This is a genomic window from Paenibacillus sp. JJ-100 (assembly GCF_948329825.1).
GTDB lineage: Bacteria > Bacillota > Bacilli > Paenibacillales > Paenibacillaceae > Paenibacillus.
Map to the genome: position 1 here is coordinate 54,737 of NZ_CAOJCM010000001.1, position 57,671 is coordinate 112,407.

Consider the following 57,671-nt stretch of genomic DNA (forward strand, 5'->3'; position numbering starts at 1 on the left):
GACGAAGGGGAGAATTTTTGGCATTCTGAGCGCAGAGAATAGCATTCTCTATTTTGGCTCCATGGCGATCGGTGTGTTGGTAGGGTTCCTTGCATCCAAGCTGGTCATGATGATATTGTACAAAATTCTCGGTGTTGATGCGATTACGAAACTTTACTTCTCTCCGATGGCACTGATGCAAACGGTGATTGTCTTTACGGCCATATACTTGCTCATCATGCTGATGAACTACACTTTTATCAAAGGTCAGAGCATTCTCTCGCTCTTTCGGGTGTCGGCCACTTCGGAGCAACGGGTACAGAAGATGTCTGTTGGACTGATGATTGTTGGCATCTTGGGCATTGCCCTGATTGTGTACGGATATGTCTTGTCTGCACGATTGTTCAGCGGTAATGCAATGGATATGCAGCAGTTGATGTATACGATGATGCTGATTCTGTTCTCGGTCATACTGGGGACCTACTTGTTTTATAAGGGCTCGGTTAGTTTTATCTTTAATCTGATTCGCAAAAGCAAAAACGGTTACCTATCCATTCATGAGGTACTGTCATTATCTTCAATCATGTTCCGCATGAAGTCCAATGCTCTGCTGCTCACGATTATAACAACGGTGTCGGCGCTAGCTATTGGCATGCTGTCACTGAGTTACATTTCGTATTATTCGGCAGAGACTCAGGCTAAGGAAAGCTTGCCGGAGGACTTCTCTTTTGCTCAGGCGAATGTGAAAAATCGCTTTGTAGCGGAGCTGCAAAACCAACAAATTCAATATGAGGAGAAGCACAGACAGCCTATTTATATTGAGATTGATGCTAAAGAAGTGATGAACGATTTTCCAACAGAACAATTGCTGTTCAGTAGTGTTGTGAGTGAAACTATGGTGGATAACATTGATCTACAACCGGGTGAAGTGATCTTTATGGGATACGGTAATGTAGTTCAACAGTTAATTTCCATTCAGGAGAAAGGTCCGATCGTTTTGCACGGTTTGAAGCAAACACAGGACCAACAACTGATCGGCACCACCAAACAAGGAGTTCTTCCTGCGTACTACACTAGGGGCACACCTGTTGCGGTAGTAGATGAAGAGGTATACCAGCAACTGCGACAGGATCTCGATCCCAAGTTGCAGAAAGCCGAGTGGGCTGACTACTATGGTGTACGTATTTTGAACAAGGGGCAGGCGGAAGAAGCATATGCCGTGTTTAAAGAGCAGCAGTTGGAAGCTCCAAGTTTCTCCCAGATTGAATTCAGAAATAATCAGCGTGAGAATATGGGCTTGATTATGTTTATCATCGGTTTCCTGGGATTGACATTCTTAATCACATCCGGATGTATTCTGTACTTTAAACAAATGAATGAGAGTGAAGAGGAGAAGGGGAATTATACCATTTTGCGGAAAATCGGATTTACTCAAGGTGATCTGTTACGTGGAATTCAGATCAAGCAGTTGTTTAACTTCGGTATTCCGCTTGTGGTGGGTTTGAGTCATAGTTACTTTGCCGTGAAATCAGGTTGGTTCTTCTTCGGTACGGAGCTTGCGACACCTACAGTCATTGTCATGATAGTCTACACCTTGTTATATTCAATCTTTGGTCTGTTGTCTGTATGGTACTATAAGCGGGTGATTAAGGAAGCTTTGTAAGTTTAGGACAGGTGAATGGCGCAGGAGATAGCGATGTACAATCATTCAAGGTAGCTTTAGAAGTGAACTGCACCCCATGGGTTAGACAAGACCTAACAATGGAGGTGCAGTTTTTTTGATTGGACTTCTTATTGCGTGAGGTAATTGATTTCACCCATTTCGAGCAGTTGTTTCAGTCCTTGCGTGAATATCATCTCGGAGTTCTCTTCTTGAGAAGTGATTTCAACGGTAATCGTATCTGGACCTCAATTAAGGTAGAATAAATAGACAGAATTCTAACAAGAAAGAACGTCAGGGGGCATATTATGGTTACCATTCGAGGGATCGAACTTGAAGATTTACCGGCACTAAGCAAGCTTTACAGTGAGTTGATGGGCGCACCTGCTAATGTGCAGCAGATGCAGAAGATGTTTCATTACATACAACAGAATGGACATTATTATGTGCTAGGGGCATTTTATAATGGCGAGCTGGTCGGTTCCGTTATGGGGGTTGAATGTATGGATCTGGTGGGGGAATGTAAACCATTCATGGTTGTGGAGAATGTAATTGTGTCGGATCAGGTACGCAGACAGGGGATTGGTCAGAAGCTTATGCTTCAGATCGAGCATATTGCGAGAGATCTGGGGTGTGAATACATGATCCTGGTATCAGGTGATCAGCGCAAGGAAGCCCATATTTTCTATGAAAAGCTGGGTTTTAAGGATGAGAAGGTTCAGGGTTACCGGAAGCATTTTAATTAACCTATTTCTGTTTTCGTGACGGAGAACAGCGGTAGTTTTTGGGTGAATACACATGTGAATTGGAAAATAAAAAGAGAGCTGGTAGCTCTCTTTTTGTATCTAATCCTTGCTTTGTTCTTTGGAACCGGATGAAGATGAACGGATATATTGCGGTGGATGAACATCATCAATCATTAAAATGCCATCATACTGATCGCGTGGGACGAGACTCTCAGGAATCATGCCCCAACTGTATGCAAATCGTGGTTCAAACATCCAAGAGTTACCTGTTTCTCTGCTTTGATACCGCAAGTCCAAGAAGCTATACTTTGTATTTGTTGCTGACATGATTCCTTCGATGGAGCCGGGTTCCGCTGGCTCAACGGCATGAAGTTCACCGGCATTATCAGCCGTTTGACCGCTGGATGCATACAATCCAAGAACATAACTGTATTGCTTCATTTCCTTCGAAAGTTTTTCTCCCATCAAAGTTATGGGATATGGTGAGCCCATCACTTCGCTTTGTGCTTTGCGGATGTGATCATTATGCGCCCATACGATGAACTTCTCGTTAGGATATACTTCAGTGGCGAGCCACATGAGATTGTCATGCATTGCCTGATCGCGCCACTCCATGGCTTCTAAAAAGGAATCATATTTGCCTTCATTCATTTCAGTCATTGAACGGATCGAAAGATCGACATATTCCTTCGCTACACGAACCCGATCATTGAGGCTTCGCTCCAGCAACATGGAAAGTTTCGGTTGATTCGGGTACTCTTTTTGCAGATAGGTCTGGTTCTCTTCGGATTTCAGGGATTGAAGAACATCTTTGTATACCTGGATGATTTTAGTTTTTTCAGCTCGGTAGGCTTTCAGATCCGTTCCAACGGAGAATTCCGACAGCTTTTGTTCTGTTTGTGCCAGACGCTTGGCGAGCTTTTTATCCTTCAGCCAGTTACCATCTAACAACGGGAATTGCAGCTGCATGTCGAAACCAGTCAGAATCAGAGGTTGTTCGCTTTGTGCACTTGTTTTGAGATAATCGAATAAAGGCATGATTTCCTTGGACCACCAGACGCCGAAGATGGAGTTTTTCATCGTGTGCTCTGGATTTTGCTGTCTTATCGTGGCATTGGCAAGCGATGTGTTGGAGAGACCGCTCTCAAAAGCAAGAACGTTATATCCCATTTCCTGATGCAAGAACTGGATCAGCCGGGTCTTCGCCAGATTAAATTCAGCAACCCCATGGGAGCTTTCGCCCAGAAATACAATTCGCTTGTCATGCAATATAGGTTTCAGCATATTCAGATCTGAGAAGGAATCAGATTCTTGGCCTGTCTTCACAGGCTGGATGCTGTTCAGTCGATACGCATGATCTCTGGCCCACTCATTCCATTCCGCAATTTTCTCATCCGACGTTCTCGCGGAATACACTTGGGTTACCTGACCTTGTATGGTCTCCATCGTAGATGATGTTGAAGCTAATGCATGCCCTGTTGGATAGAGCGAACTTGCCAGTAGGGCTGTAGTTAATGCAAGTACAGCCCCTGTTTTTCTTTTCCTGAAATAAGTCAAAATAATGCCTCCTCTACATGTAAGTGATCATAAATAATTTAGTATTGAAACCGTCCGGCTTAAGTCTGCTCATCGTCCCAGAACAGGTCATTCAGTGTTCTTGAGAGTGCCTTGCATATGGCAATACATAAGCTGAGGGAAGGGTTATACTTTCCGAGTTCGATGAGACCGATAGTTTGCCTCGAAACACCAACGATCCGCGCTAAATCATCTTGCGATAGATCTTTTTCTACCCGGGCAACTTTTAATCGTATATTTTTCATGCCCAATCACCTTTGTATCCTTTCTATGAATCCCACTGATCTTTACGAGCTGCTTTTTGACTCGCCTTGTTGGCGAAGTGGTGAACGATGATATTGAACACCGCAAAGAACGGAATATATAGCAGCAGTGAAAAAGTGAAAACGAGGAAGAAATACCACCACTTCTCCTGTGTCGTTTCGGCAAACATAACGGAACTTCTTATGCCCAGGAACAAGGCCATAGAGAGACCGATAATTACACCTGTGATGATATTGCGCAGGCTATATGAAATTTTGCTCGTCTGGTCATGGACCTCAACTTCATCCGAATAGATGCCTAGCATAACGGAACGAATCCCGAAGTAGATACTTCCTGCGAGAAGGACGATCACTTCCGTCAGCATGGAATAAGTCTCCCAACTGAGAAAGCTTTTGATCATGATGGAGATACCGCAAATTGACATGATTAAAGTGTAAGCTTCCTTATACACCTTGTTTTTCAGATGCACGATACGCTCATCTTGATTGCCGTTTATTTTGAACCACTTCATGTGTGATCCCCCTTATATAGAGCTTATGTAGATATGGAAAACCCTTCCTATGTTCTTTATAATAATATTATTTTAGTCTTTTTGCAATATATATATGTCATTATGTTTGATATAAAATGCAATTTGATGGAATTAAACCATCTAAGACACGATCATGCGCAGAGGGACTGCACTTAAAATGACCGTGCGTATCATACATCAGGAAGGGATTTACTGCCCATATGACATGATTTTTGTTAAAATATACAAAGTGTTTTATTAGACAGGAGGTTAAAACATCATGCGGATCGTGGATAACATTAAAGTCTGGGGGGAGCCGCTGGAGAACGCCGTAAGTCAGGCGGTAACTTGCTCGCAATATGGAAATGTACTGGGTGTGGCATTAATGGCTGACCATCACAAAGGATATTCTCAGCCGATAGGCGGGGTGGTCGCTTACCGCAACATGATCAGCCCGTCGGGGGTTGGTTATGATATTGCTTGCGGTAACAAAGCTGTACGCACCAATCTGATGTGGGACGATATTCGTGACCAGATTGCAGTTATTATGGATGAACTCTATGCAACCATCTCATTCGGCGTAGGTCGTAACAATCCAACCCCGGTAGAACATGATCTGTTCGATGACCCGAACTGGAAGCTTTTTGATTCGATTGAGAGTGGACTGCAGCAGAAGTTGAAGACACTGGCGCGTAACCAGCTCGGAACCGTGGGTAGTGGCAATCATTTTGTGGATGTGTTTGTAGAAGAGGCTACAGGAAAGGTATGGATCGCAAATCATTTTGGGAGCCGCGGGTTTGGTCACAAGGTCGCCAGCGGATTCTTGAATTTGGCTGCAGGACGACAATTCAGTGGTAAAGCTCCGGGCGAATCGATGGATCAACCGCCGATTCTGTTTGACCTGAACAGTGAAATGGGTGATATGTATTGGGCCGGGATGACACTGGCAGGGCGTTATGCTTACGCTGGGCGGGACTACGTGATCGAGCAGGTGCTTGGTATTCTGGGAGCAAGTGCTGAATATACCGTGCATAATCATCATAACTTTGCCTGGAAAGAACAGCATATGGGTGAAGAGGTGGTGGTTGTCCGCAAAGGGGCAACACCGCTGTCACCAGGGCAACTCGGTTTTGTCGGAGGCAGTATGGGTGACATTTCGGTAATTGTAGAGGGGATCCACAGTGAGGAGAATACAGAGTCCTTCCGCAGCACCGTTCACGGGGCAGGGCGGATTATGAGCCGCACTCAGGCCGCAGGCAAAATGAACTATAAGCTTCGCCAGCGGATGGGCGGGGAGATTAGTGAAGAACAGATGCATGCAGCTATCCGCGCATACGGTGTAGAGCTTCGCGGAGCAGGCACGGACGAGAGCCCTTTTGTATATAAAAAATTGCAAGACGTCCTGAATGCACATGCCAACACGCTGAAAATTAATCATGTGCTGCGCCCGGTAGGCGTGGCGATGGCTGGCAGCAATGAGTTTGATCCATACAAGGACTAGTAAAGGATTCATTCAAGGCTTACAAGGATTCGTACGTGTTAACTCAAATTCAGCTTACGAAAGAGGATGATACAGCATGAGGAATTGCGCGATATACAGCTCCCAGTTTGATCTGGAACAATTATATGAACTTATTCAATCTATCTATCCCCAGGCTGTCATCCAGCGTAGAGAAGACCAGACACACATTCAAGTTATACAGAAGAAATGGTTCAGCAAAAAAACAAAAGGTTTCAACATCATGACCAGCCAGACTCATCCCGAAGAATTCAGCACGATGATTCGAGGTATGCTTGGTTTTTTGAGTCAGATCGAGGGTCGCAATGCTGCACTCCAGGAAAAGGTACTGATTAAATGCTCCACCCTGAACATGGTGATTGGCATTGAGACTGAGGAAGATATCTCGGAAGAGTTCTTTAACGAGTTATTACAATTGGCTGAAGCGCTGGATGCCGTTATTTTCTGGGGAGGCGGTTCTCTTTTAAATGCTCAGGGCCAGCTGCTTCTGGATGTGAACGGGGAATCGGAAGTCGAGGATTACACCGTCACAGCGCACACCAGCTTGCTGGACGACAGCCGTCCGCCTTCAGTTGACGGTGCAGAGCGCAAGGCTCGTTCAGAGAGACGGTTAGAGGAGCAGGGCATTCCGTTTAATCCGAACTTGCCAGCACGAGCGGGAGAGGCAGATGTCACGATTCGTACAGAGGAAGAGGTTGCGAAGCGTGCGGTGGCACTCTGTATAGCTGCTCTGAAAGGCGAATGTCTGGGATCAGGTGAAAGTGATGATGACACGGCTGAGTTGGTGCAGGAAGTCATCGATAAATATGATGCGTCCTCTTTTTTTACTCCAGACGAAACGTCATTTTTGAATCAACCTGGAGCGGAACAACAAGAGATAATCCGATTTTCATGGGGATATGAGGCGTACCATGTGATGTTATGGGCACTGGGGTATGTGGAGGAATTGGATGCACCTACTGCGTTATGTAACGTGAGTAAGGATGTCGGCTATTTACAGCAAAAAGACAACTTCGCAGCATTTTTGTCGGAGGCCAACTTGCGCAGCAAAGATGAAATTTTGGAAGAGGCTGATCTAATCTATCGCTACAACTGGGTGTGTGTAAACAGCCGGATTAAAGGGGAAGAACCACCTGCTGGGCTGAATCCTGGCGTAGCCTATGAACGGCACCGTGCGCTCAATTGGCTCATCTGTTATCTGGATCAGGCGTGGGACGAGGTGCGAACCGATACGTAATTGTATCTTTGAATCGATGGGCTCTACTAGATTTGAAATACCCCCAGCCGTTGGACAACGGTTCGGGGGTATTTGTAGTGTTCTCAGCTCTCTTCGGAATGCATCCATTCAACATTGTTGCAAACACACTATCGTTATCCGATATGTCTACCAAACTGTTCTCGGATAATTACATTGGCGAGAATTAATTTTTTCTCGACGCTGCTCTCCGGATGGGCAATACGCCATAACATCTGATCCACGGCACGCGATCCGAGTAATTCTTTATTTACATTTACAGTAGCCAATAACGGAAGATGATCGTAGACATTGTCAAACCCTGTCACAACACATTGATCTGGCACACGAATGCCCATACTTTCAAGAGCTTCGATCGTGTAGAGCGCATAGAAATCGTTAGCACAAACAAACGCATCAGGCAGTTGATCTTCTTGAATTACTGTCGTGAATGTTTTGCGAAAATCATCCAAAGCCTGACTGGTAAGTTCAGGAATCTGGCACATAGCCATCTCACTTCCAGCCAGAGCAGCATTGTACGCAATCCACCGCTCATAGAAACTCTGTGCATCACTAATATTTCCAACAAACTGAAATGATTGATAACCTTTGCGGAGCAAATAGAGCATGATCTCTCGCATGGATGCAAAGTTATCAGTGAATATGCTGTCACTATGAAAAACCGGATCGAGATGATCCACTAATACGACTGGAATACCCAGACGTTTGATTTCTAGCAAAATAGGAGTGGAGATCGATCCCACTGTAATAATCCCTCGAATCGCATCCGGGTTAAGCAGTGTGAACAATTGATCGGCAGATGGTTCGGTCAGTGTCAGAATATTAATGCCCATCTGGTTCAGTTTGGAAGAGATACCGTTGAATACTGGCCCCCAGTAAACGGAATCCTGATTCTGATAGCGAACATTAGGAAACAAAATCAAAATTGTACCACTATTTCTTGTGTTCTTCGCTTCCATCGCTTCGCCTTGCGTGTGAAGTTCTCCGGATAACATACTGTGATCTTTAAAATAACCAAGTTTGCCTGCAGCTTTGAGAATAATATCTCGCGTTTGGTCACTAACCCCAGATTTTCCGGCCAGAGCACGGGATACTGCGAATTTCGACAAACCCGTATAATGTGCAATCTCCTGAATTGTTACCTTCGTTTTCATCATACCATCCTTACACTCATAATTCTGCGGCATCCCCTAAGATTGTTAGCGCCTCCAATAGATTCTAGTATAGCACGCAGTCTTTCTCTTAATCTAATATCGATTCGTGCATTATAACTTGCGAGAGGGTGAACGAGTGTCATATTTGGCAGGAAGAAGAAAGAAGTTAGTACCGGATAATAGCGTATTTTGTCTATAAAATTATGTATTTGTTATTTTATAAAAATAACAAAATTATATCAAATGTTGTTTCTCTCAAAATAAAAATATGATGTTAAGGATTTGTTATTTATGAATATCATTGTGATTTAAAATTTAGAAGTGAATTGAGGAGTGGTTTAATCAATTTTTTACAGGGAATGTTTACAATAAATTGTTGACGCTTACATTTTGCTGTGGTAAATTTTGTTTGTCAAAAACAAACAACTAAATAACAAATGGTGGTGGTGTTATTATTTTGATTTGTTTATCTATTGCTTGTGGTATGAAGGTGGGTCTTGATAATAAACACATTCGGGGAGGTTGTTAAGGTCATGATAAAAAGGTGGAATGTGCTGTCCTTGATGTTACTTGCAGTCCTGCTATTTGTATCCGCTTGCAGTGGAGGAGCTGCGCAAACTGGAGTTGACTCTGGCGAAGCAGTCCAATCGGAGAATAACACTGAAGCTGACAAGACCGTTCAGGAAGATGAAGCTGCTAAGACAGCAGTGGACGTGCCGGATTTAGGTGGAAGGGTTATCAAGATTGCCGCCTGGTGGGATTTGAAGCCAGCGGGGGAGACAGCTTCTGACAAAGCGAGATTAGATAAAATTGCAGAAGTTGAAAAGAAGTATAACGTGAAGATTGAGTTTGTTAACGTACCTTTTGAAGAATATATGAATAAATTCACCACCTCTGTTCTGGCTGGAGAACCTTTTGCTGATATTGTGCAGATGGAATACAAATCGGCACTCCCGGCCATCCTCAAAGGGCAATTGTTGCCCCTCTCCGATTTCACCACAGCTGAGAATAATATTAACCAAGAAGGTAATCTGATTGCCAAATATCCTGCCATCGCAGGAAACTACTACGCGTTCGAATCTCCAACCAGTATCGGGCTGGGTCTCCACTATAACCGTGATCTGTTCAAAAAACTTTCTTTGCCTGACCCTCAGGAATTGTATGAGAAAGGTGAATGGAGCTGGGATAAGTTCATGGAAGTTACCAAACAAGCAACAAAGGATACGGATAATGATGGGAAAATTGACGTATACGGTTTCTCGGGCTGGGCTATCGATGTCATTCGTCATTTTACTGCTGCTAATGGCGGTACCATTGCGGATGATGAGAACGGGAAGGAAGGGTTATCTGATCCCAAAACGATTGAAGCTGCCGAGTTCGTTAAACGTCTGTATAACGTGGAGAATGTAGTAAAAGTCAAAACAGGTGACAAAACGAATTGGGAAGAATCCAATACATTCAAGGACGGAGATGTGGCTATGTTCACTGCTGCGGAGTGGCAGCTTGGTGACCTGACCTTTTCTGTTGGTGTCGTGCCGATTCCGAATGGGCCGCAAGGAAAAAAAGAAGTGACTTATGCCAACAATACCGCCGCAGCCAAGTTCATCGCCAAAGGCGTGGAAGATCCAAAGATTGTCTATCAGATCTACGAAGAAACCTTCGACATCCCGCAGATTGAGGAATACCCGGGGCAGGACTATCTGGAGAGTCTGTATACGGACGAGAAAGACATCCAGATGATTCGTGAACATATTGCAGGAACTGGACGCATTTTGCTGGATGATGCCTATGCTGGTTATCCCATCGGAGATTATGTGAACGATATTATCAAGAATAACGCTTCGGTAACTGCAACAGCGGAGAAATACAAGGCGCAGGCTCAAGCGGCCATGGACAAATTGGGCAGCCAATAGCTGCAATATCAATTGTAGATCATCAGCGGGGTTCCCGTGCCCGCCAACTGCACGGAGCCCCTTTTTTCGTAGCATAAGCAGAGGGATGGCCGACATCAGCCTTGATGAGGAGGACTCGTAGAATGGCTGGAATTCTTCAACGCAGGATATGGATGTTATTCGCAGCGATCATCACGGCCGCAGGCTGTATCATGGGGTACCTGATTTCCAACCTGGATGTGCAGGAAACGCTTCTTCCGCCTGGGAGTCTGCGAGTTATAGAGGTGGATGAAGTTTTGCAGCAGACCCGGCAGAAAAAGGGGTATGAACAATATATATCGGGCAAAGAGCAGGCGGAGAAGCCTCAACGGGAGATCATCATCGAAGCGGGAACGTACATAAGAGCCGAAGGTGAGGATATTCGCATACTGAAAGATTACGAAGGTATGCAGGGAAAGTCATTACACACGGGAGAGACCGGGGAAGTGGAATGGAGCGTAGACGTGCCGGAGAGCGGGTTGTACAACTTGTCTGCAGTCTATTATCCCGTGGAAGGCAAAAGCTCGGCTATAGAGCGCGCATTGTACATTGACGGTGAACTTCCGTTTGCAGAAGCTGCCTATATGCAGTTTGACCGGGTGTGGGTCAATGAGAAAGATGTCGTTGAGCAGGATAACCAGGGTAATGATCTTCGTCCAAGACAAGTGGAGAAGCCTGAGTGGATGGAGGAAACCTTTCAGGACTCGAACGGATATCAATTGACTCCATTCCAGTTTTTTTTAGAAAAAGGCAAGCATTCGCTAGTATTGAAATCATCGCGTGAACCGATGGTCATCCGCTCTCTTCGATTGTTTAATGAGCAGCCAGTGCTGCCTTATGCTGAAACCGTTGCAGCGCAGCTATCTGATGTGGATGACCAGCCCAAAGATATTCTCATTCGGATCGAGGGAGAACATGCTGTTCGGAAGTCTTCTCCGACGTTATATCCAACAAGCGAAAGATCAAGTTCAGCCGTATCGCCTTACAGCGCTTCTCAGGTTCGCATCAACACGATAGGTGGCTACAACTGGCGTCTGCCGGGTCAATGGATTGAATGGGAAGTGGATGTACCGGAGAGCGGACTGTATCATATCGGTTTTACCGCGCAGCAAAATTTTGTTAAGGGCATCTACTCCAATCGGCGATTAACGATCGATGGTGAAGTTCCGTTTGTCGAGATGAATCAGGCTCCGTTTCGGTATCAGAGTGATTATCGCATCGATCTCCTGGGTGGTCGGAAGGAGCCGTATCGCTTTCAACTGGAAAAAGGAAAACATGTACTCCGGCTGGAGAATAGTCTGGGTGATTTCGCACCGTTGATTCGTAACGTAGAAGATAGTCTCTATAACTTGAACTCCATGTATCGCCGTATTCTGATGATTACGGGAACCAAGCCGGACGAATTCAGGGATTACCGGGTGGAGATGCAGATTCCCGATCTGCTGGATGTGTTCGCGGGGGAGAGTAAACGATTGAAGGAGGTAGCTTCCCAGCTTCGGCTCTTATCCGGTCAATCCAGCGATCAAGAGGCACTGATCAAGACGATGGTACAGCAACTGGAAGAAATGATCGAGAAGCCGGACACGATTCCAAGGCGACTGGCTGCATACAAAACCAATACCGGAGGGCTCGGAACCTGGGTGCAGCAGGCGCGAGAGCAACCGCTTGAGATTGATGCACTCTATATCACTTCGATAGATCAAGAGATTCCTGATTCGGGGCTGGGGCCGTTTGCAAAGCTAGGTCATGAAATCAGAACGTTCTACCATTCGTTTTTTATTGATTATAACCAGATTGGTAATGTAGCAGATTCGAAGGATCAACGTACCGTTACTGTCTGGATCGGCAGCGGGCGTGATCAAGCGAATACGATGAAGACGATGATTGACAAAACGTTTACTCCAAACAGCGGCATTAACGTCAATCTGAAACTGGTGAATATGGGTACATTACTGCCGGCAACTTTAGCAGGTGAAGGGCCGGATATAGCGATGCAGATTGGCAATGATCTGCCGGTGAATTTTGCCATGCGGAATTCGGCTGTCGATCTGACACAGTTCAGCGACTACCAGAAGGTGGAACAGGAGTTCAGGGGAAGTGCGATTGTTCCATATGTCTATGCTTCGGGAGTATACGCTCTGCCAGAAACACAAACCTTCAATATGCTTTTTTATCGGAAAGACGTGCTTGAGGAGCTTGGACTTGAGGTGCCGAAGACTTGGGATGAGGTAGAAGCCCTGCTCGCCATCTTGAGCAAAAATCATATGGAATTCGGCATGCCGATTGTAACTCAGGCCAATATGCAAGGGGTGAATATCCCGCCCAACTCTCAGTATGCAACGATGTTGCTTCAAAATGGTGGTGCTTTCTATCGCAACGATGGCAAAGAGTCAGATCTGGACTCCAAAATTGGAATCGAGACGTTCAAGCGGTGGACGGAGTTCTACACCGATTACAAGCTGGAACGGGAATATGATTTTGCGAATCGGTTCCGTACAGGACAGATGCCGATTGGTCTGACGGATTATACGATGTATAACCAGTTGTCCGTGTTCGCACCAGAAATTCGCGGACTATGGGGGTTTGTACCTGTTCCGGGAACCGTACAGCCGGATGGCACTTTAAACCGTGACGTTCCGGGTGGAGGCAGTGCAGTCATGATGCTGAAGAGTGCCAAGGATCAGGAAGCGGCGTGGGAATTTATGAAATGGTGGACCAGTAGCCCGGTTCAGGCTGAATTTGGACGTGAGATGGAGGGTCTGATGGGAGCAGCAGCCCGGTATCCAACGGCGAACATCAAAGCGCTGGATTCCTTGCCTTGGCCAGCAGAAGACTATGCCAATCTGAAGGCCCAATTCGAAACGGTGAAGGGTATACCTGAGGTGCCGGGTGGTTATTTTACCGGACGCCATCTGTTCAATGCATTTTATAAAACAGTGGTTGGTCAAATGGAAGCCAGGGAATCCATTATGGATTACACCCAGTATATTCAGGACGAAATTCGGGTCAAACGTCATGAGTTCGGTCTTCCGTAAGCAGAGGGAGGGTTTACCATGCCACACATATCACTTCGAGACGGGCAACAACGTTCACAACGTCCTCCTGAAAAATCAACACAGGCGGGCCTGAAATCATGGTGGATCTGGAAGCTGCAGGAGATGAAGGCTAGTAAACATTCCTACGTCTTGCTTGCACCGTACATGATCTTGTTCTCCATGTTTACCGTGATTCCCGTTGTCATCTCCATCATACTCAGCTTCACCTATTTTAATATGCTGGAATTTCCACGGTTTATCGGTTGGCAGAACTACACCCGCCTGTTTCTGGAGGATGACGTATTCCTGATTGCCATCAAGAATACGCTGCTGTTTGCAATCATTACCGGACCAGTAAGTTACATTGCCTGCTTTGTGTTTGCATGGATAATCAATGAACTGACACCGAAATGGAGAGCGTTCATGACGCTGATTTTCTATGCACCATCTATTTCAGGTAATGTGTATTTTATTTGGTTGATGATCTTTTCAGGAGATCGGTACGGGATTGCGAATGGTTTGCTGATCCAATGGGGGGTTCTGCTCGAACCGATTCAATGGCTGAAGACGGAAGCCTATATCATGCCTATTCTTATTCTCGTACAGTTGTGGCTCAGTCTGGGAACTGGGTTCCTTGCCTTTATTGCGGGTCTGCAGACGGTTGATCGAACCTTGTATGAAGCAGGGGCTGTAGACGGGATCAAAAACCGGTGGCAGGAGCTGTGGTATATCACGCTGCCTTCCATGCGTCCACAGCTCATGTTCGGAGCGGTCATTCAGCTCACCACTTCATTTGCCGTGGCAGATGTGTCGATTGCGCTGGCAGGTTTCCCGAGTGTGAACTATGCAGCAGAGACGGTAGTGACCCATTTGATCGATTTTGGTACAACGAGATTTGAGATGGGATATGCGTCGGCTATTGCGGCTGTACTATTCATGATTATGGTTGGCACCAACCTGCTCGTACAGAAACTGCTTCGAAGGGTGGGAGAATAAGTTATGGCCGCCATTACGACTGGAAAAAAGCGTGTAAACCGCTCGCTTTCAGGAAGTCTCTCTCTGTTTGCTCTGCTGCTTGTCTTTGGTGCCTTTATGGTATTGCCGTTGATCTATGCCATCAATAATGCCTTCAAACCGCTGGATGAGATTTTTATGTTTCCGCCAACGTTGTTCGTCCGTAATCCGACTTTTAACAACTTCACAGATCTGCTCAACTTGTTAAGCGACTCTTGGGTGCCGTTCTCGCGATATATATTCAACACCGTATTCATCACTGGGATTGGTATTGTCGGACATGTGTTACTGGCATCGGCAGCAGCTTACCCGCTTGCCAAGCATAAATTTCCGGGCAAAGTCTTTATGTTCCAGGTCGTTGTCCTGTCGCTGATGTTCACTCCAGCTGTAACCGCTATTCCTAACTATATGATCATGTCATGGCTGGGCTGGATTGATACGTACTGGGCAGTAATTATCCCGGCTTTTGCCTATTCCCTGGGACTATATCTGATGAAACAATTCATGGAACAGATCCCGGATGCGTTGCTAGAGGCTGCCAAGATAGACGGTGCGAGCGAGTATCGAATCTTCTGGTCTATTGTAATGCCTAATGTGAAGCCTGCATGGCTGACCCTGATCATCCTGTTATTCCAGATGTTATGGGGCAGTGACGGTAATGGCTATATCTACAGTGAACAGCTCAAGACGTTGCATTATGCAGCCGGACAGATTATACAGGGTGGCATATCGCGAGCGGGTGCGGGGGCTGCGGTTGCGCTTATATTAATGAGCGTGCCAATCACGCTATTCATATTTTCTCAGAGCCGCATCATAGAGACGATGGCAAGTTCAGGTATGAAGGATTAAGGGGGAACGACATGGCACGCACTGTGAAAAGTTGGCTTGTCCTCCTGGCGGTAGCCTCGCTACTGCTGGTGAATGCCCCACATGCGGCGGCCTCCCCGGCGCCGTATGAGAGCTATAACTACAATTATTGGAGAGAGGCAGTTCCTTCACCGGATGCTTATTTGCCCAGCCATATCGTTACAGGCAAAGAGCTTGGCATTGGTCATTTCAAAGAACCGGGTGACGTTAACGTTTCTCCAGCCGGGTGGATTTATATTTTGGACAGCGGGAATAACCGTATTGTTGTGCTTGATTCGGATTATCAGCTGGTCCGGGTGCTTGATGGTTTTGAGAAGGATGGCAGTCAGGAGAACTTCAACATGCCAGGCGGACTGTTTGTTGATGCAGAGGAACGAATTTACGTTGCAGACACGGGTAATAGCCGGGTAGTTATTCTTGATTCCACGGGGAAATGGATTCAATCCATCGCCAAACCGACATCGGATATTATTCCTGAATCGTTTCAGTTCCAGCCTTTGAAACTGACGGTAGATGCCGTTGGCCGGGTGTACGTTGTGGCGCAGGGAGTGTATGAGGGAATCATGCAGTTTGATGAGCAGGGAGATTTCATCGGTTATGTGGGCACTAACAAGGTGGAACGTGATTATGGGGAATATATCTGGAGAATGTTTTCCACCAAAGCGCAGCGTGCTCAGATGATTCTGTTTGTGCCGACAGAGTTCTCTAACGCAGATATGGATCACAAGGGTTTCGTCTATGCAACCAATATTGATCCGGGCTCGAATGAACCGATCAAACGTCTGAATCCTTCCGGGGAAGATGTGTTAAAGCGGTTCGGATACTTTGACGTCAAGGGGGATATCCGGTACCGCAATAGCACAGGGCCTTCCAGGCTAATTGATGTTAAGGTGCTCGGTGACGGCATGTACAGCGTCCTTGATGCTACTCAGAATCGGGTGTTCACGTACGACGATGAAGGTCATCTGCTCTACATATATGGGGGAAAAGGAAATCAAGTCGGTACGCTCAAAACACCTGTCGCTATCGAACAGTCCGGTCATTATCAAATGGTACTCGATCGAGGGAAGAACAGCCTAGTTGTCTATGAATCAACCCGTTTTGGAAGGCTTGTGAATGAGGCAGCGGCATTCCACTATCAAGGCGAAGATGCGAAAGCGGTAGACTTATGGAAAGAAGTGCTGAAACTGAATGCTAACTACGATATCGCCTATATCGGCATTGGTAAATCTTTGCTCATGGAGAAGAAAAACAAAGAAGCGCTTGCTTACTTCGAAATAGGGATGGATCGCAAAAGTTATTCGGTAGCATTCAAACGATATCGGCGAGAGATGATGAAGGAACATCTTGGAACTTTCCTGACAGTGGCAATAGCACTGATTGTGGTACTGCTCTTGACCCGTATGGCGGTAAAGTGGAGACAGAGGGGGCGGGTTGATCGTGAAACGGGATTACATTAAATTTCCGTTGCATCTTATTTTTCATCCTGTGGATACATTCTGGGATCTCAAATCTGACAACCGTGGCAAGATGGCGGTCGCATATACTGCGCTAGCGCTAGTCATTGTCATGATGATTTTGCAGAAGGAATACGCAGGTTTTCTGGTTAACGATGTCGATCCCCGAACGATTAATAGCCTTGTGGAGATGGCTACGGTAGCCATTCCTTTCTTTCTTTGGTGCATCGCCAACTGGGCAGTCACTACGTTAATGGAGGGGGAGGGGAAGTTGAGGGAGATTTTCCTGGCGACAGGATATTCTCTGATTCCGGTAGTTCTAATCTATGTTCCAATGATCGTCATTAGCCGATTCATGGTACAGGAGGAAACGTCTTTCTATTATCTGTTCAACAGCATTGCGTTCCTCTGGTTCATGTTTCTACTCTTTATCGGAATGATGACCGTGCATCAGTATACCGTATTTAAGACGTTGTTGACCATGCTACTTACCGTTATTGTCATGGGTATTATTATTTTCCTTGGTGCGCTGGTGTTCAGTATGCTTCAGCAACTATATGAATTTGGATATAACATATACCGCGAGTTGATTTTTCGGACCTAAAGGGGGCGGCATCCGTGAACAAGAGGCAACGATTATATGCGGTGCTGGCTGGTGGTATAGCTCTAGTCATGATTACAGTCGGTCTGCTGTATATGACCAATAAGGGCATGCCTGCCGTTCAAGCCTCGGATTATCTGGAGGTGGAGACTGAAGCTATACCTGTTACAGAGGAGTCCGTGTCATTCTTAATCGATTCTTCGCAGGGTGTGCCGGGAATGAAACGGGTTGCTCAGGACCAGAGAATGGCTCTTTATTACAATGAGGAAACGTCAGAAATAGCAGTGCGTGACGGAGAAAGTGGTCAGATCTGGTATAGCAATCCTCCTGAACGGACGCAGGACAGTTTGGCTTCTGCTTATGAAAAGGATGTGTTGTCCTCGCAGGTGAATGTGTTTTTTCGGGATGCAACCGGCACACTGGAGAACTTTCCGAATTTCGGTGCAAGTATCAGTAACAAACAATTCACTGTAAGTCCAATCGAGCAAGGGATTCGGGTGACCTACACAATAGGTGATACTTCTCTAGGGATTAATGCTCTCCCGAAGTTGATCAGCAAGCAGCGGCTGGAAGAAAAGGTTCTGTCTAAACTGGATACTTCCGTAGCAAGATACACGGCTGCCCGTTACTATCCCAGCAAGGACAATCCGGAAGTGTTAGAGCGGTTGGATGGACAAATCTCAAGACAACTGGTATTAAACAAGATGCTACGAGCCTTTGAAGAGGCTGGATATACGGCAGATGATCTGGCTTTTGACAATGAGGAAAATGGAGTACAGGGCGGGTCAGTATCTGACAAACCGAGCTTTGTGATTCCGATTGAATATCGGCTGGATCAGGGAGCGTTGGTTGTCAAGGTGCCACTGAATCAGGTGAAAGAGAGCGGACAATATCGCATTCGCCATTTGGATCTCCTTGCCTATTTCGGTGCTGCGGGAACTGCAGCTGAGGGCTATATGCTAATACCTGATGGGTCGGGAAGCCTTATCCATCTCAACAACGGGAAGATCCAGGAAGAGCAGTATGTTCAACGTGTATATGGCCCGGATCCGAATGATAATTCGTTGATTCGTCCTCAGATAAGTCAATCGGCTCGCATGCCCGTATTTGGAATGAAGAATGGAGAGAACGCCTGGTTTGCTGTGATTGAAAAAGGAGACGGGATGGCCAGCATCACCGCAGATATTGGTGGGAGGCAGAACAGTTATAACCACGTGCATGCCTCGTTTGCCCTGAGGGGCGAGGATGAACTGGAGATGTACACCTCGCAGAACATGCAGGAGATTCAGCTTCTTAGCGAAGAACCGTTTCGTGGTGATGTTCAGGTTCGTTATCAATTTCTGCAGGGGAAGGATGCCAGTTATTCCGGGATGGCACGTCTGTACCAACAATATTTAGTTGAGGCTGGCGTACTGGAACCGCTGACTGAACAGACAGAGCTACCTTTTTATATGGATATCTTAGGTGCAGTGGATATAAGAACCTCTTTCCTGAGTGTGCCCTATCGGACGACTCTGCCAATGACCACGTACGAACAGGCAGCAGAGATAGCTTCCAGGCTTCAGAAGGGAGGAGTGAACCGGATACAAATGCGGTTTCAGGGTTGGTTTGGCGGTGGATTCCGTCACCATACCCCCACCCGTGTGAAGCTGGATCACGAAGTGGGTACTCTTGACCAGCTTTGGGCATTGTCTGAACAATTGAAGCAATCGGGAGGCACTTTGTTCCCGGATGCTGCATTTCAGCAGATCTACCACGATGACCTGAACTTTGCACCATCTGCGGATGCTGCACGCTTTGTTACCAGGGAGACAGCAGAATTGTATCCATACAATCCCGCACTGAACCGCATGGATCAGAGTAAAGACAGCTATTATTTGCTTTCTGCAGCCAAGCTCCCGTATGTGGTCAATGAATTTGCCGCAAAGTACAGTGAAATGGGACTCGGCAGTCTGTCATTACGTGACCTTGGTCAGATGCTGGTCGCTGACTATCGCGACAGCCGTGTCATCCACCGGGAGACTGCCAAACACATTGTTCAGGAACAGCTTGATCAATTGAAGCAGTCTTATCCGACACTAATGTTATCCGCTGCGAATAGTTATGCTTGGCGAAGTGCACAACATATCGTTAATATTCCGGCCGGCTCAAGCCGTTTCAGCATTACGGATGAAGAAGTGCCGTTCTATGCGATGGTTATACATGGTTATATGAACTATGCTGCATCTCCGATGAATACGTCAGGAGATCAGAATCTCCGAAAACAACTGCTCCGAAGCCTGGAACTTGGAGCTGCTCCTTATTTTCAATGGACATATGAACCGTCGTCTAAGCTAAAGCTGACAAATGATGATGCGGCCTACGCCACTGAATTCGAGTATTGGGCGGATGAAGCTATCGACTTATATAAAGAAGCTAATACGGTACTGGGCAAACTGGAAAATGAGCAGATACTTCAACATGAACGTGTTCAGGACGGTGTTGTCCGAGTCACTTACAGCGGTGGTACAACTATTCTGCTCAACTATAATGAAGCCACAGTTCATGTAGATGGTTCTAGCGTGAATGGAATGGATTACGTGGTGGAAGGAGCAGACCGATGAGAACCATGCGAATGTCGTTGAGATCACGGAGGGCACTGTTAGGGCTGGCCTTTATTTCTCCGTGGCTAATCGGTTTCATTTTCCTATTTGCTACGCCACTTCTGCAATCTATTCGGTTCAGTCTTAGCAAATTATCCATTGCTTCGAACGGGTACATGCTTGAATTCGTCGGTTTGACCAATTTTCAAGACGCGCTTCTCATTGATGCTTCTTTCAATCGAATTCTGGTAGACTCCATCGGGACGATGCTGCTTAACGTGCCTATGATTTTATTTTTCAGTTTGTTTACTGCGACACTGCTTAATCAGAAGTTCAAGGGCAGAACAGCGGCACGTGCAATCTTTTTCCTGCCTGTAATTCTGGCTTCCAGTGCTGTAGCGGCAGCCGAGTCAGCGGGATTGATTAATTTAATGGGGGATTCCAGTGCTGTTGAGGCTGCAGCGGATGGAGGAGCTTCATTTAACGTGGTCTCTATTGTGCGAATGCTGGCAGAGGTCGGACTGCCCATGATCTATATTGATTACATTGTGGAAGCCATCATGCGAATCTATGACATTATCAGCAGCTCGGGTGTACAGATTCTCATCTTTCTTGCTGCGCTGCAATCCGTTCCGGGTTCGATGTATGAGGTTGCCAAGATGGAGGGAGCAACAGCCTATGAAACCTTCTGGAAAATTACGTTTCCCATGGTGAGTCCGCTCATTCTGACTAATGTCATCTATACAATCATTGACTCATTTGCCGGAAGTCCGGTGACCCAGGCTATCTATCAGACGGCGTTCAAAACGCAAAACTTCGGTCTCAGCTCGGCGATGTCTTGGCTATACACACTTGTTATTGGTCTGGTTCTGCTCGTGGTGGGTTGGGTGTTATCCCGGCGGGTTCATTACAATTGACGGTTCAACGTCAAGGGAGGTATAGATGATGGCTGCGTCAGAAACAGAGCGGATCGTGGTCGTTCCGAAAGCTGATGATCCGATGAAGCGTGTACGAAACAAGACAGCTGACCTGCTCTATTCCATTTTCAGGTACGCATTGGTCATTGGAATATCATTTATTATTCTGTATCCGCTTTTTCTTAAAATATCTGTTGCGTTCAAAGATAAGCAGGATATCTATAATCCAACAATCTATATGATTCCCCAGCATTTTACGTTGGAGAATATTCGAATTGCGGCACAAGTGATGGACTACTTACCTCTGATCGCAAACACGTTATTGTTCGTCGCCATAACCACGCTTCTAACCACTGTGTCCTGTGCACTTGCAGGATATGGATTTGCGCGGTTTACGTTTCCGGGAAGCAATGTACTTTTTATATTGGTAATTTTAACAATTTTGGTGCCGACCAGTACACTGATGGTACCGATGTACCTTCATTTCAGGAGCTTCGATTTTCTCGGGATCATTCAGTTATTTACGGGAAAAGAAGGAATCAATCTGCTCAACACGTATTGGCCCTCTATGATCACTGCAGCAACGGCCGGTGGACTTAAGGCAGGATTATTTATCTATATCTTCCGACAGTTCTTCAAAGGGATGCCGAAGGAGATTGAAGAGGCTGCGCTTATTGATGGGGCAGGGGGCTTCAGAACGTTTGCGCGCATAATGCTGCCTAATGCAGTCTCACCGCTAATTACAGTCATTCTGTTCTGTTTTGTATGGCAATACAATGATACGTTCTATTCCGCATTGTTTATGAGTGAGAGCCCGCTCATTTCGCTGAAGGTGGCCTCACTGCCTGCTCAAACCAACCAGCTGATTCCCCAGCTGATGGGGTTCGGTTCGAATTCAGGCATGAAGGTAGACCCTAACTATGTAGCTATGATTGTAGATACGGGCATATTACTCGCGATTGCACCGCTGATTATTTTGTATTTGTTTGTGCAGCGTTATTTTGTAGAAAGTGTTGAACGTTCCGGAATTGTTGGTTGATACTTCAAATACTATCCATGATTAAACAAGAAGGAGCCGTGGATCAGATGTTCATACACTGATCCAGGCTCCTTCTATATTGATGATGTCATTTCTATTGTTGTTGTTGTTGTTGTGGGTACGGGAACGTAGAAGACAACATAAGCTGTAGGAACGAATCGTTCACCTGAAAGCTGTTTGCAAGAAAGCTGCTTTGCGAGTATACGTTGCACTTAGACCTTTATCTTTAAAAAGCGGATCAAGAATCGGGGCGTAATAGCGAATGGAAGGAAGGTTGTTCTGTCAACTGTCACCTAAGGGGGCAGAGCAATAAATTCGTTGGTGTTGTCAGAAGTAAGGGAGTGAAACTGGACTTTGGTTGGGGAAAGAACTGGACTATCGATTGTTTCAATTAGGCTATTTTTTTGGATAGGATAGGAGCATACATACACAGGTAAACAAACCTTTTAGGTAAGGGGTGGAGAAGATGAAGAAGGGGTTACAGAGATTATTAAAAGTACTGGGATGTCTGATGCTGGCTGCAGGACTTGTATTACTGACAGGTACAGCGTATGAGGCTTATCAATCCAAGCAGGATATGAAGTCCTATTCCCCGCCAGGCAAGTTGTATGAAGTGAGTGGTCGCAACATGCATCTCTACACCGCTGGCAAAGGAGATGTAACGGTCGTGTTTGCCTCAGGTTGGGGAACACCTAATCCTTATGTGGATTTCAGCCTGCTGTATGACAAGTTGAAATCAAAGATGAAAATTGCGGTATATGATCGATTCGGGTATGGCTACAGCGACTATACAGATCAACCTCGTGATATCGATACCATCTCAGCAGAGATTCACCAGTTGCTGCGAATATCCGGTCAGCGTCCACCTTACATCTTGGTAGCTCATTCGTTAGGTGCTCTGGAGACACTCCGTTTTGCACAAATGTATCCGGATGAAGTAGCAGGCATGGTCATCATCGATGGAGGTAGTCCTGAATATTACAGTACAGTGGGTATGGATGCGCCCGAATGGTATTTTAATTCTGTTCGATTTCTGGTGAAAACAGGCATTGCACGTACAGTGTTGCACTCGGATCGCATGATGGAAAAGCTGGTTATAGACCCCGAGCTGGTGTCAGAATCGATGAAAAAGGCTGCCACCATATCTGCACTGAAGCATGCTTACAATGACAATGTGATGGATGAGATGCGCCTATCCAAGGATAATGCAAGACGAGTGCTGGAGAACAAAAAGGAGTTTTCTTTCCCTTTGACGATTCTGACGGGAGGGCCTGATAATTCAAGTGAGGGAAGCCTAGCATGGCAGGCAGATCAAGCCAAATTTTCTTCGTGGTCCCAGCAAGGAACCCAGCTGATTATCCCTCATGCCGATCATTACATCCATAACAGTCATCCGGATCTTGTTGCCACCGAAATCATAAAATTAGTGCCACCGTCCAATGACCTGTGAGTAAGATGATTTCGCAAACACATGATGGACAGCGTGAGGAGGAGGGGGGAAGAAACATGTTAGAGTAATTACCCGATTCCTGTCTATACTCATGGCAAGTTGTCTGTTGTCTTTGACTATGCTAACTGTCTCATAAACAGGGGGTAGTCCGGAGTATGGCTTGTTCGTTTCAAATGCCCGCTAATAGACAGGGGATTATAGAGGGAATAGTAAACGCCGTAGAATATCCTCTACGGCGTTTAAATATATGAGATGCTCAGCAGCAGACGATTAACTTGCTGATTGAGCCAACATGGTTTGAATTGAGAGTCGTTATTGTTTAAGAATGACCTCCATTTCCAACTCTTTGATATAGGTTTTGTCTCCCATACTTTCCATTTTGCCCTGTTCATTAGTCTTTTCCCCAACAACATTCCAATTGTCCGTATTCACTGTGAAGGTGTACGGTTTAATCTTCACTGATTTTGCATTCGGACTAATAGCGTCGTACAGCTCATCTACCTGATACTCCAGATCCGGAGCTCTGTGAAAAAAGCCAGTTTTCCGTTGACTCAATACCTTGCCTTGATCGTCTACGATCTCATAATACATCATGGTCGGAGCATATTTCCCTGTTTGCTCCGAGGAAGCAGGCACTTCCCCAGTGCTTTCCAGAACGAGTCGTGTATTTGTTACGGTAGATTCTATTTTTTGCAAGGTATAACTGAAATTTTCGTAGCTTTTCGTTTCATTCGGTTGAATGACTAACTTGTTGTTGCTGCTGATCTTCACGGGTACTTTGAATTCGAAGGGCTCCTCGATCTGCGTTACTTTTGCCTGAACGGTGAGCTCGAATTCATTAGGCAGTGAGCCAAGATTCGTATATTCAGTAAAGACGGCGTTCGGGTTCCCGATATCATCTCCAAAACCCTTAGATGCTTTCAACTCTTCATTATTGATAAAGGTTGTAGGCGAGATAATATAACCCTTCTGCTGCTGATCTTCTGGTATTTGAACACGACTCTTCCATTCTTTATCCTCTGTGAACAGCTCACTTTCCATAGGAACATACGGGCTTGGGACTCTCTCTGGGAGATTCTCTCCGGTACGTTCAATGCTATAACTCAGACGGGTTCCATCATATAGTACGTTTGTAAGGGTTAACGTTACTCCGTTTTTCGTGATCTGTTCCAGTGGCTGTGTCAGGATACCTTGATCTACTGCGCGCTGAATCTCATCAGAATTCATTCCGTAGAACATCGATCCAATCCCTGGGATTTGTTTCAATGCACTAGCCATGGTTGGGGATACAAATCCTGCGCCTACAGCTCCTGCACCCATAACTACAGCAATGGAGGCTGCGGTTAAAGTCCGTTTCAGTATTGTAGATCCATTCCGTTGTTTGGTCATGTTTCTTCCTCCGATTTCATTCATAATTTGACTGCTCATACTATTTCGAGGCATGGGTGTGTTGCGAATCCGCCGCTCCAATTCTTCAAGCCGCTGGTCAGGAATAGGGTTGAGCTGCTTGTCCATGCAATTGTCCTCCTTTGGTTGTCTGCTCGATCAGTTTACGGCGAAGACGTTCATACTTCTTGCGTAAGGTAGCAGACTTGGTATTCATAATGATGGCAATCTCCTCAAAGGTATATTGTTCCACAGCCTTTAGCAGCAGGATATGACGTTCTTCCGGTGTCAAATATTCCATTAGCTGTTCAATGACTGTTGTATACGAATGAGATTCCTGTGTGACCGTTTTGTTGCGTCTATACTCATCTACAAGCTTTAACCAGCGGTTGTTCTTTTTCTTCATATTCATCAAATGATTGTAGGCTACTCTGTACAGCCACGAGGAGAAACTGACCTTTCTCTTATAACTATTCAGATTTTCGTAGGCTCGAATGAAGATTTCCTGTACAGCATCCTCTGTCTCTTGATGATTTTTGAGAATGTAATAACAATAGGTATAAATCTGACGTTCAAATTCTTGAATGATCAGCTCATAGGCCTCTTTTTCGCCAGTGATCACTCGCTGCACAGCTTGTTCGATTCGTTCGTTTTTTTCTCTCTTAACCTGCATATCCCCGGGGATGGTGGCTTGCACAGGCTCACCTCCTTGTCTTTGTTTATATAACAATCTGGAAAGTTCATTATGTGACATGATTGATGTTATTTTGTGATGTTAACTTTCATTTCTAATTCTTTGATGTATGTTTTGGTTCCGAAGCTGACGGTTCTCCCTTTTTTGTCCACTTTTTCCCCCACAATACTCCAATCCGAAGGCTTTACCGTGAAGGTGTACGGTTTGATTGTGATGAACTTGGTTTTAGGATTGACGGCATTATATAGTTCGTTAATGTGATACGTGGAGCTAGGCTTTTTGGAATAGAAACTTAATCGTTTCTGCTTCAGCATCTCACCCTGATCATCCACAATGTCGTAATACATCATAGTTGGTGCATATTCACCCGTTTGCTTGGAGGATGCAGGTACTTCTCCTGTACTATCTAGCACGAGTTGTGTTTGGGTAGGAGAAATATTTATTTTTTTTACGGTATAACTAAAGCCTTTACTTTCCTTCGTCTGATTCGGTTTGATTTCAATAGTTTTACCTTTGTTCTTAACAGGAATCTTAAACTCGAAGTTCTTCGCAATTTTGCTTACAGACACTTGAAGAGTCAGCTCAAATTGATCTGGAAGATGGTCGGATCTATATTCCAAAACGGCAGCATTGGGTTCTTCGAAATGATCACGGAATGAAATCATGGCTTTACTGTCTTTTTGACCATTGATTAGAATGCCAGATATCTTCAAATTTCCTTTCACAATTTTTTGATTGTAGCGAGCCAGCATTCCCTCAGGCATACCTTTGCCTTCACGTTGTATCGTGATTTTTAGTAATACACCATCATACTCTACATCAGACAACGTAAGTTTAACCCCATCGTGAGTTACACTTTTGAAGTTTCCGGTACTTGCCTGAGCTGCTTCTGCTATGGATGAAAAATTACACAATACTCCTGTTCCTGTCGTTGTTATAGCCGCAGCTATACACCAAGCTCCAGCCACTTTTCTGAATGAAAGTCTCTTGTTATTCCGATTTTGCATGCTTTTCCTCCTAGGTAATAAAATTATCCGGATATCTATGTAACAATCTTTCGTATTCAATTTGTGACATGAATAGAAGTAGAAGGGGTATAAACGGAGCGTGAGTTATGTATTTCCAATATCAGTTTGTTTCAGATGCGGTTAATGGACAGGAAGTTATTGAGGAAATAGAAAACGCCGTAGAACGTTCTCTACGGCGTTTAAATATAAGAAGCTCGGCAACAGACGATTAACTTGCGTATTGAGTCAGCATGGTCTGAATGGTGGGAAATAAATTCTCGCTGTTCGTAAATATAATATATGATTGATGAGCAGTCCGAATCAGAATCCGCTCGGTTGTACGCGCATATCCGATCCGTATTGCTGACGGTTCACTGCCTCCATAAGCATCATCTAGCGTGACAGATATGATCTGTGCAAGAGGAATTTCAAATTTCGAAAACTGCCAACGGATGACCAGTTGATCCTGTACTTGCTTTACGCTTACATCAAACATAAGATGGCCTCCTTATTCTTCTGCAATGATGAACTGGTTGTAATTACAGTATAGTTCTAGTTTATCATTTTTGGCTAAAAGTTCCTATTAAATATTAAAAATTAAAGTGAAATTCTACCATGAATTCAATGATAGGTGACTTTAAAGTAAACGGGTGGGCTATAACTTCATCCGAAATATAGGGAGGTAGATTAATATGAAAGAGCTGGTTGAAATTTCTGATTATGATCCAAAGTGGGTGGATGATTACCTGGCTGAGCGTGCAAAGATTATGAGCGTGTTGGGCGATATCTGCTTGGAGATGGAACATATCGGTAGTACCTCTGTACCCGGGCTTGGAGCCAAATCAGTGATCGACATGATGGCGGGTGTGTCTGATCTGTGTGAAGTGCAGCAGAATCATATCAATTCGTTAGCAACGCTTGGTTATGAATATGTGCACAAGCCGGAGTTCCCGGAGCGGCTTTTTTTTCGCAAAGGACAATGGAGAGCGGGCACTCACCATCTACATGTATATCAATATCAGGGTGAAGCGTGGAAGAATCAGTTAAGGTTTCGGGATGCACTCCGGCATGATTCTTGTTTATTGCAGGCTTATGATACATTAAAAAGGGAACTGGCACAGCAGTTCACCAATGATCGGGTCGGATATACAAATGCCAAATCATCTTTTATACAATCTGTCATCAAGAACTATAATTTGAGGAAGGAAGTGCTCATAATGAATCTTTTTGAACATAGTTCGGGTAAACGATTATCTAAGGATCTGGAATGGTTAAATGAGCCGGAGGATTGGTGTATTAAAAATGGAGAAGTGTGTATTACCGTGCCGCCGGCAAGTGATTTTTTCATTGATCCGGCGGGCGCGGCGGTGAAGGAATCAGCACCATTTTTACATACAACAATTACAGGTGATTTCAGCATCACTACTCAGGTGCAGGTTGAGATGAAAGAGCAATATGATTCAGGGTGTCTTATGGTTAGAGCGAGTAATACAATCTGGTCAAAAGTATGTTTTGAATATTTTGAAGAACAGCCTTCCATTCTCAGCGTCGTTACCCGCGGACACTCGGACGACTGTGTATCCGCTCCTGTGAATGTCACGAAGCCGTATCTACGAATAGCTCGCACAGGCCACAGTTTTGCTTTTCATTATTCTCAGGATGGAGAGAAGTGGAAGCTGGTTCGTTATTTTCGCATGGAGTGTCCCGAAGAGGTACAGGTTGGTGTTGTAGCCCAGTCTCCGATTGGGGAAGGAACCCGGGTTACGTTTAGTAATGTACGACTTCAGCAAGGCTTAGAGGGAAGTATTCTTCAAGTAGAATAGAACTTGTCTGTTAGTTCACAAACCTCTAATTCTGTTCAACGGGGTTCACTCGTAGGAATAGCCCCAACAAACCAAGAGCTGCAAACGCCATGAAGGCTGTTCTGCTGGAAAATACTTCGATGGTATATCCAGCCATGAAGGACCCCAGGAATTGTCCAACGCCCAGTGCGAGAAATGCCAGACTGATTCCAATAGAAACATTGGGTTCGAACAATCTCGTTGCCCAAACAATAAATATGCTGGTAAGAAAGATGTACGTACTTCCGAATAAGACGGCGGAGATTAGGCTTGCTGTCATCGATGGTAGTACAATAACGCCGAGCGAGATAGATAATAATAGAACGCCTAAGCGATAAGACCAGCCGAGCTTAATCCGTTCAATGATTAACCCTGCACTTCCGCCCAGAATACCCGTAACACCCATCACAATCCAGAACAGGACGGCTTCCGAATCGGAGGCCCCTTTGTCGTCTGTTAGGAAATTTCGGGCGAAGGTCCAATAAATCGCAGAGCTCGCACCTGTCAACAGACATGCCATAAGTAAAGCTGAGCCTGGTCTGGTCGGTTTCATACAGGACCAAATGGATTTCGTGCAAGGAATCGTTTGGGTGGCTGGAATCGCCTGTCTGTTCCAGACCAGCACAATTACCCCGATGACGGCGAATAAGATATAGCTTATACGCCAGTAATCTGTGAACAGCAGGTAGAGCGGGCCAGACACGATAATGCCAAAGCCGGTTCCAGTATTAATCCAGCTGTTGCCCTTGGCATGCAGTTCGGGGGGGAGTTCCGCACTGATTGCATTGCCAAGAGCAGGCGAAGCCCAGCCTGTGCTTAAGCCCGCTAAGAAAACACCGACAGCAAGCAGCCAAGTGTCATGGGAGAAAGCAATACCGATTAAGCCAACAATGGCACTAATTCCTGCAAGCTGGATGACATAATGGTGCCCTTTGAAATTAATAATCAGCGGAGCTGTTAGAAGAGCAAGACAATACGCAATATAAGTTGCCGAGTTGATGGCCCCGGATGCTGATTCAGATAGCTGAAGTGCTTCAGAGATTTCTGGCATAAACAGTCCATAACTGAAACGCCCAAAGGCATAACAAACAGCGATAAGGGCTACACCAGGAAGGACTATTTTCTTCATTACTTTTCACCGCCTTTTTTAGATAGAACGATCATTATATTTTCTGTGAAATAAAAAAGTGAGTTGAACTATGAACTCACCCTTTGTGTAATGATTTGAAACTATTTCGAGTCATATGAATCAGTTCCTGACATACCTCTTTTACATTCTCTGTTTCAGCAAGCGCTGTAGAACCCTCCAGTAGCAGCATAAACTGCATTACGCTTCGATGATCTGCCTCGGGATCAATTTTTTTTATCAGGGTCATGACGTGTTTTTTGTGCGCATTCACCGTTTGTACGATAACATGATCGGGATCAGCTCCGAACTCTTCTTTCGCTCGTAAAAAGAGACATCCCCTGGACTCGTGTTCCATCAGCCACTTGGCATGCCCCTCGGCCAGATTAAGGAAGATAGATTGTGCCTTGTTATCGGCATATAAGCGTAGCTGTTCGAGATATCTCTGTTCGCGTCGCAGAAGCACTTCGACGATCAGATCATCTTTGGAATTAAAGTGATTGTATAACGTCATAATTGCAACGCTGGAATCGGTTATGATACGTTTTAACCCGATCGCATGAAAACCATGCCTATAGAACAGATCCTCCGATACCTTCAGGAGCATTTCTTTTTTGCTGCTCATAATTACAGGTACACTCCTTTCATAAATCGTGACACCTAACACGTAACAAGTAAGATAGAACGATCATTATCATCAAGATATAGAAGGTGCATTGGGTTGTCAAACCTCAATCACCATGTTTACGAGTATATTGAAGATTCTCTATCCATATGATCCATCCATTCGGTTGTGTCAGCCAGAGTCGCTGATAGACGGAAAGGGCTTATTCATTTTATCCCCGAGTGAGAAACGTGTTATATTGAAAGGTAGCCGAATGAACATTAGTGAAGATATCTGAAGTCTCGTGGGCCATGGGGGGATACTAAGATGCAATACGAAGAACGGCTCTGTAGAGCACTTCGACAGCAAGAGCAGATCATGCAGGATTTGCGCCTTGTGCGTGAGTTAGAGTTGCCAGATTGCTATATTGGTGCAGGATATATTCGTAATTACATATGGGACAAACTTCATGGATATCCCAGCCGGGAACTGCATAGTGATATTGATGTTGTCTATTTTGATGCTGCGAATCTTCTAGAGGAACGGGATCGTGAACTTGAGAAAGTGTTATATGCTGCAACAGGCAACAGGAAGTGGTCGGTTAAAAATCAGGCGAGAATGCATCTGCAAAATGGGGATGCGCCATATCACTCTACGGAGGATGCTCTGCGCTTCTGGCCTGAACAGGTAACAGCAATCGCAGTACAGCTAACGAAAGACGATCAAATCAGAGTCTGCGCACCATATGGGCTGGAAGATCTGTATACGCTAGTTGTGCGCAAAAGCCCTGCATTTACGAAAGCAACCTACTATAACGAGCGAGTTAGGCGGAAAAATTGGCAAGAGCACTGGCCCAAGCTAACGATTGTGCATGCATAAATATCGAAAGGAGTGTTGCTGTATTGATGCAAAAATGGATGCATAACAAATGGCGTATTCTGGATTTAATCCTGTTAGTTTGTTTGGTTTTCTTCCTCATATTCTGGGGTTGGAATTTTGCGGTCCAGTTATTTGCCCTCCTCACAGCGGCTTTTATCATATTAAGACGTATTAATTATGAGAGGCACATCTGGTTGAAACGTGTGTTGCTAATCGGGTTCGGCATCGGCGCGGTTTCCTTCATCGTCATCGAAGCCTTGGTAATTACTCAGCTTGGTTCGAAGGATACGGAGGAGCGAGCAGACTATGTCATCATCTTAGGATCAGGGATCAATGGAACCGAAGTATCATTGACCTTGAAACAACGGCTTGATGCCAGTCTCGATTATATTCGCAGTCATCCGGAGACACCTGTAATTGTATCTGGGGGACAAGGTCCGGGTGAATCGATTCCAGAGGCTCTTGCTATGAAAAATTATTTAGTAGATCAGGGCATTGCTCCCGCTCAGGTTATAATGGAGGACCGCTCGACAAGTACACAGGAGAATCTGGCTTTTTCTAAAAAAATCATTATGGCTTCCGGCAAGGAACATCCCGAAATTATGATTGTTACGAGCGACTACCATATGTTCAGATCGAAATATATTGCCGCCAAGAATGGCTACGCTGCAGAGTATGGTATATCTGCTCCTTCACCGGGGTATTTGAAGCCGATCAACATGATTCGTGAATACTTCGGCACAGTCAAAGCGTTTCTAAGAATTCCATAAAAATTATGAAGAAGCCCGCTGAGCTGTCTCAGGCGGGCTCTTTGGGTATCTTCTTCTCTTGATTCAAGAGCGATAGGATAAAGCATGGTATACTAGAAGTCAAAAAAATGGATTGAGGCAGGAGTGAAAGATCATTACAGCATATCAATTACCCGCGCTTGAGGAGCAACAAGTTATTTCTATGCGCGACCTGGAAGACATTATACGGATGCTAGCCCATGCACCCTTATTATACGATGACGGACAGCACATTCAGGTTCAGGATTACTTGGAAGGACTTGAGGTAGAGCTGACGAAAGACAATCGCCGTGCGGCGATAGAGCTGTATGAATGGGGTGTCAAGGCTTGTCGTCGCTTCGCAGATCCACTTGCATATGAGCAATTGCAGGACGTGCTTGGTTTGCAGGCGGAATTATGGCAGCAGGGGGTACTCAAACTGCATGACTGGATGTCTTGGCTGAGGCAGATCAGTGAGAGTCAACGGGCGCTACCGGTGTATGACTTTGCTGCCATACTGGGTGAATTACCGGAAGGTTATATGATTCATGATTTCCATGATGAACTTCAATATCGGCTGCAACGTGATGCTGGGGATGTTTGGGCCAACCAAGAGCGAGATCGGCTATACACATCACTGGGTGTGAACATTAACGTCTGAGTGAAACCGAAGTCCGCTGTTCCGCAGAAGTGGAGTGCTGCGAGCGTTAATCGGGATGCCTCAATGGAACCATGTGAGCATAGTGTTTGGGCAAAAAACAGAGCAACATCAAACAAACCGCCTTGCTGCGTTGTTTAATCTGATAGGAATGCAAAAATGCAATACTCATCTGGAGAAATGAGGAGATACCGTGAAAAAGGTTGTACTTGCTGGTGGAACGGGTTTTGTTGGTCAGGATTTTGAAACCAGATTCGAACAGCTCGGATACAATGTGCTCATTATCTCGCGCCAGTCTGGACATATTGCCTGGCAAGATCGTGCAGCGATCATTGAAGCTCTTGAAGGTGCGGAGATGCTGATTAATCTGGCTGGCAAATCCGTGAATTGCCGCTACACGGAAGAGAATCGCAGGATTATTATGGACTCCAGAGTAGAAACCACACAGATTTTAGGAGAAGCGGTGCTGGCTTGTACACAGCCGCCTGAATTGTGGATTAATTCCAGTACGGCAACAATATACAGACATGCGGAAGATCGTCCAATGACGGAAAGGGACGGAGAGATCGGTTCAGGCTTTTCCGTAAATGTAGCCAAAGCATGGGAGCAGGCCTTCTTTGCATTTAAGCTACCCTCTACACGTCAGATTGCACTGCGCATTGCCATTGTACTTGGCGATGGCGGGGTGATGAAACCACTAACGAATCTGGTTCGCTTTGGCCTTGGCGGAGCACAGGGAGCAGGAAGCCAGCAATTTAGCTGGATTCACATAGAGGATCTGTTTCGTATGGTGATATATGTGCAGGAGCATCCAGAGCTTGAGGGAGTCTTTAACGCTTCGTCTCCGCATCCAGTGACTAATCGAGAATTGATGTCAAGTCTCAGGAAACAACTGGGTGTCCGTATCGGACTTCCATCTCCGCGATGGATGCTTGAGTTCGGAGCCGTATTCATCCGTACAGAAACGGAACTGGTACTGAAGAGTCGCTGGGTTATTCCTGATCGAATGGAGAAGGCAGGTTTCACATTTCATTATGCTTCTCTGGATGAAGCACTCTCCGATATTGTCAAACCGTCGAGAGAATGAAGAGTAGGTAGGAATTCTGCTAAAACAGATGCAGCAACTGTAGACATAATGTACAGACGAGTATTGAGGTTATGAATTCGTACTGCAAAGGGCAGAGCAATCTGTCCTTCTGCAGGTTATGGTTCTTTTCTTACTCTTGGAACAGAAGATATATCTTCTCCAAGAGTATTCAGATGGAGGTAGATTGGTTTAACGGGTAGTAGTATTAAATTTACATAAGACGAACGAAAGAGATGAGGATGGCATATGCAGCTTAGAAAAGTAAGAATCGTAGGTAGTGGAAAATACTTGCCTCAGATGAAGGTAACGGATGAAGAATTAGATGAACGTTTGAAAGTACCGGCAGGGTGGGTCAGTAAAGCGACGGGTGTAGGTTATCGTTATTACTCGTCACAGGAGGAGACTTCTTCATATATGGGAGCAAGGGCGGCAGAAGCGGCTCTTGCCGATGCGAAACTGTCCTTTGAAGATATAGATTGTTTGGTATGTACGAGCGGCACAAAAGAACAGCCGCTGCCAAGTACGGCTGTCTTCATTCAGCAGGCGATGGGACAAGAGAATTCAGGAGTACCCGCGTTTGATATAGATGCGACCTGTCTGAGTTTTCTGAATGGCCTTGATGTAATCTCCTATATGGTGGATGCTGGACGCTACCAGCGTGTATTGCTTGTAGCTACGGAGATTGCCTCAGCTGGATTGAACTGGAAGGAGCCGGAAAGTGCAGCTTTGTTTGGAGATGGTGCAGCTGCCGTCATTATTGAACGTGCATCGGAAGAATCGGGCTCGCAGATCGTACATGCGTCACTACGCACATACAGCCGGGGAGCCCGATTTTCGGAGATTGCAGGAGGAGGTACACGACAGCATGCAGTCCAATATAATGCGGAGCAGCCAGACCCTTTCCTCTTTCATATGGATGGACAAGCCATTTTCCGTATGGCATCGAGGCTGTTACCTGGGTTCGTGGACGAGATGCTACAAGCTACCGGGAACCAGATGCAAGATTTCAAGCTGGTTATTCCCCATCAGGGAAGTGCTATGGCTATGCGCTTGATTCGCAAGAAGCTGGGAATTCCTGAGGAAAGATTCATGGATATTACCTATGGTCATGGTAATACCATTGCAGCTTCCATTCCGATGGGATTGCATGAAGCGATTCGTCAGCAGCGCATACAGCGTGGAGATCGTGTACTGATAATTGGAACGGCGGCAGGTTTATCTCTGGGAGGACTCATCTTTGACTACTAGACCCAACCAAAATGAGCTTCCAAAAGGACGTTCATGCAGAGTGCTTCTAACAGGGGGAAGAGCTCCTGTAACGCTGGATTTGGCTCGCATGTTACATCGGTCAGGTCATCTTGTATTTGTTGTGGAAAGTACTGCGCGACATCTGTGCAGGACGTCTAGCGCTGTGACACAATGTGCGGTTGTTCCATCACCACGCCATCGAACAGAGGCGTACTTGTCAGCACTGGAGAAATGGGTCAAGACTTGGCAGATTGATCTGATCATCCCGATGTGTGAAGAAGTATTTTACGTGGCCCAGGGAGCAGATCGATTACGACAACACTGCGATGTTCTAGTGTCTAGCTTGGAGCAACTGCATGCACTTCATCACAAGTATGATTTTATTCAGCTTGCCAAGTCGATGGGACTTCTCGTCCCAGATACTCATCTGATTCAAAGTCCAAAGCAATGGCTTGAGACTCAGCAGGTGCTGCACGGTTCAGGAGAGTGGGTGTGGAAGCCAGTATATTCTCGTTTTGCTGCTAAAGTACGTATGCCGATCACTGGACAACGTCATAATCCGCCAGGTGAAGATATGTTATCCATGACCTCCCCTTGGGTAGCACAGAGATACATCCAGGGACGAGGGCTGTGCACATACAGTGTAGTGCATGAAGGACGTTTGGTTGCCCATGCGACTTACGACAGTTGTTACCGCACGGGTAGCATCGGTGCAAGTGTTTTTTTTGAACAAGTGGAACACAAAGGGACGTACGAGTGGGTAAAACAGTTTGTTCAGGCTACAGGTTTTAGCGGGCAGATTGGTTTTGACTTTATCGAGGACATGGATGGTCAGGTGTACGCAATAGAGTGTAACCCGAGAGCCACCAGCGGAATTCATTTGTTTCATCCCGGTGATGGTTTGGTGTGTGCATTGCTTGAACCAAAGGTTCTGCTTAGCAGAGGAACAGAAGTTACGCCATCACCAGGAGAAAAGGCTATGCTTGCACTGCCCATGTTGGGAAGTGGTATCCGTCAATTTTATAGTAGGAAAGGCAGCCTGCGTAACTGGAGAACGGCTTGGCGAGGTGCGAGAGACGTCGTGTATATTTCACAGGATCGCAGGCCCTTTTTCGAACAATTCGCGGTAGTGCTGGCAGCTTGGCGTCTTGCACATTCACATAGAATTTCACTGACGGAAGCTTTGACTCAAGACATAGAATGGAACGGTGAACCACAATGAAGAGAGCATTGGTGACAGGCGCTACAGGTGGTCTGGGCAGACCACTGGCTATGCGACTTGCATCCGAGGGATGGGAAGTTACCGCTATGGGACGACAGGAAGAGATCGGTGCCTACCTTGAAGCAGGGGGAGTACGTTTTATTAAGGGAGATATTCGGGACGAGCGGTCTGTGGAAGTAGCATGTGCAGGTCAAGATGTGGTGTTCCATTGCGCGGCGTTATCGTCCCCATGGGGACGATACAGAGATTTTTACAGCAGTAACGTACAGGGGACTCAGAATCTGGTTGATCGTGCTGCACGCAGTAAGGTGGGACGGTTCATTCATGTATCTACACCAAGTATTTATTTTAATTACATACCGCGTTATGCAGTTCATGAAAATGATCCACTGCCTGTCAAACCTGCCAATCATTATGCCGCTACCAAACTTCATGCGGAGCAGGTTGTAATGGATGCGCACAGTAATGGATTGCCGTCGATCATGATTCGTCCGCGAGCTATTTTTGGTCCCCATGATCAGACGCTTTTTCCACGTATTGTTGCGGCGAATGCCAAACGGGGCGTACCGATGATTAATAACGGACAAGTATTGATTGACCTGACATGTGTAGATAACGTGGTGGATGCCTTGTTATTGTGTGAAAGTGCTCCTGAAGCCGCGCTTGGGAGAGCGTACAACATTTCAAATGGAGATCCGAGACCTTTTGTAGAACTGGTCAGCACGTTGTTTGATATGTTGGATATGCCGCTGCATCGGTTGAACATTTCTTATAGAACCGCCTATGGAGCTGCCGCTTTGCTGGAAGGTGTGCATCGATTCATTCCTGCTCTGGGTGAACCGATGCTCACCAGATATACAGTCGGCTCTTTGGGTGTGCCGCAGATCTTGAACATTAACGATGCAAGAGAGCAACTGGGATATACACCCCGTGTTTCCATTGAAGAAGGTTTGCAACAGTTCGCAGATTGGTGGAGGGCAGAATCATGTTAACTTCAATACCCGTTAAGTTATATATAGGTGCAGCAGGATACTGTACACATCCCGAGTTTTTAACGCTACGGGGAGGAAGTGTGAAGCCTGTTCCTTTTCCAGCAGGTTTTGCCTGTATTATTCATCCGGTGCATGGTGCGATGTTGCTGGATACGGGGTACAGCTCCCGCTTTTTTGAAGAGACTGCGCATTTGCCTAATGCGTTGTATCGTCACATCACACCTGTTGTGTATCAGCAAGGAGACAGTGCTGTTCAGTTTCTGGAACGGATCGGATTGCAGGCACGGGATATCCGCTATGTTATTCTCTCGCATTTTCACGGGGATCATATCGCAGGGGTCCGGGATTTCCCGGAAGCTCAGTTTGTTTATTTACCGCAGGCCTATGAGGCTGTGCGCTCTTTGGGGCCGATTGCCGCAGTCAAGGCTGGATTTCTGGCCGGATTGCTTCCGGATGATTTTACTCAGCGGTCACTGCTCGTGAATCAAGAACCGAAGCCATGGACGGAAGCGGCAGCACATGCAGATACAGAACTTTTGCAGAGATTTCCCTGGAACGAAGTGTATGATCTTTTCGGAGATGGCAGTTTGCTTGGAGTAGATGTATCGGGGCATGCGGAGGGCATGATGGGCCTTTTGTTGCGTACAGAGCAGCATTCATATTTCCTGTGTGCCGATGCAGTATGGTCGAGCCGGGCATTTCGTGAACAGCGCAGACCTCATCCGCTTGCAGGCATCATTATGTCAGATCGGCAGGAATATAGACGCAATTTTGATAAATTAGTTCAGCTGCATCGTCAGTTTCCCGAAATTCGAATCGTGCCGAGCCACTGTCAAGAAGTGCTCAGCGCATGGGGCACAGGGGGGAGCGAATTATGAGCAATCCCTTTCGCATTCTGGCGCATTATGCCGTTGCACGAGGTTTCCGCAGATGGAAGACAAGGGAGAAACTCGAACGCTGGCAGGAACGCCGAATCAAGCGTCATGTCAAGCGTATTTGGGTGCAGTCTGCATTTTACCAAGAGTGGTGGAATGGCCTGCGTGCATCGGAGTGGAGAAAATTCCCGCAGATTGACAAGTCCATTATGATGCAGCATTTTGATACACTGAACACGGTAGGAATTACGAAGCAAGAAGCACTGTTTTTGGCGGGTGAGAGTGAGGAGACTCGTGATTTTGGGCAGTCTTCCATTCAAGGGGTAACCGTAGGGCTATCCTCAGGCACATCGGGCAACCGGGGAATATTTCTGGTGAGTGATCGGGAACAGGATGCATGGACAGGCACGGTGCTGGCCAAATTGCTGCCGGGCGGGTTGTGGAAACCTGCCAAGATCGCTTTCTTTTTGCGTGCGAATAGCAATCTGTATGAATCCGTGAAGCGCGGCAAGCTACAATTCAAGTATTTCGACTTGCTGGAGCGTGTAGAGGTTCTAGTTGAACGTATGGAACAATATCAGCCGACGGTATGGGTGGCACCACCCTCCATGCTTCGTATGCTGGCTGATGCTTATCTACAAGGCCGCTTAACCCATGTGGCTCATAAAATCATTTCCGTAGCCGAAGTGTTAGATCCATTAGATCGTAACGTGCTGGAGCGTGTCTTTCAGCAGACCGTTCATCAGGTGTACCAGTGTACAGAAGGTTTCCTGGGGGCGACCTGCGAACATGGAACGATACACCTGAATGAAGACATTGTGCATATTGAAAAAGAATACATTGATCCTGCCACTCGCCGTTTTGTGCCTGTGATTACAGACTTCTCCAGAACATCGCAGCCGATTATCCGGTATCGGCTGAATGATATTCTAACCGAGGCGGCGGAGCCATGCGCCTGTGGTTCATTGTTTACCGCCATTGAGCGGATTGAAGGCCGCTGTGATGATACGCTTTACTTTTCACACGCACATGAGGGTATAGAGGTCTCGGTTTTTCCGGATTTCATCAGTCGGGCTGTCATTGCAGCTTCGCCGTCTATTGATCATTATCGTGTGGTGCAGCGAGGCAGTGGAGTGTTGGAGGTTTCCATGAGGATCAGCGAGGAAGCGGATCACGAACAGGTGCAAGCTTCTGTGCTGAGAGAGCTGAAGAAACTGGCAGAGCGGCTGGATTGTACGCTACCGGAGGTGCATTTTGTGCCGTACACGTTTGAAGCCGGGATAACCAAGCTTCGGCGGGTGGAGAGGCGTCTGGATTAGTAGAGTATGAAGTGTTAGATAAGAGTGCTATTCTTTACGAAGAATCAAATGATCCAAGGAGTATAGAAGTAAAATGGCGTACGCGAATCCGTCCATGTGAATCAACATGATTAGAGAGAAGGTGATGAAATGGCGGTATGGGCCTATAAAATAGGAGGGGATTCACAGCCAACCTCTACGGATAGTGGTCGAATCGAAGGGCTGAATAAGACAGTAGCATCCGCATCCATAGCAGATTCAAGAGATACAAAATCAGTTAGGCCGGGGAGCCAACATCTTGTAGCATTCATCACAGGCACTTCCAGCGGCTTTGGGATGTTAACAGCCATTACGCTTGCTAAACAAGGTTACCGTGTGGTTGCAACGATGCGTGATCTGAGTCGTAAGGGGGAACTTTCCAATCGTGCGGAAGAAGCAGGAGTAACCGATCAACTCCATTACATGCAACTTGATGTGACGGATACAGATGGGGTGCTAGCCGCGGTTCATGCAGTGATCCAGCAATATGGGCGCATTGACATGCTGGTGAATAATGCTGGCTTTGCTGTGGGGGGATTCATTGAGGAAGTCGCGATGGAGGATTGGCGGCGTCAGATGGAGACGAATCTGTTCGGATTGATCGCAGTTACACGTGCTGTGCTACCTGTGATGCGTGAACAGCAAAGTGGACTGATTATTAACATTTCGAGTGTAAGTGGCCTTTCCGGGTTTCCAGGGTATGCACCTTACGCTGCTTCCAAGTTCGCTGTGGAAGGTTTCACGGAAAGTCTGCGCCATGAGATGTCCTCCTTCGGTATCCGGGTAGTGCTTGTGGAACCTGGTGCGTATCGCACCCCTATCTGGAACAAGGGTTTAGGTGAGATTCACCGGAATGAGAATTCGCCTTATAAGCAGAAGCTGGATGCAGTTCTCCGCTATTCCACACATGCGAGCGAGACTGCGCCTGATCCTCAGGAGGTTGCTGACCTGATTGCGCGGATTGCACAGATGCGTGCACCAAGACTGCGGTATGCGCTGGGTAAAGGTTCGCGGTTGCTCATCATAGGTAAAGCGCTGTTGCCATGGAAATGGCTGGAGCGAATTATTGCCCGAGCTCTCCGATCGTGAAGGGGAATTAGTCAAGGGGGTCGGTATGAGACATGTCTCATACATGTAATAAGGTAAATTTGCATACTTTTCAAGGAGGACTGATTGGTGTTCAAGGTTATCGTGGTTGTACTGCTACTAATTATTATTGGATTGCTCTTGCATATCAACAGCAAGCTCCCTGTGCGCGACCGGGTACAAGAAGCGATGGAGCTGGATCGTGAACGGAGAAATAACGAGAACTAGAACTAAAGCTATAACCAGAACTCGAACTAAACTAAAAGCAGAGACACCGCACCGAAATGACCGTAGCGACCGTAACGAAGTAGAATGCATACAGTCCGAAACCTTGGGTACCTTCAAATGAAGAGGGCACTTGTTATAATAGTCATACTTTTTTTACATTCAGGGGGGGATGAAGAGTGAGTTCTGATGCTTGGCAAGAGAGATACATCTTGCGTAATATCCAACGTGATGAATCCGATCTATATTGGCCTTTGCGGCTTGAAGCATTGCGGACACACCCCGAAGCCTTTGGGGCTTCATACGAGCTGTCCAGCCAGTTGTCTGTGAGTGAAGTGAAGGAGCGGATACATCACGAGCCTGATGATTATATTTTGGGAGCGTATACACCTGAAGGTGCACTTGCGGGCATGATAGGGTTTAAAAGAGAATTTGGACTGAAGCTCAGACATAAAGGAGTGGTCTGGGGCGTCTATGTCTCGTCTGCTCATCGTGGGAAGGGACTGGCATCCCGATTGTTGTCCGAGGTTCTGGAGCGTGGCAAACATCTCGAAAACCTGAAGCAGATTAATCTGAGTGTGGTGACCACGAATGCTTCGGCGAAACGGTTGTATGAGCGGCATGGGTTTGAAGTCTACGGGATAGAGCGTAATGCGCTGGAAGTTGAGGGACAAGGATACGATGAGGCACACATGACGTATTTTTACAACAAGCATTCAGACTAGAGCCAAAATAGAAAGAGCAGTCGTCCAGATGTATGAAGTCGTGCTACGCGGGGGAAATGCAGATCGTACTCAGAGGTATACATCTATCGCAGAATTTGCTTCAGCTTGGAGAAGAGCGAATGCGCAATGATGCAACAGAAGATTCGTAACTGCGCAGAAAATCCCGTATAATGGAAAATGATAAGGAGGTGATCACCATGTGTCGGTATGCCATGTCAGGTCCGTATAAAGAAATATATGCTTGTTTTAACTGCCGTAAGTCATTCAAACAAGTATCTCCTTACGATTTGAGTCCAGAAACTACGGGAATTCCTGAACATAAATGCCCGCAATGTGCGGAAATAATGGTAAACATGGGACAGGATTTTCAAGCGCCCAAGCAAAAAGATATCAAACAGTGGACCAAAGTCATGACGCTTTATCGTCATGGTATTACCTATCATAGTTGTGGATGCGGAGCCGGATATCGTCCAGCCCATTTGCGTGAAGTCCCGATTTTTCTGGAAAAGTACGCTTCTAGTCGCAGAAGTGAGGGAGAGAAATTGCTACATCGATGGATGAATTAAAAGAAAGTGATCTATGATTCGAAATTTTCATACAAAAAGACTTGCAATATGTCATTGAAGCGCATATCCGTATTTATGGAGAAGAGTATAATGATAATGACAGCTTTGCGGCATTTATTGGCGAGAAGGTTTGTCTTAACAGGCGTAGGTAAACATAGCATCACCTCCAGTCAGCATGAGCAGTAAAAAACGGTTCGTGGAACCGAAAGAATACATTATAGAGGTGACATCCTTGACGAAGAAAATTGCTTTTTATGATTCAGGCATCGGCGGATTAACGGTACTGCACAAAGCTTTGCAGCAGTTTCCGGATGAATCCTATATCTATTATGCGGATACATCGCATGTTCCGTATGGAACCAAGTCTGTGGACGAAGTCCGCCGTTATATTTTTGCTTGCGTAGAAGCCATCATTCGGGAACGGGTAGATGCAATCGTAATTGCGTGTAATACAGCAACCAGCTTAGCGGTTCATGATCTGCGATCTATGTATGAAATCCCTATCATTGGTATGGAGCCAGCGGTGAAACCAGCCGTGGAGATGAACCGGGACAACGGCAAGCGAGTGCTTGTATTTGCTACAGCCTTGACGCTGAGCCAGACGAAATACAATGAACTGGTATCGCGGGTAGATGACGAACATCGGGTCGATTCACTTGCACTTCCCGAACTGGTGGAGTGGTGTGAACAGCTTCAGTTTGATTCGAACAGCATTGCTGCTTACTTCCGTTCCAAGCTGTCCAATCTGGACTTGGAACAATATGGAACGGTGGTGATGGGATGTACTCATTACCCATTCTATTCATCCATCCTGCGAACCGTATTGCCGGATCATGTTCAGATCGTTGACGGTAGTGCAGGAACGGTGAGTCAGTTGAAGCGGCGCCTTGGACTAAAAGCTCAATCGCAAGTTGGAAGCGGGGAAATTGGACTACAAGAGAACGTGAATTTTCTAAGTTCATCAGGCCGGACAGAAGAACAGGATAAAATGCGCAAGGCACTTCAGTATCTCAACGAAAATGCACTTTAGTTCAGATCACCGGAGGTGTTGTTATATGGATTTGATTTATCTCATCCGTCATGCCAAAGCCGAAGGACAGGAGCCATACGCCAGCCTTACAGATGAAGGGTACAAGCAGGCTGAGAAGCTGGCAGAGGTGCTGTCACGTTGTGGGATTAGCTATATTGTATCCAGTCCCTGGAAGAGAGCGGTACAGACAGCAGTCCCTTTAGGAGCAACCATACATCAGCTTATTCATACAGACGAGCGTTTACAAGAACGTGTACTGAGCACCAGGGATCTGCCAGACTGGATGGATGTGCTGAAGCATACATATGATGACGTGGATTGGACCGCAGAAGGCGGTGAGTCTTCAAGAACTGCCGCTGCCCGAGGTTTGGCTCTGCTGGAAGAATGTTGGCAAAGACCGGAGACGCATGGAGCGGTGATCACCCATGGTAACTTGTTGTCATTAATGATCCGTCACTATGACCCATCTTTTGGTTACTTTGAGTGGAAGAAGCTGTCCAACCCGGATGTGTATGTTCTAAGACGGGAGCGAGAAATGGTCACCATCCAAAGACTTTGGCGTGATTAAAAGCATAAAAAAAGAGCACTCTCGCATCCGTTTTGTTCAGCCAGAGCACTCTATTTCATGTAACCAGTAATTATTAAATTACAGTGCTGCAAACAACAGTGTAATCCATCCAGCCAGAAAGGCGATACCGCCTAAGGGGGTGACTGCGCCCCATTTCCGTACGCCTGTGATACTTAATGTGTAGAGGCTGCCGGAGAATATGATAATCCCCACAAACAAAAGCCATCCTGCGGTCATGACAAGTGATGAAGACGGCAGCTGGTTTTCGAGCAATCCGAGCAGAATAATACCAAGCCCATGAGCAATATGGTATTGTACGCCAGTTTCATAGATTTTGATCATGTCAGCGGACAGTTTGCGCTTGAGCGCATGTGCCCCGAAGGCACCCAGTGCGACGGCCAGAAACATCATTACACTGCCTAGAACAACCAGAGTTTGCATGTCGTTGTCTCTCCTTTAAAGTGGATAAACTATAGATTAGATGGGTAATAAGCAGCATATCTCGCATGAAGAAAGGAGTTGCCGTAAAGCTCTTACAACTTGCGCAATTGAATCTGTTGAATGGAATGGTCAGCTTCTTTTTTCAGAATTAGTCGAGCTCTTCCTTTGGTTGGTAAAATGTTTTCGTGCAGATTTTTAGCATTGATATCCTGCCAGATCTGATTCGCTGTCTCAACCGTCTCCTCTTCATTTATATTGGCAAATCGCTTATGGAAGAACGAATCTTCGCTCTGAAACGCAGTCCGGCGAAGTAGCTTGAAGCGCTCAATGTACCAGTGACGAATATGCTCCTCATCGGCATCGATGTAGATGGAAAAGTCGAAAAAATCACTAACCAGCAAAGGAGTCTCTCTTTTCACTTGGAGCACATTGATGCCTTCAATAATCAGAATGTCTGGTTGACGGATCACCTGCTCTTCTCCTTGAATGACATCGTAGGCCAGATGAGAGTATACCGGAGCTTTAACCTCAGGCTTGCCCGATTTGACATCTCCCATGAATTTAATGAGTGATTTGATGTCGTAGCTTTCCGGGAAACCTTTTCGGTTCATAATACCTTTTTTCTCCAATACTGCATTTGGATATAAAAAGCCGTCTGTGGTGACGAGATCGACTTTAGGTTTATTCTTGCCTCTGGCAAGTAGAGCCTGGATCAAACGGGCTGCTGTACTTTTCCCTACGGCAACGCTGCCCCCGATCCCGATAATATAAGGGGTGTGTAGAGCTTCTTTTTTCATAAAAGCAGCGGTAAGCCGATCAAGCTCTCGCGAGGCGCGGGCATATAGGTCAATGAAATGGGTAAGGGGGAGATAAATATCCTCAACTTCCTGAATGGATACTTCTTCGTTCAAACCCTTTAACTGTTCCAATTCAGCTTCCGTCAAAGGAAGAGTGATCTGATGTTCTCTGAGTCCAGCCCATTCCTTGCGGTCAAACTCGATGTAAGGTGAGTATAAATTCATGAGATCCCGCTTTCTATATGTAATGTAATCGGTGACACAAACATTAGTGTACCAAATTTCAGGGAACTGACAACACTTTTACATGCTCTGTTTTGTAATAAAGGTGAAATAATCAGAGCCCGAATAGAATCAACGCAGGGAAGAATGCGGATTACAGGAAAGTGTGTCCCAACAATTATACACGTCAATATACCATGCGGAAGGGTGACAGCAAATGATCGTATATGAGAGAGAGTATGATTTTGTTTTGACCGCACAACATGAGCATGGAATTGCTGCCGGGAATATGGCTGCTCATTGGAGAACAGAATGGCTCCCCCACGGTTCACACCGGGATGAACTGATTCTGGCTGCGAGAGAACATGACAGAGGCTGGATAGAGCTGGATGCTGCGCCATTATGGAATGACTACAGTCAGGTTCCGTACTCCTTTCGTGATTTTCCGTTGCGTCCGCGTTTTGTATTTTATCGTAAGGGGATCGAAGAAGTAAGACAGCAGAATGCGTATGCCGGTTTATTATGCAGCGTGATGTATACAGAACTGTTTCAGAAGACGTTGGGCGCCAATCCACAGGATGACGACGACATCCGCCAGTATCTTCTTGAAGAACAACAACAGCAGGACGCCTGGAAAAAGGAGCTCGGCGGCGATGTTGCAACGTTAGAACAGCGGCTGAAAAATGATGTGGAGATGATGCTGTTCTGTGATCAGCTGAGTCTGTTCTTATGTATGGAGGAGCCGGGCACACCAGCGTCCCGCTATGATTTTTTTGCTGAAGGTCTCAGCTGTGCTTTCGAGACTTGTACAAGCCCAACGATTAAAGCTGAATGGATCTCGGGTGAGAAAGTGGGGCTATCTTTCTTTCCGTTTGACGAAGAATTTGAAGTGGTTATGTCTTATAAAGCGGTACCGAAAGCGAGCATTCGCAAATTTGGCATGTTGCAAGCATATCGCCGAGCCGAGTGGAAAAAACGCCATGTACGGATTACAGCTTTATCCTAAGTATTTCCTACACTCTATGGAGATACAACCACATCTAAAAATTAAGGGATACAACATTATATGGACAGGGTTACTCAGACGGACATTCGGTATTTACCGGGCGTCCGTCTTTTGTCTGCTAGCAGGAATATACAGACATTTCCCAGAAATTATATGGTGTGGGGGAGAACATCCGTACATCCTGGGAAAAGGAGGACACATATTGAATGTTCGGATTGAAATTTATACGATGAGCATGATATGGAATTCGGTAACCGATGAGGTTTTGCTCATGAACCGACCCGATCGCAAAGGCTTTCCGGGGTACATCGCGCCAGGGGGGAAAGTAGAATTTCCTGAAAGTATTGTGGACGGGGCCATGCGTGAGGTCCGTGAAGAGACAGGGCTTGTTGTGAAAGAGATTCTATATAAAGGGCTGGACGAATTCTGTGACCCTGAGCAAGGGTTAAGGTACATGGTATTTAACTATCTGGTGTCATCCTATGAAGGGGAGCTTCTAACAGATCCTCCCGAGGGGGAGTTAATCTGGGTACCGTCCAAGAACGCGCTAGAACTGCCCATGCAGGACTGGTTTGCAGAGCGTTTTCCGCGTTTTTTCAGAGCAGGTACATTTGAACGAAGTGTTGTTTGGGAAAAGTCGAGCGGCCAGACATTGCAGCAGACATTCAAGGTGTATCACGAACAAGCTGAGCAGTAAGTAGAAAGTGGAAGGGAACATTTATACAAAGAGGAGAAAGGATGATCATAATGGGATACGAACAGGCGCTTAGCGCATACATAGAGGCAACCAATACACATCGGTTTGATGAGGTGAGAAAACTGCTTGCACCGAACGCAATATACTGGTTTACAGGCACGACCTGCACAACAATTGAGGAGATCCAAGCTTACTTCGAGAAGGCATGGGAGACGGTGAAGGAAGAGATTTACCGTGCAGAAGATGTGCTCTGGATTGCTGTTGACGAACATCAGGCGGTATGTACCTATACGTATCATTGGGAGGGATATGTTCAAGGGAAACATGCTTCAGGACAAGGTCGGGCTACGAATGTGTTTGTCAAAGATACAGCGGGTACATGGAAACTCGTTCATGAACACTTAAGTTTGGGAGCTTAGAAGTTAATGGATATGAATAAAAGAGTAACGATATGATATCCATATCTATATATATTGTTCCAATTATTGTGGTACAATGGAGGTTGGATTTTTTCATTTAGAGGTGAGAAACAAGCAGGATACATGAACAACAGGCAGAGTGATTAAAGTAGATTACAGAAGACAGAAGAAAGAAAAAATAACCTCCAGGATCTTTAACCATTCAACAGGGGATATTTGTAGATTTGCCATACATAGGCTTCTGCAAAAAGAACAGCAACTAATAATTGTATGAAAAGGTGGGATTGGCATGAATTTGTCGTTCCGGATATTGGACTGGGATGAAGAAAAACCTTATGAACTCTTGCTGATGGCAGATCCTTCAAAAACGATTGTAGACGAATACCTGAGCAGAGGCGTTTGTTTTATTGCGGAGTATGAAGGGGAAATGGTAGGGGAGTTTGTATTGCTCAAGACTCGTCCGGAAACTGCAGAGATTGTGAACATCGCCGTGCAGGAAGAGCTACAGGGGCAAGGTGTAGGTAAACATATGATTAAGGAAGCGATGGAAGCTGCACGAAGACTCGGGTGCCGGATATTGGAGATCGGAACGGGCAATTCCAGTTTTCATCAATTAAAGTTGTATCAGAGCTGCGGTTTTCGTATTACAGGTGTAGAACGAGATTATTTTATTAAGCATTATGAGGAAGAGATCATGGAGAACGGTATTCGCTGTACAGACATGATTCGCCTCGCTATTGATCTGAATGAGGTAGCAGATGGGGATAAGAAGTAGGATAGAACATCTGGAAGACCGAAAGCCTTTAAATGAGAGAAGAGAGCAAGTGAGGGATATTGAATAGAGATCATTCATTCTAAAAAAATGAGCAATCCTCAATTAATGATTCTTTATCGCCCGGGTTATAAACAGGACAGTAATGAGGCCGCCGGATATTCGTATTCGACGGCTTTATTCTGCTGAATTTTGTTTCAATGTAGCTAAAAATCCAAATTCTTGTTGAATGTTAGTTCAAATGGTTAATGTTTAAATGCATGGTTTGTTCTTATGTAGAATGGACCACAATTATAAAAAAGAGGATATATACGGAAATCAAACCTCGTCTGCAGAGCAATTCAGCGTTCGCGTTTACAAGGAAAATCACTTGATTGGTTCGATTGATCTAATTTATGCATCGATTGAGCTAAAAAAGGAAATGCTCCTGAGCGTAAAAGTTTATAGAATAGATATAGAAAGAACACGTTCTTCGCTAAAGTTAGAGAAGGACGTATAACCTTCGAACGGATCACGACATTATTCGACATCTGTGCGATGGTAAATATATAATCATTGTTAGACTTTGATTTTGAAAACGCAGACAAACCTTTGACGGGAGCGTCGGAACAACGTTATTACCACGAACAGCACGATGATTGGACTTCATGAAAAATTTCGCTTAAAATGTTGAACGGACGCGAATTGCGGCTTATTCACTGATTTCCGTCAAACCCTATGACAAAATCAAGACGGAGGGAACGTCGATGATGATCGAGAAAAGCAACATGAAACCCTGGGAAAGTTATTATGGTCCCAATCTGGGATACGTACAAGAACAATATGAATTATACACCCAAGACCCGGGTGCAGTGACGCCAGCTTATCGAGAATTGTTTGAACAATGGGGTGCACCGCCGATGTCAGGCAAAGGTGCAGAAACTCTTTCGAATTCCGGCAATGCCCAAACTGCATCCGGAAGCGTAGATATTCAGCTATTACAGAAAGCGGTTACAGCGGGCAAGCTCGTATGGAATATTCGTACGTACGGCCATCTGGCTGCAGACATTGATCCGCTTGGGATCAGTGAACCTACTGACACATCTTTGCTGGAACCAAAGCATTTTCAGTTAAACGAAGAAGATTTGAAGGCACTGCCTGCTTCCTTGATCTGGGAAGGTGCAGATGGTCAGACAACGACGGGTTGGGATGCTATCCAGCGTCTTCGTGAGATCTACACTGGTCCGATTGCATACGAATTTAGTCATGTGCATGAAGTCCAAGAACGTGAATGGCTGAATCGCCGTGCGGAATCTCGCACATCGCCTGCTCCTCTTACACAGAGTGAACGCACGGCGTTGCTAGAGCGTTTGGTTGAAGCTGAGCAATTTGAAGATTTCCTGCACAAAACGTTCGTAGGACAGAAGCGATTCTCTATCGAAGGTAACGATGTACTTGTACCGATGTTGGATGAAGCGGTTCGTCTTATGGCGGAAGCGGGTTCCAGTCATATTCTGATGGGGATGGCACACCGTGGTCGTCTGAATGTTTTGGCTCATGTACTAGGTAAGCCATATAGCAAGATTTTCTCTGAATTCCATCATGCTCCGAACAAAGATATGGTTCCGTCAGAAGGTTCAACCGGAATCAATTATGGTTGGACGGGGGATGTCAAATATCATATGGGTGCTAACCGTTTTGTAAAAGACGGGGAGACCGTACAGGCGCGCTTGACACTCGCTAACAATCCGAGCCATCTGGAGTATGTTAATCCGGTTGTTCAAGGTTTCGCACGCGCGGCTCAGGACGATCGTCGTGAACCAGGTTACCCGAAACAGGATGTAACGAAAGCAGCTACGATTCTGATGCACGGGGATGCAGCCTTCCCAGGAGAAGGTATTGTGGCCGAAACACTGAACTTCAAAGCACTACCTGGATATCAGAATGGCGGAACGATTCATATCATCGTAAATAACCGTCTTGGTTTCACAACAGACAGTAGTGACTCTCGTTCTACTTATTATGCTAGTGACCTTGCTAAAGGTTATGAGATTCCGATTGTGCATGTAAATGCTGATAATCCGGAGGCTTGTATTGCTGCAATTCGTATGGCAGCGGAGTATCGCAATCGTTTCAAAAAGGATTTCTTGATCGACCTCATCGGATATCGCCGTTATGGCCATAACGAGACAGATGATCCTGAAACGACACAGCCGCTCGTATACGACAAGGTGAAGAATCATCCAACAGTTAGTCATCTGTATCAGGATATGCTTAAGAAAGAATCGGTCATTGATGATGCGTTCATCACGAGTATTCGTGATAATGTAGCGAATCGTCTGAAAGAAGCCTATGATCAGATGAAGAAAAATGAAGTTCATGAATATTATCAACGTAATATTAGCGAATCTGAGGCAGTTACAATTACCCCAACGGCGGTGCCGCTGGAGCAATTGCGCGACATCAATGCTGATCTTTTGAAATGGCCTGAGAATTTCAATGTCTATCCGAAGCTCCAGCGGATTTTGCAACGTCGTAGTACAGCTCTGAATGAAGGGGAGAAAGTAGACTGGAGTCTTGCGGAAACACTCGCCTTTGCAACAATACTGGCTGACGGCAAACCAATTCGTATTAGTGGGCAAGATGCAGAACGAGCAACTTTTGCTCACCGTAACCTGGTGCTACATGATGCGAAGAACGGTGAGAAATTCTGTCCATTGCATCACTTGCCACAGGCAAAAGCGTCATTTGCTATTTATAATAGCCCGTTATCCGAAGAATCTGTTGTCGGATTCGAATACGGGTATAACGTATACTCCCCAGAAACACTCGTTATTTGGGAAGCGCAATTCGGTGATTTTGCGAACTGTGCACAAGTTATCTTTGACCAATTCGTATCTGCTGGACGTGCAAAGTGGTCTCAGAAATCGAGTTTGGTCATGTTGCTTCCACATGCGAACGAAGGTCAGGGACCGGAGCATACGAGCGCACGTTTAGAACGATTCTTGCAGCTATGTGCTGAAGATAATATGACGGTGGTTAATCTATCGAGTGCCTCACAATATTTCCACCTGTTGCGTCGCCAGGCTTCGCTAACGGAGACAGAGGATGCACGACCACTCGTGATGATGTCACCGAAAAGTTTGATCCGTAATCCACGTGTAGCGTCACCTGCTGTGGAATTTAGTGAAGGTAAATTTGAACTGGTGTTGGAGCAGCCAGGTCTTGGTACGAAACCTGATCGGGTAGAACGAATCATTTTGTGCAGCGGTAAGGTTGCCATTGATCTGGAAGATGCGATTGAAAAGGACAAAGGAGACTGGTCCTGGTTGCACATCATCCGTGTGGAGCAACTCTATCCGTTCCCAGCGGAAGAAATCAAACGTGTACTTGCACGTTTCAGCAAACTTAAAGAACTGGTATGGGTACAGGAAGAGAACAAAAACATGGGTGCTTGGACATATATGGAGCCTCGTCTTCGCGAGATTGCGCCTGAAGGCACAACTGTGAGATATGAAGGTCGTCCAGAACATGCTAGTCCTTCTAGCGGATATCAACTTGTGCATAGCATGGAGCAGCAATTAATTATTACAGCAGCGTTGAAACAAACGACGAAGAATAATATTCCACTTGGGAGGTAACAGCTGTGAGTGAAATTAAAGTACCTGCAATGGGTGAATCGATTACTGAGGGAACGGTATCCAGATGGATGGTAAAAGAAGGCGACACCGTTAATCAAGGTGATGTTTTGCTTGAACTGGAGACAGATAAAGTCAACATCGAGATTAGTGCTGAAGAGAGTGGTGTGCTCGAGAAAATCATTCGTCAGGAAGGCGAAACTGTAGAAATCGGTGAAACGATTGGTACTCTTTCTGCCGGAGGAGGGGGAGGAAGTACCTCTTCCGCTTCCGAACCGGCAGCAGCTGATTCCAAACCTGCTTCAGTACCTGCTCCTGAGGCTCCAGTGGCACCAGCGGCTGCTGCAAAACCATCTGAGCCATCGGATAATACGAAGACAGCTTCTCCGTCTGCGCGTAAGCTGGCTCGGGAGCGTGGGATCGAAATAGATCAGGTGCAGAGTAGAGATCCAATTGGACGAGTATACCAGGATGACGTGAAGAGTTATTCCAGTCAGCCTTCAAGTCCTGCTGCAACGCCTGCTGCCAAAGCTCCGGCTGCTACACCTGCTGCACCAGCAACTGGTGGGTCCACTTTTGCAAAACCGGTAGAGCGACAACGTATGTCCCGTCGCCGGGCGACAATTGCAAAGCGTTTGGTGGAAGCGCAGCAGACTGCAGCTATGTTAACAACCTTTAATGAGGTTGACATGACTGCGATCATGGACGTGCGTAAACGTCGTAAGGACAAATTTAAAGAAAAATACGATATTAATCTGGGATTCATGTCGTTCTTTACCAAAGCGGTAGTCGGGGCACTTAAGAAATTCCCAACGATCAATGCGGAGATTGATGGTGAAGATGTTGTTTTGAAGAAATTCTACGATATCGGTATTGCTGTATCAGCAAAAGAAGGTTTGGTTGTTCCGGTTGTAAGGGATGCTGACCGTCTGGGATTCGCTGAGATTGAAAGAAGTATTGCAGATCTTGCATCTAAAGCACGTTCCAATACACTGGCGTTGTCTGATTTGCAAGGTGGCACTTTCACGATTACAAATGGAGGCACTTTCGGTTCCTTGCTGTCTACTCCGATCCTGAATACACCGCAAGTGGGTATTCTCGGCATGCATAAAATTCAGCTCCGGCCAGTAGCTATTGATGCTGAGCGGATGGAAAACCGTCCGATGATGTACATTGCATTATCGTATGATCACCGAATCATTGATGGAAGCGAAGCCGTGCGTTTCTTGGTAACCGTAAAAGAATTGCTTGAAGATCCAGAATCTTTGCTGATTGAAGGTTAAAAGAGCTCTATATCTGCTACGTCCTTATATCATCCTTATAAGATTTGTGATTCCATAATAGAACAAAATCCCCTGTGCGGTACAGTATACACTGTGTCCAACAGGGGATTTTTGCTTCTTTCTTTTATTCTATGAGGTTATGGTTACATCTGTTGCTCCTTTAACTCTTCTATAGCCTGTTCCCTACCTGGTATATGGCGTTCCAGCCAGTCGAGTACATCCTGAGTCACTTCTCTGCGATTCGTCTCATGCAGCATCTCATGACGTCCTCCAGGATACAAGCGATATTCAACATCTTTCAGGCCGAGTTTCTGATACTGAGAGTAAAGATTCAGTACACCTTTGCCGCGCAGACCCACTGGATCGAGTTCACCGGAAAAAAGAAAAACCGGCTTATGCTTAGGAATGCGCTCCATATGGTGTGGAAGATGAATTTCGAGCAACAGTTTGAAGAAATCACGGAAAAAACCAGCCGTACATATTGCACCGCACATAGGATCATCAATAAAGCGTTGAACCTCCTGTTGATCACGGGACAACCAGTCAAACGGAGTGACGGCTGGACGAAAAGCCCGGTTAAATCCGCCAAATACAATAGCATTCAGCAGCATACTGCGATGATTGTTTCCTTGGATACCACATTGTAGCAAAGCCAGCTTTTCACCAAATCGGAGCAGTCCCCGTTTCCCGTTTGTTCCTGACAACACAAAACCGTGGTACCTTTCATGTCCGGCATACATGAGGTATTGTACCAGAAAGGAACCCATACTGTGTCCCATGAGAAACAAAGGAACTTCCGGGTGTTCCTGGGACGCAATCTGACCGAGATTAACCATATCACTACCCATCCAGCGGAACGCATCATCACCTGCATCGCCTAATGATTCGGTGTTATCTACCGTTTTGCCATGTCCTCTATGATCATTGGCATACACAGCATAACCATGTTTAGTCAGATGATCCGCAAATTCAGCATAACGCGCTGCCGTCTCGCCCATGCCATGTGCAATCTGTACAACAGCTTGTACGCGCTCGTTTGGATCAGGGAGCCAGCGGTATACATGAATACGGGTACCTTCATTACCCATAAGTGTAAAGGTAGACTCCTGCATCTCGTGAATTCCTCCTTTGCAAGTTATGTGTAGCTCACCCGATGTTACGGAAGATAGGAGCGAAGAACGGTTGTATTTCCGCTCAATGTATAGGTCCCCAGATTGGCAGGCAGTAAATAACATTGACCTGCCTTCAAAGTCAGATGCTCATCTTCAGCGTTGGACCATTCCAGTGTACCTTCACCTTCACACACAACAAGAATCGTAAAACTTTCCGGGGTGGTAGACAGTTCCCAGCGATCGTTAACAATACCCTTTTCGACAACAAAGTAAGGACACTCAGCGAGCTTAAGCCATTCTCCTGGAACTGCGTTATTTGTTTTCATCGTTGTGGCTCCAGAGCCTTCATAAGCTGTCACGTTCAGGGAATCTTGAACATGCAGTTCACGCGGCTTGCCGTCCAGACCGGGACGATTATAATCATAAATCCGGTACGTTGTATCCGAGTTTTGCTGTATTTCTGCCACAACAACGCCGGCACAAAGGGCGTGCACCGTTCCTGCGGGGATAAAAAAGGTATCGCCAGCTTCTACGGGCACTTGACGGAGAGTTTCCATTACCGTACCGTTCTCTAGTGCCAGTCTCAGGCCTTCACGATCCACACCATCATTCAATCCGTAAATAATATGAGCGCCGGGTTTGGCATCGAGTACATACCACATTTCGGTTTTACCCAGCTCACCTGGAGGGAGAGCCTCATAATCATCTGTAGGATGAACCTGAACCGACAGGTCATCGTTACAGTCGAGTAATTTGATAAGTAAAGGGAAGCGACCACCCTTTTTAGAAACCCCTTTTGTACCAAGCCATGTCGTACCGTACTGTTCGCGGACCTCGTCAAGTCCTTTGCCAGCGAGTGGACCATTCAATACCTTTGTTGTGCCGTTGGCGTGATCTGCAATCATCCAGCCTTCGCCAATATGCCCTTCAGGGGGTGTGAGTCCAAATTGCTCTAACGCACGTCCACCCCATACACGTTCTTTAAACTCGGGTTGGAATTGCAATGGGTATGGCTTAGACATAAATATCTCTCCTCTATTATATGAAGTGGATAATTTCTTTAACCAGTTGTAGGTGCGTTCATGATCATGAAGTGACAGAGTATAACTGTATAAGTTTTACGATTTTTATATGTAGAACAACGCCGAATGGACCAGACTAGGTTTGAGGTGTTTTTTCTGCGATTGTGTCTAGTGTAGTCCATCTGACGATAAAAAGGAAATGCTGTTACTTTTTCTCAATTCCAATTAAATAAGGTGAAGTTTCCCGTTGCATCTGGCGATAGATCACTACCTGAGCTTGCTCCACAGGTAGAGTGGAAGCCCAACGTGAAACGGCTCCTGCTTCCTGAGCGCCTCCATCATGACCAGGGTATAAAACAATGGTTATGATACCTCGTGGACGTAACAACGTTAGTGCAGCTTCAAGTGCAGCAATGGTGCTCATTGTCTCGGTAATGATGGACGTATCTGCGCCTTCAGCAGGTAAATAACCCAGATTAAACATAATGGCCCCAACCTTGCCAACCCAGCCCTCAGGCACTGCTTCAGCCATACGGGCATGGCTTAATTCCAGCAAGGATATAGAGCCAAGTTTATTGCTTTCGGAATGTTTTCGAATCCGAGCCTGAGCTAGTGTCAGAGCTTCACTCTGGATATCAAATCCGATCACTTGACCACGCTTACCTACTTGCTGCGCCAGAAATAATGTATCAGCACCTGTGCCCACTGTAGCATCGATCGCTACTTCTCCCGGCTGGAGACGAGAACTTATCGATTGATGTGCACAGCTTAGTACGGAAAGAAAGCCCATATTATGCCCCCCTCCAATACTTACCCTGCCAGGTATCACGTTCACGCAGTTCCCGGTCAATCGAATTTAGAACTTCCCATTTATTCAGCGACCACATCGGCCCAATCAACAGGTTCCGCGGAGCATCCCCAGTGAGACGGTGTACAATCATGTTGGGAGGAAGCATTTCGAGCGTATCTACAATCAGCTTGATATATTCATCCTGTTCGAGGAATCGTAAGAGTCCCGCTTCATATTGTTTGACCATTGGCGTTTTGCGCATCAGATGGAGCAGATGGATCTTGATACCTTGCACATCCATTTGCGCAACGGCTCGGCCTGTATCCAGCATCATTTCGTGTGTTTCTTGGGGCAAGCCGTAGATGATGTGTGTACATACTCGAATGTTATGCTTGCGAAGCTTCTCCACAGCTTCTTCATAACAGGCTGTATCATGTGCACGATTAATTAAAATCGAAGTAGAATCGTGGATCGTCTGCAGTCCCATCTCTACCCATAAATAGGTACGTTCATTTAGCTCTGCCAAATACTCGACAACATCATCTGGTAAACAGTCCGGGCGAGTAGCTATGGATAAACCAACGACGCCTGGCTGCTTCAAAATTTCTTCAAAATACTCACGTAGCTCTGCGACTGGGGCATAGGTATTCGTGTATGCCTGAAAGTATCCAATATAATGGGCCGAAGGCCATTTCAGATGCTGCCTGTCCCGAATCGTATTGAACTGAGTGACGAGATCTTCACGTCTGCTGCCTGCAAAATCTCCTGAACCCCTTGCACTACAGAAGGTGCAACCACCTTTAGCGATAGAACCATCCCGATTAGGGCAGGTAAAACCGGCATCGAGCATGACTTTGAATACTTTGTTGTTAAATTGATCGCGCATCTCATAATTCCAAGTATGGAATCGTTTATCCCCCCACATTAGCGGAGGTTGCAAAGCCGGTGCGTTCATTATTAAGATACTCCTTTAAGATCTATGTCTTTAAATTTGTAGTGATCTGGTTCGGTTATCTCATGTCTGAACAGAAGATGTAGACGCTGAGATGTTCGTCATTTATTGTATCAAAAATCTGAAAAAAAGGGGAATGATGAAGCAAAAAAGGGGCGTTAAATCAACGATTTAGACTTGATATAGTTCACATCTTATGTTATATTTTAATCAGCGTCAGGCACTATCTAGTGAGTCCTTTTTTATCGTAGCATTTGAATGAATGCTGACGTTACGGATCATACTATACCGAGAGGTGATATGAATGAATTCCCAAGTTAATAATAACAATGAATTCCAGCATGTGTCCGTTGAACTGACTGCAGAAGAAGCACTGGCGTTAACAGGCGTTCGTTTCAATGGTAACCCAAAAGTGAAAGCGGCTGCAAAACAAAAAGTTCGCGATGCTTTTGAAAAGGCATTTGATTTTTCACATCAAGATAAGGTAGACTATGAACTACTAAAGTAGTTGGACCCCAATTCCAAATAAATCGAAAAGGGAATCTTTGAGATTTGCCAACATGGCAGGTCCGGAGATTCCTTTTTCATTGCTCTTTACAATTTGCCTGATCTTCGGCAAAATAAGTCTGAGACAAGTATGGACAAACGGAGGAATAAAATGCGTTTACGTGGCAGAAAAGGGATTAGAGAAAATCTGGAGCAGCAGGAGGACCTCGTTGTTCTGGAACCAAAGCAATACAAAGGGAAATGGAATGAACTTTTTGGCAATGATCATCCGATCTTTGTTGAGTTTGGCATGGGCAAAGGGCAATTCATCAGTCAGATGAGTTATAAATATCCGCAATATAATTTTATTGGTATCGATATGTATGATGAACTCGTTCGCCGAGCCAGTGAAAAAGCACGCAATGCTTGGAGTCAGGCGGATGTGGAAACGCCTCCGAATCTGAAGCTGGCGCTCGCAAATATCGAGCAGATTGAAGAAGTATTTGAACCGCATGAACTGGAGCGCATTTATTTGAATTTCAGTGATCCATGGCCAAAAGCGAAACATGCACGCCG

General features: G+C 45.8%; 54 protein-coding genes (2 of these 54 running past the window's edge). 38 read left to right on the top strand and 16 right to left on the bottom strand.

Annotated features, from left to right (window positions below; all coding sequences use genetic code 11):
* Together PQG66_RS00365 and PQG66_RS00370 are read left to right on the top strand one after the other, a co-directional pair.
* Positions 1-1,642 carry the 3' portion of an ABC transporter permease gene (locus tag PQG66_RS00365; protein WP_272033898.1) on the top strand. The gene continues 284 nt to the left of window position 1, outside the view, so 1,642 of the gene's 1,926 nt are visible here — the last part of the coding sequence; its start codon lies off the left edge, out of view; its stop codon occupies positions 1,640-1,642.
* Between the two features lie 305 nt (positions 1,643-1,947).
* Positions 1,948-2,385, top strand: coding sequence for a GNAT family N-acetyltransferase (locus PQG66_RS00370; protein WP_272033900.1), 438 nt, complete (start codon positions 1,948-1,950; stop codon positions 2,383-2,385).
* Between the two features lie 99 nt (positions 2,386-2,484).
* On the opposite strand, the gene PQG66_RS00375 is transcribed toward PQG66_RS00370, so the two are convergent.
* From PQG66_RS00375 to PQG66_RS00385, 3 genes are read right to left on the bottom strand one after another with little or no spacing between them, the layout of a single operon-like run.
* Positions 2,485-3,942, bottom strand: a complete 1,458-nt coding sequence (locus PQG66_RS00375) for an erythromycin esterase family protein (protein ID WP_272033902.1) — start codon at positions 3,940-3,942, stop codon at positions 2,485-2,487.
* A gap of 59 nt (positions 3,943-4,001) precedes the next feature.
* Positions 4,002-4,205 carry a helix-turn-helix transcriptional regulator gene (locus tag PQG66_RS00380; RefSeq protein WP_095288443.1) on the bottom strand — a complete coding sequence of 68 codons (204 nt, stop codon included), beginning with the start codon at positions 4,203-4,205 and terminating at the stop codon, positions 4,002-4,004.
* A gap of 23 nt (positions 4,206-4,228) precedes the next feature.
* Complete coding sequence (locus PQG66_RS00385) at positions 4,229-4,735, bottom strand: DUF6773 family protein (protein ID WP_272033906.1); 507 nt, start codon at positions 4,733-4,735, stop codon at positions 4,229-4,231.
* Positions 4,736-5,015: 280 nt separating this feature from the next.
* Between PQG66_RS00385 and PQG66_RS00390 the strand changes: the two genes are divergently transcribed.
* Together PQG66_RS00390 and PQG66_RS00395 are read left to right on the top strand one after the other, a co-directional pair.
* Positions 5,016-6,236, top strand: coding sequence for an RtcB family protein (locus tag PQG66_RS00390; RefSeq protein ID WP_272033908.1), 1,221 nt, complete (start codon positions 5,016-5,018; stop codon positions 6,234-6,236).
* Between the two features lie 76 nt (positions 6,237-6,312).
* Complete coding sequence (locus PQG66_RS00395) at positions 6,313-7,491, top strand: DUF4272 domain-containing protein (protein WP_272033910.1); 1,179 nt, start codon at positions 6,313-6,315, stop codon at positions 7,489-7,491.
* A 134-nt stretch (positions 7,492-7,625) separates the two neighbouring features.
* Here PQG66_RS00395 and PQG66_RS00400 read toward each other — a convergent pair whose 3' ends face one another.
* Positions 7,626-8,666: a LacI family DNA-binding transcriptional regulator gene (locus tag PQG66_RS00400; protein ID WP_334220743.1), complete on the bottom strand. Its 1,041-nt coding sequence runs from the start codon at positions 8,664-8,666 to the stop codon at positions 7,626-7,628.
* 530 nt (positions 8,667-9,196) lie between these two features.
* Here PQG66_RS00400 and PQG66_RS00405 point away from each other — a divergent pair.
* The 10 genes from PQG66_RS00405 to PQG66_RS00450 all read left to right on the top strand — a co-directional run bounded on the left by PQG66_RS00405 (position 9,197) and on the right by PQG66_RS00450 (position 23,556).
* Complete coding sequence (locus PQG66_RS00405; RefSeq protein ID WP_334220744.1) at positions 9,197-10,576, top strand: ABC transporter substrate-binding protein; 1,380 nt, start codon at positions 9,197-9,199, stop codon at positions 10,574-10,576.
* A gap of 122 nt (positions 10,577-10,698) precedes the next feature.
* The gene (locus PQG66_RS00410) at positions 10,699-13,629 is read left to right on the top strand and encodes an extracellular solute-binding protein (RefSeq protein WP_272033913.1); all 2,931 of its coding nucleotides are present in this window, start codon (positions 10,699-10,701) and stop codon (positions 13,627-13,629) included.
* Between the two features lie 123 nt (positions 13,630-13,752).
* Positions 13,753-14,625: a carbohydrate ABC transporter permease gene (locus tag PQG66_RS00415; protein ID WP_272036374.1), complete on the top strand. Its 873-nt coding sequence runs from the start codon at positions 13,753-13,755 to the stop codon at positions 14,623-14,625.
* Positions 14,626-14,628: 3 nt separating this feature from the next.
* Positions 14,629-15,492: a carbohydrate ABC transporter permease gene (locus tag PQG66_RS00420; RefSeq protein WP_272033914.1), complete on the top strand. Its 864-nt coding sequence runs from the start codon at positions 14,629-14,631 to the stop codon at positions 15,490-15,492.
* Positions 15,493-15,503: 11 nt separating this feature from the next.
* A complete protein-coding gene (locus PQG66_RS00425; protein ID WP_272033916.1) occupies positions 15,504-16,970 on the top strand; it encodes an NHL repeat-containing protein in 1,467 nt (488 codons plus the stop codon).
* The gene (locus PQG66_RS00430) at positions 16,951-17,571 is read left to right on the top strand and encodes a Yip1 family protein (protein WP_272033918.1); all 621 of its coding nucleotides are present in this window, start codon (positions 16,951-16,953) and stop codon (positions 17,569-17,571) included. The genes PQG66_RS00425 and PQG66_RS00430 overlap by 20 nt, the downstream gene beginning before the upstream one ends.
* A gap of 14 nt (positions 17,572-17,585) precedes the next feature.
* A complete protein-coding gene (locus PQG66_RS00435) occupies positions 17,586-20,171 on the top strand; it encodes a DUF5696 domain-containing protein (RefSeq protein WP_272033920.1) in 2,586 nt (861 codons plus the stop codon).
* On the top strand, positions 20,168-21,067 hold the full coding sequence (locus PQG66_RS00440; protein ID WP_272033922.1) for a carbohydrate ABC transporter permease: 900 nt from the start codon (positions 20,168-20,170) through the stop codon (positions 21,065-21,067). The genes PQG66_RS00435 and PQG66_RS00440 overlap by 4 nt, the downstream gene beginning before the upstream one ends.
* A gap of 82 nt (positions 21,068-21,149) precedes the next feature.
* The gene (locus tag PQG66_RS00445; protein ID WP_442955022.1) at positions 21,150-22,106 is read left to right on the top strand and encodes a carbohydrate ABC transporter permease; all 957 of its coding nucleotides are present in this window, start codon (positions 21,150-21,152) and stop codon (positions 22,104-22,106) included.
* Positions 22,107-22,572: 466 nt separating this feature from the next.
* A complete protein-coding gene (locus tag PQG66_RS00450) occupies positions 22,573-23,556 on the top strand; it encodes an alpha/beta fold hydrolase (RefSeq protein WP_272033924.1) in 984 nt (327 codons plus the stop codon).
* Positions 23,557-23,868: 312 nt separating this feature from the next.
* Here PQG66_RS00450 and PQG66_RS00455 read toward each other — a convergent pair whose 3' ends face one another.
* The 4 genes from PQG66_RS00455 to PQG66_RS00470 all read right to left on the bottom strand — a co-directional run bounded on the left by PQG66_RS00455 (position 23,869) and on the right by PQG66_RS00470 (position 27,139).
* The gene (locus tag PQG66_RS00455; protein WP_272033926.1) at positions 23,869-25,071 is read right to left on the bottom strand and encodes a DUF4179 domain-containing protein; all 1,203 of its coding nucleotides are present in this window, start codon (positions 25,069-25,071) and stop codon (positions 23,869-23,871) included.
* Positions 25,043-25,639, bottom strand: coding sequence for an RNA polymerase sigma factor (locus tag PQG66_RS00460; protein ID WP_272033928.1), 597 nt, complete (start codon positions 25,637-25,639; stop codon positions 25,043-25,045). Before PQG66_RS00460 ends, PQG66_RS00455 begins: the two co-directional genes overlap by 29 nt.
* Before the next feature lie 65 nt (positions 25,640-25,704).
* Entirely contained in the window at positions 25,705-26,643 is a 939-nt protein-coding gene (locus tag PQG66_RS00465) for a DUF5643 domain-containing protein (RefSeq protein ID WP_272033930.1), read from the bottom strand.
* Between the two features lie 229 nt (positions 26,644-26,872).
* Positions 26,873-27,139, bottom strand: a complete 267-nt coding sequence (locus PQG66_RS00470) for a SunI/YnzG family protein (protein ID WP_272033932.1) — start codon at positions 27,137-27,139, stop codon at positions 26,873-26,875.
* Positions 27,140-27,335: 196 nt separating this feature from the next.
* Here PQG66_RS00470 and PQG66_RS25315 point away from each other — a divergent pair, with 196 nt between their 5' ends.
* Positions 27,336-28,466, top strand: coding sequence for a DUF1349 domain-containing protein (locus PQG66_RS25315; RefSeq protein WP_334220745.1), 1,131 nt, complete (start codon positions 27,336-27,338; stop codon positions 28,464-28,466).
* Positions 28,467-28,491: 25 nt separating this feature from the next.
* Here PQG66_RS25315 and PQG66_RS00485 read toward each other — a convergent pair whose 3' ends face one another.
* Positions 28,492-29,613: an MFS transporter gene (locus tag PQG66_RS00485; RefSeq protein WP_272033934.1), complete on the bottom strand. Its 1,122-nt coding sequence runs from the start codon at positions 29,611-29,613 to the stop codon at positions 28,492-28,494.
* 76 nt (positions 29,614-29,689) lie between these two features.
* Positions 29,690-30,235: a TetR/AcrR family transcriptional regulator gene (locus PQG66_RS00490; RefSeq protein ID WP_272033936.1), complete on the bottom strand. Its 546-nt coding sequence runs from the start codon at positions 30,233-30,235 to the stop codon at positions 29,690-29,692.
* 306 nt (positions 30,236-30,541) lie between these two features.
* On the opposite strand from PQG66_RS00490, the gene PQG66_RS00495 reads away from it, so the two are divergent.
* From PQG66_RS00495 to PQG66_RS00565, 15 genes are all read left to right on the top strand, one after another.
* A complete protein-coding gene (locus PQG66_RS00495; protein ID WP_272033938.1) occupies positions 30,542-31,093 on the top strand; it encodes a nucleotidyltransferase family protein in 552 nt (183 codons plus the stop codon).
* A 38-nt stretch (positions 31,094-31,131) separates the two neighbouring features.
* On the top strand, positions 31,132-31,863 hold the full coding sequence (locus PQG66_RS00500; protein WP_272033940.1) for a YdcF family protein: 732 nt from the start codon (positions 31,132-31,134) through the stop codon (positions 31,861-31,863).
* A 181-nt stretch (positions 31,864-32,044) separates the two neighbouring features.
* Positions 32,045-32,521 carry a hypothetical protein gene (locus PQG66_RS00505; RefSeq protein WP_272033942.1) on the top strand — a complete coding sequence of 159 codons (477 nt, stop codon included), beginning with the start codon at positions 32,045-32,047 and terminating at the stop codon, positions 32,519-32,521.
* Positions 32,522-32,711: 190 nt separating this feature from the next.
* Positions 32,712-33,605 carry a TIGR01777 family oxidoreductase gene (locus tag PQG66_RS00510; protein WP_272033944.1) on the top strand — a complete coding sequence of 298 codons (894 nt, stop codon included), beginning with the start codon at positions 32,712-32,714 and terminating at the stop codon, positions 33,603-33,605.
* Positions 33,606-33,851: 246 nt separating this feature from the next.
* On the top strand, positions 33,852-34,853 hold the full coding sequence (locus tag PQG66_RS00515; protein ID WP_272033946.1) for a beta-ketoacyl-ACP synthase III: 1,002 nt from the start codon (positions 33,852-33,854) through the stop codon (positions 34,851-34,853).
* Entirely contained in the window at positions 34,843-36,075 is a 1,233-nt protein-coding gene (locus tag PQG66_RS00520; RefSeq protein WP_272033948.1) for an ATP-grasp domain-containing protein, read from the top strand. Before PQG66_RS00515 ends, PQG66_RS00520 begins: the two co-directional genes overlap by 11 nt.
* On the top strand, positions 36,072-37,067 hold the full coding sequence (locus PQG66_RS00525; RefSeq protein WP_272033950.1) for an NAD-dependent epimerase/dehydratase family protein: 996 nt from the start codon (positions 36,072-36,074) through the stop codon (positions 37,065-37,067). Before PQG66_RS00520 ends, PQG66_RS00525 begins: the two co-directional genes overlap by 4 nt.
* Entirely contained in the window at positions 37,061-37,945 is an 885-nt protein-coding gene (locus PQG66_RS00530) for an MBL fold metallo-hydrolase (RefSeq protein WP_272033952.1), read from the top strand. The genes PQG66_RS00525 and PQG66_RS00530 overlap by 7 nt, the downstream gene beginning before the upstream one ends.
* Positions 37,942-39,261, top strand: coding sequence for a F390 synthetase-related protein (locus PQG66_RS00535; RefSeq protein ID WP_272033954.1), 1,320 nt, complete (start codon positions 37,942-37,944; stop codon positions 39,259-39,261). Before PQG66_RS00530 ends, PQG66_RS00535 begins: the two co-directional genes overlap by 4 nt.
* Positions 39,262-39,390: 129 nt before the next feature.
* A complete protein-coding gene (locus tag PQG66_RS00540) occupies positions 39,391-40,368 on the top strand; it encodes an SDR family oxidoreductase (protein WP_272033956.1) in 978 nt (325 codons plus the stop codon).
* A gap of 87 nt (positions 40,369-40,455) precedes the next feature.
* On the top strand, positions 40,456-40,593 hold the full coding sequence (locus PQG66_RS00545; protein ID WP_272033958.1) for a hypothetical protein: 138 nt from the start codon (positions 40,456-40,458) through the stop codon (positions 40,591-40,593).
* 176 nt (positions 40,594-40,769) lie between these two features.
* Complete coding sequence (locus PQG66_RS00550) at positions 40,770-41,315, top strand: GNAT family N-acetyltransferase (protein ID WP_272033960.1); 546 nt, start codon at positions 40,770-40,772, stop codon at positions 41,313-41,315.
* Positions 41,316-41,512: 197 nt separating this feature from the next.
* The gene (locus tag PQG66_RS00555; protein ID WP_272033962.1) at positions 41,513-41,881 is read left to right on the top strand and encodes a hypothetical protein; all 369 of its coding nucleotides are present in this window, start codon (positions 41,513-41,515) and stop codon (positions 41,879-41,881) included.
* A gap of 175 nt (positions 41,882-42,056) precedes the next feature.
* Positions 42,057-42,911, top strand: a complete 855-nt coding sequence (gene murI / locus PQG66_RS00560) for a glutamate racemase (RefSeq protein WP_272033964.1) — start codon at positions 42,057-42,059, stop codon at positions 42,909-42,911.
* Positions 42,912-42,936: 25 nt separating this feature from the next.
* Positions 42,937-43,479: a histidine phosphatase family protein gene (locus PQG66_RS00565; RefSeq protein WP_272033966.1), complete on the top strand. Its 543-nt coding sequence runs from the start codon at positions 42,937-42,939 to the stop codon at positions 43,477-43,479.
* A gap of 78 nt (positions 43,480-43,557) precedes the next feature.
* Here PQG66_RS00565 and PQG66_RS00570 read toward each other — a convergent pair whose 3' ends face one another.
* Positions 43,558-43,920, bottom strand: a complete 363-nt coding sequence (locus PQG66_RS00570; protein WP_272033968.1) for a DUF423 domain-containing protein — start codon at positions 43,918-43,920, stop codon at positions 43,558-43,560.
* 92 nt (positions 43,921-44,012) lie between these two features.
* Positions 44,013-44,942 carry a type I pantothenate kinase gene (gene coaA, locus PQG66_RS00575; RefSeq protein ID WP_272033970.1) on the bottom strand — a complete coding sequence of 310 codons (930 nt, stop codon included), beginning with the start codon at positions 44,940-44,942 and terminating at the stop codon, positions 44,013-44,015.
* Positions 44,943-45,156: 214 nt separating this feature from the next.
* Here coaA and PQG66_RS00580 point away from each other — a divergent pair, with 214 nt between their 5' ends.
* The 6 genes from PQG66_RS00580 to odhB all read left to right on the top strand — a co-directional run bounded on the left by PQG66_RS00580 (position 45,157) and on the right by odhB (position 52,733).
* Entirely contained in the window at positions 45,157-45,945 is a 789-nt protein-coding gene (locus tag PQG66_RS00580) for a DUF3891 family protein (RefSeq protein WP_272033973.1), read from the top strand.
* A 229-nt stretch (positions 45,946-46,174) separates the two neighbouring features.
* Positions 46,175-46,642, top strand: coding sequence for an 8-oxo-dGTP diphosphatase (locus PQG66_RS00585; RefSeq protein ID WP_272036380.1), 468 nt, complete (start codon positions 46,175-46,177; stop codon positions 46,640-46,642).
* A gap of 50 nt (positions 46,643-46,692) precedes the next feature.
* Positions 46,693-47,061: a YybH family protein gene (locus PQG66_RS00590; RefSeq protein WP_272036383.1), complete on the top strand. Its 369-nt coding sequence runs from the start codon at positions 46,693-46,695 to the stop codon at positions 47,059-47,061.
* Between the two features lie 289 nt (positions 47,062-47,350).
* The gene (locus tag PQG66_RS00595) at positions 47,351-47,836 is read left to right on the top strand and encodes a GNAT family N-acetyltransferase (RefSeq protein WP_272033975.1); all 486 of its coding nucleotides are present in this window, start codon (positions 47,351-47,353) and stop codon (positions 47,834-47,836) included.
* Between the two features lie 743 nt (positions 47,837-48,579).
* Entirely contained in the window at positions 48,580-51,453 is a 2,874-nt protein-coding gene (locus PQG66_RS00600) for a 2-oxoglutarate dehydrogenase E1 component (protein ID WP_272033977.1), read from the top strand.
* A 5-nt stretch (positions 51,454-51,458) separates the two neighbouring features.
* Positions 51,459-52,733, top strand: coding sequence for a 2-oxoglutarate dehydrogenase complex dihydrolipoyllysine-residue succinyltransferase (odhB, locus tag PQG66_RS00605; protein WP_272033979.1), 1,275 nt, complete (start codon positions 51,459-51,461; stop codon positions 52,731-52,733).
* A 143-nt stretch (positions 52,734-52,876) separates the two neighbouring features.
* Here the strand turns inward: odhB and PQG66_RS00610 are convergent, their stop codons facing one another.
* The 4 genes from PQG66_RS00610 to PQG66_RS00625 all read right to left on the bottom strand — a co-directional run bounded on the left by PQG66_RS00610 (position 52,877) and on the right by PQG66_RS00625 (position 56,612).
* Positions 52,877-53,845: an alpha/beta fold hydrolase gene (locus tag PQG66_RS00610; protein ID WP_272033981.1), complete on the bottom strand. Its 969-nt coding sequence runs from the start codon at positions 53,843-53,845 to the stop codon at positions 52,877-52,879.
* Between the two features lie 44 nt (positions 53,846-53,889).
* Positions 53,890-54,867 (bottom strand): type I phosphomannose isomerase catalytic subunit, encoded by a 978-nt coding sequence (locus PQG66_RS00615; RefSeq protein ID WP_272033983.1) that lies wholly within the window; start codon positions 54,865-54,867, stop codon positions 53,890-53,892.
* A 205-nt stretch (positions 54,868-55,072) separates the two neighbouring features.
* Positions 55,073-55,657 (bottom strand): tRNA (mnm(5)s(2)U34)-methyltransferase, encoded by a 585-nt coding sequence (locus PQG66_RS00620; RefSeq protein WP_272033985.1) that lies wholly within the window; start codon positions 55,655-55,657, stop codon positions 55,073-55,075.
* Between the two features lies 1 nt (position 55,658).
* The gene (locus PQG66_RS00625) at positions 55,659-56,612 is read right to left on the bottom strand and encodes a TIGR01212 family radical SAM protein (RefSeq protein WP_272033987.1); all 954 of its coding nucleotides are present in this window, start codon (positions 56,610-56,612) and stop codon (positions 55,659-55,661) included.
* Between the two features lie 301 nt (positions 56,613-56,913).
* Here PQG66_RS00625 and PQG66_RS00630 point away from each other — a divergent pair, with 301 nt between their 5' ends.
* Positions 56,914-57,117 carry a hypothetical protein gene (locus tag PQG66_RS00630; protein WP_272033990.1) on the top strand — a complete coding sequence of 68 codons (204 nt, stop codon included), beginning with the start codon at positions 56,914-56,916 and terminating at the stop codon, positions 57,115-57,117.
* Positions 57,118-57,267: 150 nt separating this feature from the next.
* A protein-coding gene (gene trmB, locus PQG66_RS00635) for a tRNA (guanosine(46)-N7)-methyltransferase TrmB (RefSeq protein ID WP_272033992.1) crosses the window boundary here: on the top strand, positions 57,268-57,671 show its 5' portion. It continues 352 nt past the right edge of the window; the window shows 404 of its 756 coding nt (coding positions 1-404); its start codon is at positions 57,268-57,270; the stop codon falls past the right edge of the window.

Coding starts and splice junctions, on each gene's coding strand:
- PQG66_RS00595 (WP_272033975.1), top strand. CDS start 47,351: ATGAATTTGTCGTTCCGGATATTGGACTGGGATGAAGAAAAACCTTAT.
- PQG66_RS00585 (WP_272036380.1), top strand. CDS start 46,175: ATGAGCATGATATGGAATTCGGTAACCGATGAGGTTTTGCTCATGAAC.
- PQG66_RS00515 (WP_272033946.1), top strand. CDS start 33,852: ATGCAGCTTAGAAAAGTAAGAATCGTAGGTAGTGGAAAATACTTGCCT.
- PQG66_RS00570 (WP_272033968.1), bottom strand. CDS start 43,920: ATGCAAACTCTGGTTGTTCTAGGCAGTGTAATGATGTTTCTGGCCGTC.
- PQG66_RS00625 (WP_272033987.1), bottom strand. CDS start 56,612: ATGAACGCACCGGCTTTGCAACCTCCGCTAATGTGGGGGGATAAACGA.
- PQG66_RS00445 (WP_442955022.1), top strand. CDS start 21,150: ATGAAGCGTGTACGAAACAAGACAGCTGACCTGCTCTATTCCATTTTC.
- PQG66_RS00490 (WP_272033936.1), bottom strand. CDS start 30,235: ATGAGCAGCAAAAAAGAAATGCTCCTGAAGGTATCGGAGGATCTGTTC.
- PQG66_RS00415 (WP_272036374.1), top strand. CDS start 13,753: ATGAAGGCTAGTAAACATTCCTACGTCTTGCTTGCACCGTACATGATC.
- PQG66_RS00590 (WP_272036383.1), top strand. CDS start 46,693: ATGGGATACGAACAGGCGCTTAGCGCATACATAGAGGCAACCAATACA.
- PQG66_RS00580 (WP_272033973.1), top strand. CDS start 45,157: ATGATCGTATATGAGAGAGAGTATGATTTTGTTTTGACCGCACAACAT.
- PQG66_RS00615 (WP_272033983.1), bottom strand. CDS start 54,867: ATGTCTAAGCCATACCCATTGCAATTCCAACCCGAGTTTAAAGAACGT.
- PQG66_RS00450 (WP_272033924.1), top strand. CDS start 22,573: ATGAAGAAGGGGTTACAGAGATTATTAAAAGTACTGGGATGTCTGATG.
- PQG66_RS00425 (WP_272033916.1), top strand. CDS start 15,504: ATGGCACGCACTGTGAAAAGTTGGCTTGTCCTCCTGGCGGTAGCCTCG.
- PQG66_RS00620 (WP_272033985.1), bottom strand. CDS start 55,657: ATGGGCTTTCTTTCCGTACTAAGCTGTGCACATCAATCGATAAGTTCT.
- PQG66_RS25315 (WP_334220745.1), top strand. CDS start 27,336: ATGAAAGAGCTGGTTGAAATTTCTGATTATGATCCAAAGTGGGTGGAT.
- PQG66_RS00485 (WP_272033934.1), bottom strand. CDS start 29,613: ATGAAGAAAATAGTCCTTCCTGGTGTAGCCCTTATCGCTGTTTGTTAT.
- PQG66_RS00530 (WP_272033952.1), top strand. CDS start 37,061: ATGTTAACTTCAATACCCGTTAAGTTATATATAGGTGCAGCAGGATAC.
- PQG66_RS00540 (WP_272033956.1), top strand. CDS start 39,391: ATGGCGGTATGGGCCTATAAAATAGGAGGGGATTCACAGCCAACCTCT.
- murI (WP_272033964.1), top strand. CDS start 42,057: ATGAGCAGTAAAAAACGGTTCGTGGAACCGAAAGAATACATTATAGAG.
- PQG66_RS00380 (WP_095288443.1), bottom strand. CDS start 4,205: ATGAAAAATATACGATTAAAAGTTGCCCGGGTAGAAAAAGATCTATCG.
- PQG66_RS00630 (WP_272033990.1), top strand. CDS start 56,914: ATGAATTCCCAAGTTAATAATAACAATGAATTCCAGCATGTGTCCGTT.
- PQG66_RS00465 (WP_272033930.1), bottom strand. CDS start 26,643: ATGCAAAATCGGAATAACAAGAGACTTTCATTCAGAAAAGTGGCTGGA.
- PQG66_RS00505 (WP_272033942.1), top strand. CDS start 32,045: ATGCGCGACCTGGAAGACATTATACGGATGCTAGCCCATGCACCCTTA.
- PQG66_RS00565 (WP_272033966.1), top strand. CDS start 42,937: ATGGATTTGATTTATCTCATCCGTCATGCCAAAGCCGAAGGACAGGAG.
- PQG66_RS00495 (WP_272033938.1), top strand. CDS start 30,542: ATGCAATACGAAGAACGGCTCTGTAGAGCACTTCGACAGCAAGAGCAG.
- PQG66_RS00420 (WP_272033914.1), top strand. CDS start 14,629: ATGGCCGCCATTACGACTGGAAAAAAGCGTGTAAACCGCTCGCTTTCA.
- PQG66_RS00405 (WP_334220744.1), top strand. CDS start 9,197: ATGATAAAAAGGTGGAATGTGCTGTCCTTGATGTTACTTGCAGTCCTG.
- PQG66_RS00455 (WP_272033926.1), bottom strand. CDS start 25,071: ATGGACAAGCAGCTCAACCCTATTCCTGACCAGCGGCTTGAAGAATTG.
- PQG66_RS00470 (WP_272033932.1), bottom strand. CDS start 27,139: ATGTTTGATGTAAGCGTAAAGCAAGTACAGGATCAACTGGTCATCCGT.
- PQG66_RS00370 (WP_272033900.1), top strand. CDS start 1,948: ATGGTTACCATTCGAGGGATCGAACTTGAAGATTTACCGGCACTAAGC.
- PQG66_RS00410 (WP_272033913.1), top strand. CDS start 10,699: ATGGCTGGAATTCTTCAACGCAGGATATGGATGTTATTCGCAGCGATC.
- PQG66_RS00610 (WP_272033981.1), bottom strand. CDS start 53,845: ATGCAGGAGTCTACCTTTACACTTATGGGTAATGAAGGTACCCGTATT.
- PQG66_RS00600 (WP_272033977.1), top strand. CDS start 48,580: ATGATGATCGAGAAAAGCAACATGAAACCCTGGGAAAGTTATTATGGT.
- PQG66_RS00390 (WP_272033908.1), top strand. CDS start 5,016: ATGCGGATCGTGGATAACATTAAAGTCTGGGGGGAGCCGCTGGAGAAC.
- PQG66_RS00395 (WP_272033910.1), top strand. CDS start 6,313: ATGAGGAATTGCGCGATATACAGCTCCCAGTTTGATCTGGAACAATTA.
- PQG66_RS00385 (WP_272033906.1), bottom strand. CDS start 4,735: ATGAAGTGGTTCAAAATAAACGGCAATCAAGATGAGCGTATCGTGCAT.
- PQG66_RS00500 (WP_272033940.1), top strand. CDS start 31,132: ATGCATAACAAATGGCGTATTCTGGATTTAATCCTGTTAGTTTGTTTG.
- PQG66_RS00535 (WP_272033954.1), top strand. CDS start 37,942: ATGAGCAATCCCTTTCGCATTCTGGCGCATTATGCCGTTGCACGAGGT.
- PQG66_RS00525 (WP_272033950.1), top strand. CDS start 36,072: ATGAAGAGAGCATTGGTGACAGGCGCTACAGGTGGTCTGGGCAGACCA.
- PQG66_RS00400 (WP_334220743.1), bottom strand. CDS start 8,666: ATGATGAAAACGAAGGTAACAATTCAGGAGATTGCACATTATACGGGT.
- PQG66_RS00555 (WP_272033962.1), top strand. CDS start 41,513: ATGTGTCGGTATGCCATGTCAGGTCCGTATAAAGAAATATATGCTTGT.
- coaA (WP_272033970.1), bottom strand. CDS start 44,942: ATGAATTTATACTCACCTTACATCGAGTTTGACCGCAAGGAATGGGCT.
- PQG66_RS00440 (WP_272033922.1), top strand. CDS start 20,168: ATGAGAACCATGCGAATGTCGTTGAGATCACGGAGGGCACTGTTAGGG.